The 57,671-nt window shown below is 60.2% G+C and carries 52 protein-coding genes and 1 tRNA gene (2 of these 53 cut by a window edge); 15 read left to right on the top strand and 38 right to left on the bottom strand.

What is annotated here, in order from left to right; translation table 11 throughout:
* Both hrpA and aceK read right to left on the bottom strand, forming a co-directional pair.
* Positions 1–347, bottom strand: the beginning of a protein-coding gene (hrpA, locus tag UB23_RS07530) for an ATP-dependent RNA helicase HrpA (RefSeq protein WP_045058718.1). The gene continues 3,565 nt to the left of window position 1, outside the view; 347 of the gene's 3,912 nt are visible here — the first part of the coding sequence; its start codon is at positions 345–347; its stop codon lies off the left edge, out of view.
* Between the two features lie 193 nt (positions 348–540).
* Positions 541–2,262: a bifunctional isocitrate dehydrogenase kinase/phosphatase gene (aceK, locus tag UB23_RS07535; protein WP_045058719.1), complete on the bottom strand. Its 1,722-nt coding sequence runs from the start codon at positions 2,260–2,262 to the stop codon at positions 541–543.
* Between the two features lie 129 nt (positions 2,263–2,391).
* Between aceK and UB23_RS07540 the strand changes: the two genes are divergently transcribed.
* Positions 2,392–3,285 carry a DMT family transporter gene (locus UB23_RS07540; protein WP_045058720.1) on the top strand — a complete coding sequence of 298 codons (894 nt, stop codon included), beginning with the start codon at positions 2,392–2,394 and terminating at the stop codon, positions 3,283–3,285.
* A gap of 145 nt (positions 3,286–3,430) precedes the next feature.
* On the opposite strand, the gene UB23_RS07545 is transcribed toward UB23_RS07540, so the two are convergent.
* Together UB23_RS07545 and cysK are read right to left on the bottom strand one after the other, a co-directional pair.
* Complete coding sequence (locus UB23_RS07545; protein ID WP_045058721.1) at positions 3,431–4,369, bottom strand: aspartyl/asparaginyl beta-hydroxylase domain-containing protein; 939 nt, start codon at positions 4,367–4,369, stop codon at positions 3,431–3,433.
* A gap of 297 nt (positions 4,370–4,666) precedes the next feature.
* Complete coding sequence (cysK, locus tag UB23_RS07550) at positions 4,667–5,641, bottom strand: cysteine synthase A (protein WP_045058722.1); 975 nt, start codon at positions 5,639–5,641, stop codon at positions 4,667–4,669.
* A gap of 127 nt (positions 5,642–5,768) precedes the next feature.
* On the opposite strand from cysK, the gene UB23_RS07555 reads away from it, so the two are divergent.
* The 3 genes from UB23_RS07555 to UB23_RS07565 all read left to right on the top strand — a co-directional run bounded on the left by UB23_RS07555 (position 5,769) and on the right by UB23_RS07565 (position 9,049).
* Positions 5,769–6,845: a DUF748 domain-containing protein gene (locus tag UB23_RS07555; RefSeq protein WP_045058723.1), complete on the top strand. Its 1,077-nt coding sequence runs from the start codon at positions 5,769–5,771 to the stop codon at positions 6,843–6,845.
* 147 nt (positions 6,846–6,992) lie between these two features.
* Positions 6,993–7,838 carry an AAA family ATPase gene (locus tag UB23_RS07560; protein WP_045058724.1) on the top strand — a complete coding sequence of 282 codons (846 nt, stop codon included), beginning with the start codon at positions 6,993–6,995 and terminating at the stop codon, positions 7,836–7,838.
* A gap of 32 nt (positions 7,839–7,870) precedes the next feature.
* Positions 7,871–9,049 (top strand): vWA domain-containing protein, encoded by a 1,179-nt coding sequence (locus tag UB23_RS07565; protein ID WP_045058725.1) that lies wholly within the window; start codon positions 7,871–7,873, stop codon positions 9,047–9,049.
* Between the two features lie 126 nt (positions 9,050–9,175).
* Here UB23_RS07565 and UB23_RS07570 read toward each other — a convergent pair whose 3' ends face one another.
* Genes UB23_RS07570 through UB23_RS07580 form a run of 3 tightly spaced genes read right to left on the bottom strand, consistent with a single transcriptional unit; the run spans position 9,176 to position 11,036 of the window.
* Positions 9,176–9,718, bottom strand: a complete 543-nt coding sequence (locus UB23_RS07570) for a DUF2937 family protein (RefSeq protein WP_045058726.1) — start codon at positions 9,716–9,718, stop codon at positions 9,176–9,178.
* Between the two features lie 11 nt (positions 9,719–9,729).
* Positions 9,730–10,506, bottom strand: a complete 777-nt coding sequence (locus tag UB23_RS07575; RefSeq protein WP_045058727.1) for a class II glutamine amidotransferase — start codon at positions 10,504–10,506, stop codon at positions 9,730–9,732.
* A 32-nt stretch (positions 10,507–10,538) separates the two neighbouring features.
* Complete coding sequence (locus tag UB23_RS07580) at positions 10,539–11,036, bottom strand: hypothetical protein (RefSeq protein WP_045058728.1); 498 nt, start codon at positions 11,034–11,036, stop codon at positions 10,539–10,541.
* Positions 11,037–11,250: 214 nt separating this feature from the next.
* Between UB23_RS07580 and UB23_RS07585 the strand changes: the two genes are divergently transcribed.
* Positions 11,251–13,305, top strand: a complete 2,055-nt coding sequence (locus UB23_RS07585) for a S9 family peptidase (RefSeq protein ID WP_045058729.1) — start codon at positions 11,251–11,253, stop codon at positions 13,303–13,305.
* A 150-nt stretch (positions 13,306–13,455) separates the two neighbouring features.
* On the opposite strand, the gene UB23_RS07590 is transcribed toward UB23_RS07585, so the two are convergent.
* On the bottom strand, positions 13,456–13,746 hold the full coding sequence (locus UB23_RS07590; protein WP_045058730.1) for a hypothetical protein: 291 nt from the start codon (positions 13,744–13,746) through the stop codon (positions 13,456–13,458).
* A gap of 106 nt (positions 13,747–13,852) precedes the next feature.
* Between UB23_RS07590 and UB23_RS07595 the strand changes: the two genes are divergently transcribed.
* The 4 genes from UB23_RS07595 to UB23_RS07610 all read left to right on the top strand — a co-directional run bounded on the left by UB23_RS07595 (position 13,853) and on the right by UB23_RS07610 (position 16,025).
* Positions 13,853–14,539 (top strand): spermidine synthase, encoded by a 687-nt coding sequence (locus UB23_RS07595; RefSeq protein ID WP_045058731.1) that lies wholly within the window; start codon positions 13,853–13,855, stop codon positions 14,537–14,539.
* A gap of 50 nt (positions 14,540–14,589) precedes the next feature.
* Positions 14,590–14,964, top strand: coding sequence for a YajD family HNH nuclease (locus UB23_RS07600; protein WP_045058732.1), 375 nt, complete (start codon positions 14,590–14,592; stop codon positions 14,962–14,964).
* 120 nt (positions 14,965–15,084) lie between these two features.
* Positions 15,085–15,555, top strand: coding sequence for an RNA methyltransferase (locus tag UB23_RS07605; protein ID WP_045058733.1), 471 nt, complete (start codon positions 15,085–15,087; stop codon positions 15,553–15,555).
* A 92-nt stretch (positions 15,556–15,647) separates the two neighbouring features.
* Positions 15,648–16,025, top strand: a complete 378-nt coding sequence (locus UB23_RS07610; protein ID WP_045058734.1) for a YgaP family membrane protein — start codon at positions 15,648–15,650, stop codon at positions 16,023–16,025.
* A gap of 58 nt (positions 16,026–16,083) precedes the next feature.
* On the opposite strand, the gene UB23_RS07615 is transcribed toward UB23_RS07610, so the two are convergent.
* Complete coding sequence (locus UB23_RS07615) at positions 16,084–17,313, bottom strand: hypothetical protein (RefSeq protein WP_045058735.1); 1,230 nt, start codon at positions 17,311–17,313, stop codon at positions 16,084–16,086.
* A gap of 26 nt (positions 17,314–17,339) precedes the next feature.
* Positions 17,340–17,789 carry a YcgN family cysteine cluster protein gene (locus UB23_RS07620; RefSeq protein WP_045058736.1) on the bottom strand — a complete coding sequence of 150 codons (450 nt, stop codon included), beginning with the start codon at positions 17,787–17,789 and terminating at the stop codon, positions 17,340–17,342.
* A 162-nt stretch (positions 17,790–17,951) separates the two neighbouring features.
* On the opposite strand from UB23_RS07620, the gene UB23_RS07625 reads away from it, so the two are divergent.
* The gene (locus UB23_RS07625) at positions 17,952–18,545 is read left to right on the top strand and encodes a nitroreductase family protein (RefSeq protein ID WP_045058737.1); all 594 of its coding nucleotides are present in this window, start codon (positions 17,952–17,954) and stop codon (positions 18,543–18,545) included.
* Positions 18,546–18,638: 93 nt separating this feature from the next.
* Here UB23_RS07625 and UB23_RS07630 read toward each other — a convergent pair whose 3' ends face one another.
* From UB23_RS07630 to UB23_RS07650, 5 genes are all read right to left on the bottom strand, one after another.
* The gene (locus UB23_RS07630; protein ID WP_045058738.1) at positions 18,639–19,571 is read right to left on the bottom strand and encodes a D-2-hydroxyacid dehydrogenase; all 933 of its coding nucleotides are present in this window, start codon (positions 19,569–19,571) and stop codon (positions 18,639–18,641) included.
* Between the two features lie 114 nt (positions 19,572–19,685).
* Entirely contained in the window at positions 19,686–19,979 is a 294-nt protein-coding gene (locus tag UB23_RS07635; protein ID WP_008036150.1) for a YcgL domain-containing protein, read from the bottom strand.
* Positions 19,976–21,109, bottom strand: coding sequence for a ribonuclease D (gene rnd, locus UB23_RS07640; RefSeq protein ID WP_045058739.1), 1,134 nt, complete (start codon positions 21,107–21,109; stop codon positions 19,976–19,978). The genes UB23_RS07635 and rnd overlap by 4 nt, the downstream gene beginning before the upstream one ends.
* Positions 21,110–21,261: 152 nt before the next feature.
* The gene (locus tag UB23_RS07645; protein WP_045058740.1) at positions 21,262–22,911 is read right to left on the bottom strand and encodes a phosphoethanolamine transferase; all 1,650 of its coding nucleotides are present in this window, start codon (positions 22,909–22,911) and stop codon (positions 21,262–21,264) included.
* 167 nt (positions 22,912–23,078) lie between these two features.
* Entirely contained in the window at positions 23,079–24,461 is a 1,383-nt protein-coding gene (locus UB23_RS07650; RefSeq protein WP_045058741.1) for a glutamine synthetase family protein, read from the bottom strand.
* Between the two features lie 383 nt (positions 24,462–24,844).
* Here UB23_RS07650 and UB23_RS07655 point away from each other — a divergent pair, with 383 nt between their 5' ends.
* Entirely contained in the window at positions 24,845–26,029 is a 1,185-nt protein-coding gene (locus tag UB23_RS07655) for a cyanate transporter (protein WP_045058742.1), read from the top strand.
* An 89-nt stretch (positions 26,030–26,118) separates the two neighbouring features.
* Positions 26,119–27,051 carry a LysR family transcriptional regulator gene (locus tag UB23_RS07660; RefSeq protein WP_045058743.1) on the top strand — a complete coding sequence of 311 codons (933 nt, stop codon included), beginning with the start codon at positions 26,119–26,121 and terminating at the stop codon, positions 27,049–27,051.
* An 82-nt stretch (positions 27,052–27,133) separates the two neighbouring features.
* On the opposite strand, the gene UB23_RS07665 is transcribed toward UB23_RS07660, so the two are convergent.
* The 16 genes from UB23_RS07665 to UB23_RS07740 form a co-directional block, all read right to left on the bottom strand.
* Positions 27,134–27,499, bottom strand: coding sequence for a 5-carboxymethyl-2-hydroxymuconate Delta-isomerase (locus tag UB23_RS07665; protein ID WP_045058744.1), 366 nt, complete (start codon positions 27,497–27,499; stop codon positions 27,134–27,136).
* 57 nt (positions 27,500–27,556) lie between these two features.
* Positions 27,557–28,483, bottom strand: coding sequence for a LysR substrate-binding domain-containing protein (locus UB23_RS07670; protein ID WP_045058745.1), 927 nt, complete (start codon positions 28,481–28,483; stop codon positions 27,557–27,559).
* 93 nt (positions 28,484–28,576) lie between these two features.
* A complete protein-coding gene (locus tag UB23_RS07675; RefSeq protein ID WP_045058746.1) occupies positions 28,577–29,281 on the bottom strand; it encodes an NAD(P)H-dependent oxidoreductase in 705 nt (234 codons plus the stop codon).
* Between the two features lie 34 nt (positions 29,282–29,315).
* Positions 29,316–30,728, bottom strand: coding sequence for an aldehyde dehydrogenase family protein (locus UB23_RS07680; protein ID WP_045058747.1), 1,413 nt, complete (start codon positions 30,726–30,728; stop codon positions 29,316–29,318).
* Positions 30,721–31,911, bottom strand: coding sequence for a pyridoxal phosphate-dependent aminotransferase (locus tag UB23_RS07685; protein WP_045058748.1), 1,191 nt, complete (start codon positions 31,909–31,911; stop codon positions 30,721–30,723). The genes UB23_RS07680 and UB23_RS07685 overlap by 8 nt, the downstream gene beginning before the upstream one ends.
* Positions 31,912–31,948: 37 nt before the next feature.
* Positions 31,949–33,556, bottom strand: a complete 1,608-nt coding sequence (locus UB23_RS07690; protein WP_045058802.1) for a 5-guanidino-2-oxopentanoate decarboxylase — start codon at positions 33,554–33,556, stop codon at positions 31,949–31,951.
* A gap of 10 nt (positions 33,557–33,566) precedes the next feature.
* Complete coding sequence (locus UB23_RS07695) at positions 33,567–35,666, bottom strand: acetate--CoA ligase family protein (protein ID WP_045058749.1); 2,100 nt, start codon at positions 35,664–35,666, stop codon at positions 33,567–33,569.
* A gap of 18 nt (positions 35,667–35,684) precedes the next feature.
* Positions 35,685–36,845, bottom strand: coding sequence for an acyl-CoA dehydrogenase family protein (locus tag UB23_RS07700; RefSeq protein ID WP_045058750.1), 1,161 nt, complete (start codon positions 36,843–36,845; stop codon positions 35,685–35,687).
* Positions 36,846–36,890: 45 nt separating this feature from the next.
* Positions 36,891–37,682 carry an enoyl-CoA hydratase/isomerase family protein gene (locus tag UB23_RS07705; RefSeq protein ID WP_045058751.1) on the bottom strand — a complete coding sequence of 264 codons (792 nt, stop codon included), beginning with the start codon at positions 37,680–37,682 and terminating at the stop codon, positions 36,891–36,893.
* Positions 37,683–37,971: 289 nt separating this feature from the next.
* The gene (locus UB23_RS07710; RefSeq protein WP_045058752.1) at positions 37,972–39,384 is read right to left on the bottom strand and encodes an amino acid permease; all 1,413 of its coding nucleotides are present in this window, start codon (positions 39,382–39,384) and stop codon (positions 37,972–37,974) included.
* A 208-nt stretch (positions 39,385–39,592) separates the two neighbouring features.
* Positions 39,593–41,851, bottom strand: a complete 2,259-nt coding sequence (locus UB23_RS07715; RefSeq protein ID WP_045058753.1) for a hybrid sensor histidine kinase/response regulator — start codon at positions 41,849–41,851, stop codon at positions 39,593–39,595.
* Positions 41,848–42,621 (bottom strand): substrate-binding periplasmic protein, encoded by a 774-nt coding sequence (locus UB23_RS07720; RefSeq protein WP_045058754.1) that lies wholly within the window; start codon positions 42,619–42,621, stop codon positions 41,848–41,850. The genes UB23_RS07715 and UB23_RS07720 overlap by 4 nt, the downstream gene beginning before the upstream one ends.
* Positions 42,622–42,626: 5 nt before the next feature.
* Positions 42,627–43,343, bottom strand: a complete 717-nt coding sequence (locus UB23_RS07725) for a response regulator (protein ID WP_045058755.1) — start codon at positions 43,341–43,343, stop codon at positions 42,627–42,629.
* A gap of 92 nt (positions 43,344–43,435) precedes the next feature.
* Complete coding sequence (locus UB23_RS07730) at positions 43,436–44,083, bottom strand: TetR family transcriptional regulator C-terminal domain-containing protein (protein WP_045058756.1); 648 nt, start codon at positions 44,081–44,083, stop codon at positions 43,436–43,438.
* A gap of 103 nt (positions 44,084–44,186) precedes the next feature.
* Entirely contained in the window at positions 44,187–45,485 is a 1,299-nt protein-coding gene (locus UB23_RS07735) for a Xaa-Pro dipeptidase (RefSeq protein WP_045058757.1), read from the bottom strand.
* 40 nt (positions 45,486–45,525) lie between these two features.
* On the bottom strand, positions 45,526–46,806 hold the full coding sequence (locus UB23_RS07740; protein ID WP_045058758.1) for an OprD family outer membrane porin: 1,281 nt from the start codon (positions 46,804–46,806) through the stop codon (positions 45,526–45,528).
* A 277-nt stretch (positions 46,807–47,083) separates the two neighbouring features.
* Between UB23_RS07740 and UB23_RS07745 the strand changes: the two genes are divergently transcribed.
* From UB23_RS07745 to leuS, 3 genes are all read left to right on the top strand, one after another.
* Entirely contained in the window at positions 47,084–49,045 is a 1,962-nt protein-coding gene (locus UB23_RS07745) for an oxidoreductase (RefSeq protein WP_045058759.1), read from the top strand.
* 49 nt (positions 49,046–49,094) lie between these two features.
* Positions 49,095–49,682 (top strand): cupin domain-containing protein, encoded by a 588-nt coding sequence (locus UB23_RS07750; RefSeq protein WP_045058760.1) that lies wholly within the window; start codon positions 49,095–49,097, stop codon positions 49,680–49,682.
* Between the two features lie 415 nt (positions 49,683–50,097).
* On the top strand, positions 50,098–52,539 hold the full coding sequence (leuS, locus tag UB23_RS07755) for a leucine--tRNA ligase (RefSeq protein ID WP_045058761.1): 2,442 nt from the start codon (positions 50,098–50,100) through the stop codon (positions 52,537–52,539).
* Between the two features lie 212 nt (positions 52,540–52,751).
* On the opposite strand, the gene gltS is transcribed toward leuS, so the two are convergent.
* The 7 genes from gltS to bamC form a co-directional block, all read right to left on the bottom strand.
* Complete coding sequence (gene gltS / locus UB23_RS07760; RefSeq protein WP_045058762.1) at positions 52,752–53,960, bottom strand: sodium/glutamate symporter; 1,209 nt, start codon at positions 53,958–53,960, stop codon at positions 52,752–52,754.
* Between the two features lie 56 nt (positions 53,961–54,016).
* A complete protein-coding gene (gene hutG / locus UB23_RS07765; RefSeq protein ID WP_045058763.1) occupies positions 54,017–54,955 on the bottom strand; it encodes a formimidoylglutamase in 939 nt (312 codons plus the stop codon).
* Between the two features lie 20 nt (positions 54,956–54,975).
* Positions 54,976–55,701, bottom strand: coding sequence for an IclR family transcriptional regulator (locus UB23_RS07770; RefSeq protein ID WP_045058764.1), 726 nt, complete (start codon positions 55,699–55,701; stop codon positions 54,976–54,978).
* 233 nt (positions 55,702–55,934) lie between these two features.
* Positions 55,935–56,024, bottom strand: a tRNA-Ser gene (locus UB23_RS07775).
* 83 nt (positions 56,025–56,107) lie between these two features.
* Positions 56,108–56,821 carry a phosphoribosylaminoimidazolesuccinocarboxamide synthase gene (gene purC, locus UB23_RS07780; protein ID WP_008034929.1) on the bottom strand — a complete coding sequence of 238 codons (714 nt, stop codon included), beginning with the start codon at positions 56,819–56,821 and terminating at the stop codon, positions 56,108–56,110.
* Positions 56,822–56,849: 28 nt separating this feature from the next.
* On the bottom strand, positions 56,850–57,608 hold the full coding sequence (locus UB23_RS07785; RefSeq protein WP_045058765.1) for an MBL fold metallo-hydrolase: 759 nt from the start codon (positions 57,606–57,608) through the stop codon (positions 56,850–56,852).
* A gap of 4 nt (positions 57,609–57,612) precedes the next feature.
* Positions 57,613–57,671, bottom strand: partial view of an outer membrane protein assembly factor BamC gene (bamC, locus tag UB23_RS07790; RefSeq protein ID WP_045058766.1) — the final stretch only. Its footprint extends 1,057 nt past the window's final position; only the last 59 of its 1,116 coding nucleotides appear in the window; its start codon lies off the right edge, out of view; its stop codon occupies positions 57,613–57,615.

Here is a 57,671-nt window from a genome sequence, read left to right on the forward strand (position 1 = left end):
TGGCCACGGCCAATTTCCAGGCAGATCTTCGGCAACTGGGTGGTTTTGCCCGAGCCGGTCTCGCCCGCGATGATCAGGACCTGATGCTTGAGCAGCGCAGCCTTGATTTCATCGCGCTTGGCGGCGATGGGCAGGCTGTCGTCATATCGCACCACCGGCAGGCTGGCACGCCGCGCCAGCACCTGGTCGCAGGATGCCTGCATGCGCGTCACCCACTGGGCGAGCTTGGCCTCGTCTGGCTTCTTGCGCAGTTCAAGCAGCTGCCGACGCAGCCGGTGGCGGTCGGCGAGCATGGCGTGATCGAGGTTTTTCAGCAGTTTGTCGATGGAGGGCGATTCGTCAGTCATCAGGTACGCAAAGGTCGTCTAGTGGCGCAGGGGGCCAATTGTCGCAGATTTACTATGGATTGCGGATGTTCAAAGCGGGGCATGCGTAGGAGCTGCCGAAGGCTGCGATCTTTTGATCTTGATTTTTTCGTTGCTTTTGAGAAACAAAATCAAAAGATCGCAGCCTTCGGCAGCGCCTACAAGGGTTGTGGCGTTATTCGTTATCGAGGCCCTTGCGGCGATACGGGAACACATCAATGATTTTGCCGGCGCGAATCGCTTCCTGCAGGCTTTTCCAGTAATCGGCGTTGTACAACTCGCCGTGCAACTGGTCAAACAGCTTCCTCTGCCCCGAGTCGGCAAACAGGAACGGCGGAAACTCTTCAGGGAAAACATCCAACGGCCCGATCGAATACCACGGCTCGGAGGCCATTTCATCTTCAGGCGTACGCGGTTGCGGGATGTGGCGAAAGTTGGCTTCGGTCAGGAAGCAGATCTCGTCATAGTCGTAGAACACCACGCGACCGTGGCGGGTGACGCCGAAATTCTTCAGCAGCATGTCGCCAGGGAAGATGTTCGCCGCCGCCAGTTGCTTGATCGCCAGTCCGTAGTCCTCCAGCGCTTCGCGGACCTGGTCGTCATTGGCGTTTTCCAGATACAGATTGAGCGGGGTCATCCGGCGTTCGGTCCAGCAGTGGCGGATCAATACCGTGTCGCCTTCCACCGACACCGTGGAGGCCGCCACTTCAAGCAATTCCTCCAGGCACGCCGGGTCGAACTTGCTCAACGGAAAACGAAAATCGGCGAACTCCTGGGTGTCGGCCATGCGCCCTACCCGGTCGACGCTCTTCACCAGACGATACTTCTCGATCACCGTGGCACGGTCGACGTTCTTCGACGGCGAGAAGCGGTCCTTGATGATCTTGAACACCGTGTTGAAGCCCGGCAGGGTGAACACGCTCATCACCATGCCGCGAACGCCGGGGGCCATGATGAACTGGTCGTCGGTGTTGGCCAGGTGGTTGATCAGCGCCCGGTAAAATTCGGATTTGCCATGCTTGTAGAAGCCGATCGAGGTGTACAGCTCGGCGATGTGCTTGCCTGGCAGGATACGCTTGAGGAAGCCGATAAACTCCGCCGGCACCGGCACGTCCACCATGAAATACGAGCGGGTGAACGAGAAAATGATCGACACGTCGGCTTCGTCGGTGATCAGCGCATCGATCTGGATCCCGCGACCTTCGCGGTGCAGCAGCGGTATCACCAGCGGCCATTGCTCGTCCCGGGTGTAGATGCGCCCCACCAGGTACGCGCCCTTGTTGCGGTACAGCACCGAGGAAAACAGTTCGACGGCCAGTTCAGGGTCCTTGCAGACCCAGTCCGGCAGGTTCTCGCGCAGTTGCGCCTCGAGGCGGCGCAGGTCTCCAGGAAGATCGGCGTAAGCTTCGCTGAAGCTGTAGTCGGCAAAAATGCTCGCGAGCATGCCGGACAGCTTGCCTTGGGGCTTGTAGGTGCGCGTTTGCGCAGCACGGGCCCGGCGCAGGCTCGGCCGGGTGGTGTGGATGAACATGCACCCGTCGCTGATCAGGTCATGGCTGAACAGCCCGCAGAAGATCGAGTTGTACCAGGTCTCGGACAGTTCATCGTCGAAGCGCAGGTCGATCAGGCTGATGTAGGCGCTCTTGACCAGCGGCCAGCAGCTGACGTCCATCAACGTATCGACCTGGAAAGACGCGCGCAGGCGCTCCACCGTCTCACCGACTTTGTCTTCGTAGAGATTGATCCGCGCGGCGGACGCCGATTGCGTTTCCTGCCACAGCGCCTGTTCGAATCGCGCGCGTGCGCCGTCGGTGATCTGGCGGAAATGCTCGCGGTAATCGTCAAAGCCATCGAGGATCATTCGGGCGATGTCGGCGGCTGGCCATTGCTGCGGCATAGGTAAAACCTCGGCGGCTGTTCTTGTCATTGGAGCCTGAGCTTAGTGGCCCTTAGTTAGGCAACGCAACCATTGCCTTGTGCCCCGACTGGCGCGACACTTGCGCGCCAATCAAGGAAGGAACGTGCCGTGAACCCCGTCGATATTTTTCGCATGCTGTCGTTGGCGGCCATTTGGGGTGCGAGCTTTCTGTTCATGCGCATCATCGCCCCGGTCATCGGCACCGTGCCCACCGGGTTCTTGCGGGTGTCGATCGCCGCCGCCGGGCTGTTGGTGATTCTGGGACTGATGCGCATCAGCTGGGATTTCAAGGGCAAACTCAAGACGGTGATGCTGCTCGGGGTGATCAACTCCGGCATTCCGGCGACCCTCTATTCGGTTGCAGCGCAGGTGCTGCCGGCGGGCTACTCGGCGATTTTCAATGCCACCACGCCGTTGATGGGCGTGCTGATCGGCGGGCTGTTCTTCAGTGAAAAACTCACTTCGGCAAAATTGGGCGGAGTGTTTCTCGGTCTGTTCGGCGTCGGCATCCTGACCCGTGCCGGGCCGGTGGCGTTCGACCTGCAATTGCTGATGGGCGCCCTCGCCTGCCTGCTCGCCACCACCTGCTATGGTTTCGCCGGGTTTCTCGCGCGGCGCTGGCTGGATCAGGCCGGCGGCCTCGACAGCCGTCTGTCGGCGCTGGGCAGCATGCTCGGGGCGACCTTGTTTCTGTTACCGCTGTTCGGCTACAGCGTGATCACCCAGCCACCGCTGAGCTGGGGCGGCTGGAATGTCTGGTTATCGCTGCTGGGATTGGGCCTGGGGTGCACGGCTTTCGCGTACATCATTTACTTCCGCCTGCTGACCTCAGTCGGGCCGGTGAAGTCGATGACGGTGACCTTCATGATCCCGCCATTCGGGGTGTTGTGGGGGGCGTTGTTGCTCGATGAGCCGTTGTCGATGGCACATGTCTATGGCGGGATGTTGATTGCCGTGGCGTTGTGGCTGGTGTTGAAACCGGCCAGGGGGGCTGGCCGGTAGATTTGTTCAAGGCTGATGATGCCATCGCGGGCAAGCCCGCTCCCACATTGGTTCTCCTGTGAACACATACCTGTGGATCACTGAAGCCACCTGTGGGACCGGTCATCATTGCAAAATGAAAGTGTTCGGGGCTTCACGGACGGCTTCAGCCGAACAGCCAATACCCCAGCAACCCCAACACCACCACCGCCAACACCGGCCGCAGCACCCTGTAGGCCTTGGGATTACGCCGCTTCCACTGCTTGATCACGCCACTGAATCTATCGCTGGAATTCTTGCTCCAGGCATAGGCCTGGTTGATCCCGCCCACCCGCTCGTCATCCAGGTTCTGCGGCGCGGTAGCACGGCCCAGCAACCCGCTGATCCAACGGTTGATCCGGGTCATGAGGCGGTTGCTCAGCGGTCGCTCGATGTCACAGAACAGGATTACCCGAGTCTGGTCAGTCTCGTTCTTTACCCAGTGCACGTAAGTCTCATCGAACATCACGTCTTCGCCATCGCGCCAGGCGTACTCCTGGCCGTCGACGAAGATCCGGCATGCATCCGAATTGGGCGTCGACAGTCCCAAGTGATAGCGCAACGAACCTGCAAATGGATCACGGTGAGGATTCAGGTGGCTGCCACCGGGCAGCAAGGCGAACATGGCCCCTTTGACGTTGGGAATGCTGCTGACCAGTGCCACGGTTCTAGGGCACAGCGTCTCGGCTGAAGGCAGGGGTTTGTCGTACCATTTGAGGTAGAAACGCTTCCAGCCCTTCTTGAAGAATGAGCCGAAACCCGCATCGTTGTTCTTCTCGGCGGCGCGAATGTAACCCTCGTCGAACAGGTGCATCGCCTCTTCGCGAATCACTTGCCAGTTGTCCTTGAGCACGTCCAGTTCTGGAAACTTGCTGCGGTCCAGGTAAGGTTTGGATGGCACTGCGGAGAACAGGTACATCAAGGCGTTGTACGGGGCGAACAATGCCGAATGATTGACGAACTGACGCAGGACCGGCAGTCGTGCCTTGCCGCGCAAATGCACATAGAGGGTACTGCCCAGGAACAGCAGCAACAAAGATGCCTTCGCGGCAAAGGAAAAGGTCATCAACAACTCCTTGATAATAGGCAACTCTGCACAACGCCATTTACCCGACGTGGCAGCCGGCCATGATAGTCACTACCGGCCTCGGGAAACACCCGCAAATTTCGACATTCAGTGTTAAGGATTCAGTAACAAATTACTTAGTAGCACAGGGTTGCTGAACGGGGGCTGACTTGGGTCAAGCCCCGCACCCCACTGCAACCTGCAACCTGCAACCTGCAACCTGCAACCTGCAACCTGTGGGAGCGAGCCTGCTCACTCCCACAAAGGCACATTCCAAAAAAATAGTGATGATGCTTGTTACGCCTGGTTTTCCTGTTCGGTGAACAGATCACTGAACAACATGCTCGACAGATAACGCTCACCGGAATCAGGCAGGATTACCACAATGGTCTTGCCCTGCATCTCCGGTGTCTCGGCCAGTCTCACCGCGACGGCCATCGCCGCTCCGCAGGAGATACCACACAAGATGCCTTCCTCCTGCATCAGGCGCAAAGCCATGGCCTTGGATTCTTCATCGGTCACCAGTTCGACCCGGTCGACCATCGACAGGTCTAGATTTTTGGGTACAAAACCGGCACCGATTCCCTGGATCTTGTGCGGGCTCGGTTTGATCTCCTGACCGGCCAGCGCCTGGGTAATAACTGGCGAGACCATCGGCTCCACGGCCACCGAGATAATCGGTTTGCCCTGAGTATTCTTGATATACCGCGAAACCCCGGTGATAGTTCCACCGGTTCCCACTCCCGCTACCAGCACGTCGACCGCACCGTCGGTGTCATTCCAGATTTCCGGCCCGGTTGTCTTCTCATGAATCGCCGGGTTCGCCGGATTCTCGAACTGCGCAGGCATGAAGTGAGTGGAGGGATTGCCGGCGACGATTTCGGCGGCCTTTTCGATCGCGCCTTTCATGCCCTTGGCCGGTTCGGTCAAGACCAGTTCAGCGCCCAGGGCCTTGAGCACCTTGCGTCGCTCGATGCTCATGGAGGCCGGCATGGTCAGCAGCAGTTTGTAGCCCCGGGCCGCGGCAACGAACGCCAGGCCGATCCCGGTGTTGCCCGAGGTGGGTTCGACGATGGTCATGCCAGGCTTGAGTTTTCCGGAGCTTTCGGCGTCCCAGATCATATTGGCGCCAATCCGACACTTGACCGAGTAACCGGGGTTGCGTCCTTCGATCTTGGCCAGGATGGTTACGCCGCGCGGGGCGATCCGGTTGATCTGTACCAGGGGCGTATTGCCGATGGAATGGGCGTTGTCAGCGAAGATACGGCTCATGGCTGGGTCCTTATACAGCATTGAAATAGCGCTCCAAGGTAAGCCTGTTGCTCGTGGTCGTCCAGTCGGGTCGAACGTCCTGCTGCAACAGTAGTCAATGGCTTTACACCGCTGGAGAATTGTCCTCATGAAACGTCGTTACAGTTGGCCGCTATGGATCATTGCCGGGCTCGTGGTGCTGCTGGTTGCGCTGCACATCGCCCTGCCCTACATGGTACGTGACTACCTGAACGAGAAACTGGCCGACATGGGCGACTACCGCGGCCAGATCACCGACGTCGACCTGGCGCTGTGGCGCGGCGCCTACAAGATCAACGGGCTGAAAATCGTCAAGGTCGACGGCAAGGTTCCGGTGCCGTTCGTCAACGCGCCGCTGATCGACCTGTCCGTCAGCTGGCACTCGTTGTGGTACGACCACGCAGTCGTGGCCGAGGTGCAGTTCTTTAATCCCGAAGTGAATTTCGTCGACGGCGGCGCCAACAAACAGAACTCGCAGACGGGTCAGGGCACTGACTGGCGCGCTCAACTGAGCAAATTGGCGCCCATCACCTTTAACGAAATAAAGATCAACGACGGCAAGATCAGCTTTCGCAACTTCAATTCCAAGCCACCGGTGAACATGAACGCCACCCAGGTCAATGCCAGCATCTATAACCTGACCAACGTGGTAGATACCGATGGCCGGCGTGACGCACGCTTCGAGGGCAAGGCCCTGCTGCTCGGCCATGCACCGCTGGAAACCACGGCGACCTTCGACCCGTTGAGCAACTTCGAAGACTTCGACTTCCGCTTGCGGGCGCGGGACATCGAACTCAAGCGCATGAACGATTTCGCCTCTGCCTATGGCAAGTTCGACTTCAATGCAGGCCATGGCGACGTGGTCATCGAAGCCGAAGCCAACAAGGGTCGACTCAAGGGTTACATCAAGCCACTGCTCAAGGATGTCGACGTGTTCAACTGGCAACAGGACGTTGAAAACAAGGACAAGGGCCTGTTCCGCTCTGTCTGGGAAGCCATCGTTGGCGGTTCGGAGACGGTGCTGAAAAACCAGGTCAAGAACCAGTTCGCCACCCGGGTCGAGCTGAGCGGCAACGTGCATCGGCAAGATATCAACGCCTTCCAGGCGTTTTTGCAGATTTTGCGCAACGGATTCGTCCAGGCGTTTAATGCCCGCTATGAGCGACCGAAGCCGGATGCGGGTTGAGTCATCCGGTGACTCTCCATTCAGAGACTGAATAAGCCGTCTGCGTTCACAGTCGACCGGCCTGCGCGTTATAGTCGGGCATCACATTTAATTCGCCCGTCCCGCCCTGCTTAGCTCAGGCCGGCGTCACCGTTCGAGGATTAGTAGATGAAGTTCGAAGGCACCCAGGCTTATGTCGCCACCGATGACCTGAAGCTGGCGGTCAATGCCGCCATCACCCTGGAGCGGCCACTGCTGGTCAAGGGCGAGCCGGGCACTGGCAAGACCATGCTTGCCGAGCAACTGGCCGAATCCTTCGGTGCCAAGCTGATCACCTGGCACATCAAGTCCACCACCAAGGCCCACCAGGGCCTGTACGAGTACGACGCGGTCAGTCGCCTGCGTGATTCGCAACTGGGAACCGACAAGGTTCACGACGTGCGCAACTACCTGAAAAAGGGCAAGCTGTGGGAGGCGTTCGAGTCCGATGAGCGGGTGATCCTGCTGATCGACGAGATCGACAAGGCCGATATCGAGTTCCCCAACGACCTGCTCCAGGAACTCGACAAGATGGAGTTCTACGTCTACGAAATCGACGAGACCATCAAGGCCAAGAAGCGCCCGATCATCATCATTACCTCCAACAATGAAAAAGAGTTGCCGGACGCCTTCCTGCGCCGCTGCTTCTTCCATTACATCGCGTTCCCGGATCGCACCACGCTGCAGAAGATCGTCGACGTGCATTACCCGGACATCAAGAAGGACCTGGTCAGCGAGGCGCTGGACGTGTTTTTCGATGTGCGCAAGGTGCCGGGCCTGAAGAAAAAGCCGTCGACCTCGGAACTGGTCGACTGGCTGAAGCTGCTGATGGCCGACAATATTGGCGAAGCCGTGCTGCGCGAACGCGATCCAACCAAGGCCATTCCGCCCCTGGCCGGCGCTTTGGTGAAGAACGAACAGGACGTACAGCTGCTAGAACGCCTGGCGTTCATGAGCCGTCGCGGCTCCCGCTGATCCCTCTTTTAACAAGATAGAGGGCGATAGCCATGCTGCTCAACCTGTTCAATGAAATGCGCGCAGCCAAGGTGCCGGTCTCGGTGCGTGAGCTGCTGGACCTGATCAACGCGCTGAAACAGCGGGTGACCTTCGCCGACATGGACGAGTTCTACTACCTGTCCCGCGCGATTCTGGTGAAGGACGAAAAGCATTTCGACAAGTTTGACCGCGCTTTCGGTGCGTACTTCAACGGCCTGGAAAAGCTCGATGACCACCTGCAGGCATTGATTCCTGAGGACTGGCTGCGCAAGGAGTTCGAACGCTCGCTGACGGACGAAGAGCGCGCGGCGATCCAGTCCCTCGGTGGCCTGGACAAGCTGATCGAGGAATTCAAGAAGCGCCTCGAAGAACAGAAAGAACGTCATGCCGGTGGCAACAAGTGGATCGGCACTGGCGGCACCAGCCCGTTCGGTTCCGGCGGTTTCAACCCAGAAGGAATTCGCGTCGGGGATGCGGGCAAGCGCCAGGGCAAGGCGGTCAAGGTCTGGGACCAGCGCGAATACAAGAACCTCGATGATTCGGTGGAACTGGGCACGCGCAATATCAAGGTCGCACTGCGCCGGCTGCGCAAATTCGCCCGCCAGGGTGCGGCCGAAGAGCTGGACATCGACGGCACCATCGACCACACCGCACGCGATGCCGGGTTGCTGAATATCCAGATGCGTCCGGAGCGGCGCAACACGGTCAAACTGTTGCTGCTGTTCGACATCGGCGGTTCGATGGACGCCCACGTGAAGATCTGCGAGGAACTGTTCTCGGCCTGCAAGACCGAGTTCAAACACCTGGAGTACTTCTACTTCCATAACTTCGTTTATGAGTCGGTGTGGAAAAACAACATGCGTCGCACCTCCGAGCGCACGTCAACCCAGGACCTGCTGCACAAGTACGGCGCCGACTATAAAGTGATTTTTATCGGGGATGCGGCGATGGCCCCTTACGAAATCACGCAGGCCGGGGGCAGCGTCGAACACTGGAACGAAGAAGCCGGTTACGTGTGGATGCAGCGTTTCATGGAGAAGTACAAGAAGGTCATCTGGATCAATCCGTATCCGAAGGACACTTGGGGCTATACGTCTTCGACCAATATTGTGCGGGACCTGATCGACGACCAGATGTACCCGCTGACGTTGCGCGGGCTGGAGGAAGGGATGCGGTATTTGTCCAAGTAGCTTGTGTTGCCTGGACGGGCCTTATCGCGAGCAGGCTCACTCCCACACTGGACTTCTGCTGCATCGCAGATCCAGTGTAGGAGCGAGGCTGCTCGCGATGCTTTCTGCCGGGCCTAGCTCTTGATCTCAGAGCCCGCGCACATCCCGGTCTTCAATCGGCCGGCTCTGGCGCAGACGCTTGCCGCCCAGCACCACCCAATCAATCAGCCGGAACAGGCACTCGATACCAAACGACAGCAACAACGCGCCGCTCATGCCCCAGATCATCGCTTCCGGCGTCAGCAGAATCTGGTAGCTGTAGCCGTTCCAGGTTTCCTTGCGGATGTCCGGATCAGCGGCCAGGGCGACCTGCAGTACGCGGATGTACCACGGGCCTTGCATGGCCTGGAATTGCTTATCGAGGGCCAGCTGGCGAGTGAGCATGGCGCTCAGACTGTCGGCATCGCTGCGGAAAATCGGGTCTTCGCTGGCGCGGTAGTGGTTCACCAGCGCTTGCATGTCGCCCTTGAAGAACTGATTGGCCGTGCCCTGGAAACCGCTGAGGCCGGTCTGCGCCTCAATCAGATGCGCCTCGACCCGCTTGGCGTAATCATTGATGAACCCCGGCACCTGCACCCCGATCAACAGGCCCGCCGCGAACAACACCAGCCGTAGATAACTGAGCAACATCGGGAAGATCCTTATGCGGTCTTGCCCTGGCTGACGCATTCACCGCGTCGCCATAGGCTCCATTGGCCCGGTTCGTAGCGGGTCCAGGTTTCGTTTTCGGTCAGCGGTTCGGTGGCGATCACCGTGACCACGTCATTGGGCGTGGTTTCCGCCTGGAAATCGACGATCACATCAACATCCTTCAACCGCGCCGGGCCAAAGGGGGCTCGGCGGGTGATCTGGGCCAGTTTGCTCGAGCAATAGCAGAACAACCAGTCGCCGTCGCTGAGCAGGCAATTGAATACGCCCTTGCTGCGGTATTCGGCGCAGGCTGCGACCAGGTCGGGCAGCAACGCTTCAACTTCAACCGGCTCCGGAAACGCGGCGCGCACCCGGTTGAGCAGGTCGCAGAACGCCGCTTCGCTGTCGGTATCGCCCACTGGGCGGTAGAAGCTGGTGATTGGCTGGAAATCGGCAAGCTGGCCGTTGTGCGCGAAGCACCAGTTGCGTCCCCACAGTTCGCGGACGAACGGATGAGTATTGGACAGGCAGACCTTGCCGACGTTGGCCTGGCGGATGTGCCCGATCACTACTTCGCTCTTGATCGGATAGCGCTGCACCAGGTTGGCGACCTCAGACTCGCAGCTCGCGGCCGGGTCCTGGAACAACCGTAATCCACGACCTTCGTAGAAAGCGATGCCCCAACCGTCACGGTGCGGGCCGGTACGCCCGCCGCGCTGCATCAGCCCGGTAAAGCTGAACACGATATCGGTCGGGACATTGGCGCTCATGCCCAATAACTCACACATGCTCGGACTCTCGATGAAAGGCGGGGGCACGTCTACAGACGGGGTTCGACCCGCAAACGCTGGGGGTTGCCGGGTACCGGGGGCCGACCATAGCGATCATCGCCGGCACCACCGAACAGGTGCTCGTCTTCAGGCTCGTCGGCCCGGGCGGCAGCCTTGGCAGCATCGGCCTGGGCCTTGCGGGCCCTGGCTGAGCGTTCCATGGCGAAACGGATCGCCACGTAAACCAGATAGACGCCGAAGGCGAGCATCCCGTACATAAACAGGTCGCTGATTGCTCGCCAGGCGTTGTTACCCACCTTGAACATCAGGTCCAGAGCGGTGATGGCGACGGCTGGGGCCACTTTGGCCTTCACCGGATCGACCACGGTCGGGCTGAACAGCAACACAGCCACCAGCAGCCGCAGCGGCTCGCGCAGCCAACGCCACATCCAGCGGGTCATGCGCATCCATACCAGCAGGCAGCCCAAAGCGGCAAAGGCGTAGAGGCCCCAGGCGATCAGATAGTCGTTCTCGGTCATGGTGTCCATGGCAAGGCAGGCAAAGAGGCGCTTATAGTAACGACTTTTCGCACGTCCGGCTTGTCTCCTGTAGGAGCAAAGCTTGCTCGCGATGACGTCAGCCCAATCGAAATCGATTGTGAATGCTGGTGCGCAATCGCGAGCAAGCTTTGCTCCCGCAGTGCTGCAACCCAACAGACAGTGCCTGCACAGCCCTATTCCGTACATCGTCCGAGAGCCCTTCATGCCGCCATCCGCCAACATTCAAGACGCACCCATTGCCCACAAGGCTGAAGGTCCAGACCCGTATGCCTGGCTGCAGGAACGCGACACCGGCCCGGTGCTCGACTATCTGAAGGCTGAAAACCATTATCAGGAAGCACAGACCGCCGATCAGGCCGGGCTGCGTGAAAGCCTGTTCGAAGAGATCAAGGGCCGGATCCTCGAGACCGACCTGTCCCTCCCCTCCCCCTGGGGCCCGTACCTGTATTACACCCGCACCACTGCCGGTGACGAGTACGCGCGTCATTACCGTTGCCCGCGCCCGGCCGATGACAGCCTGCAGCTCGACGAAAGCCAGGAACAACTGCTGCTCGACCCCAACGCACTGGCCAAGGGTGGCTTCTTTTCCCTGGGCGCGTTCAGCATCAGCCCGGACCACCAGCGCCTGGCCTACAGCATTGACTCCACGGGCGATGAGATCTACACGCTGTTCGTGAAGGAATTGTCCAATGGTCGCGTCAGCGAACTGGAGTTCGAGGACTGTGACGGCAGCATGACCTGGGCCAACGACAGCCTGACCCTGTTCTTCGGCGAGCTTGACGACACCCATCGCCCGCACAAGCTATACCGCTACCGGCTCGACGGCACGGCGGCCGAAGAAGTGTTCCATGAACCGGACGGGCGATTCTTCCTGCATTGCTACCGCTCCAGTTCCGAGCTGCAACTGCTCCTGGCGCTGGGCAGCAAGACCACGAGCGAAGTCTGGGTGCTGGATGCCGCGCAGCCACAACAAGGCTTCACTTGCGTGGCGCCGCGCCGGGAAGGCCATGAGTACGATGTCGACCACGGCGCGCTTGATGGCCAGTGGAGCTGGTTTATCCGCACCAACCGCGACGGCATCAACTTCGCCTTGTACCACGCTGACGACACGGGTGTGGCCCCGACCGAGGAACAATGGCAAAACCTGATTCCCCACAGCCACCTCACGATGATCGATGGCATGAGCCTTAATGCCGCAGCCATGACCTTGAGCCTGCGGGTCGGCGGGCTGCCGGTGATTGAAGTGCACCCACAGGATCTGCCCAGCTACCGCGTGCAATTGCCCGACGCGGCCTACAGCCTTCACGTGCAGAACAGCCTGGAGTTCGCCAGCGAGCGGATCCGCCTGCGCTACGAAGCATTGAACCGGCCGGCGCAGATCCGCCAGCTGGATCTCGCCACGGGTGAGCAGCAGGTGCTCAAGCAAACCCCGGTACTCGGCCCGTTCGACGCCGATGCCTACGTCAGCCAGCGCCTGTGGGCAACGGCACCCGACGGCACACAGGTGCCGATCAGCCTGGTAGTCAAGCGTGAGGCCCTGGGCCAACCGACTCCACTGTACTTGTACGGCTACGGCGCATATGGCGAAAGCCTCGACCCATGGTTCTCCCACGCGCGCCTGAGCCTGCTGGATCGCGGAGTCGCGTTCGCCATTGCCCACGTGCGCGGCGGCGGCGAACTCGGTGAAGCCTGGTACCGCGCAGGCAAGCAGGAGCACAAGCACAATACCTTCAGCGACTTCATCGCCTGCGCCGAGCACTTGATTGCCAATGGCTACACCACCGCCCCGCAGTTGGCGATCAGCGGCGGCAGCGCCGGCGGCCTGTTGATCGGCGCGGTGCTCAACCAGCGGCCCGAGCTGTTTGGCGCGGCCATCGCCGAAGTGCCGTTCGTCGACGTGCTTAACACCATGCTCGACCCGGATCTGCCGTTGACGGTCACCGAGTACGACGAGTGGGGCAACCCTGAAGAACCCGAGGTGTACGAACGCATCAAGGCTTATGCACCTTACGAAAACGTTACCGCCCAGGCTTATCCAGCCACCCTGGTGATTGCCGGCTACAACGACAGCCGCGTGCAGTATTGGGAGGCTGCGAAGTGGGTGGCCAAGTTGCGCGCCACCAAGACCGACGCCAATCCACTGCTGCTCAAGACTGAGCTGGGAGCCGGGCATGGCGGGATGAGCGGGCGTTACCAGGGCTTGCGCGATGTGGCGCTCGAATACGCATTCGTGTTCAAGGTGCTGGGCATCGCCTGACACCCCTGGGCTTTTTCCTGTAGCCACTGGCGAAGTGGGAGCACAGCGTGCTCGCGATGACGGTTTCGCATCCAGCATTGATGCTGACTGTCACCCCGCTATCGCGAGCAAGCTTGGCTCCCACAGTTGGCCAGCGGCTACAACCGTTGGTTAGCCGCCGGGGGATTTGATTTTGGTGCTGTTTTGCTCAAGGCCCGGCAACGTCTGGTCCTTGGGCGGGTTGGGCATTTCGATCGGCGGCAACAACGGCGCGCTGCCGCTGCCAGGGCCCGCCTTGGGCACGCTGGTCGGGGTGATCTGTGGGTAGGGAGTCGGTGTCGCGGTGCCCGGTGAACCGGGCATTGGCACAGGGCTGGTGGGAATGGTTTGCAGCTCCTGGGCCTGCACTGCAGTTATCGAGAGCGCGGCCAAGGCAATGACCGTTAGAATGGTGCGCTTCATCAATGGCTCCGTTAGCCTTGTTGTCTGGTCTCAGGCTACTCCCAACTGCGCGCGTTTGCCCTCCCCCATGCCAATTCTTCTCAAGCCAATTTTTCAAGAGAGCCACATGAAACGTTTCGTACTGCTCGACACCACCCCCATCCCTGAAAATGGCGGTGCCCTGTGCCTGTTCGAGTACGGCGAGGACTTCGTCATCAAGATCCAGGGGGGTGACGGCGGCCAGTTGATGAACACCCGCATGCACGGCTCCGAGGATGCGCTGGCTGAAATCCCCTGCCGCAAAGTCGCCGGACGGCCGAATTCGCGGGTCTTGATTGGCGGTCTGGGCATGGGCTTTACCCTCGCCTCGGCGCTCAAGCACCTGGGCAAGACGGCTGAAGTGGTGGTCGCCGAACTGGTGCCAGGCGTGGTCGAATGGAACCGTGGGCCGCTGGGCGAAAAATCCGGTAACCCGCTGCTCGACCCGCGCACGGTGATTCGCCTGGAAGATGTCGCCAAAGTGCTGCAGGCCGAACCTCAGGGCTTCGATGCAATCATGCTGGACGTCGACAACGGCCCCGAAGGCCTGACCCAGAAGGCCAACAGCTGGCTGTACTCCGCTGGCGGCTTGAGCGCATGCGCCAAGGCCCTGCGGCCCAAAGGCGTGCTGGCCGTATGGTCGGCGAGTGCCGACCGGCAGTTTTCCGACAAACTGAAGAAGGCCGGGTTCAAGGCCGAGGAAGTCCAGGTCTTTGCCCACGGCAACAAAGGCACCCGCCACACCATCTGGATTGCCGAGAAGCTCAAGGGCTGAGCTAAACTCTGTTCATAACCGTCATCAGTCTTTTTTACAAAGGTGAACCCATGAGTTCGTCAACAACCCCGACCAACACCTCGAAGCTGGACCGCATCCTCGCCGATAACCAGCGCGACAAGGAAATGGGGTACCGCGACAAGGCCCTGAAGATGTACCCGCACGTGTGTGGCCGCTGCACCCGAGAATTTTCCGGTAAGCGCCTTAGTGAATTGACCGTGCATCACCGTGACCATAACCACGACAACAACCCCCAGGACGGCTCGAACTGGGAGCTGCTGTGCCTGTATTGCCATGACAATGAGCACTCGCGGTACACCGACCAGCAGTACTTCAGCGAGGGTTCGTTGAGCTCGCCGAAAATCGCCAAGGCGACGCATAACCCGTTTGCGGCGCTGGCAGGGTTGATGAAGAAGGAAGACTGAAGGTAGTCATAGACTGGGCTGGCCCCTTCGCGAGCAAGCCCGTCCACCACAGTGCTCCAAACCAGCACCCCTGCCCCAATCCCCGTATAATCGCCGTTTTTTCCCGAAGGCACCCCGCTCGTGGCAGACAAACGGTACAGCTGCATTGGTTTGTATAACCCCAAGTCACCGGAAAACGTCGGTTCGGTCATGCGCGCAGCCGGCTGCTATGGCGTGGCCTCGGTTTTCTACACCGGCAAGCGCTATGAACGCGCCGCTGATTTCGTCACCGACACCAAGCGGGTCCACTACGATATTCCGCTGATTGGCATCGATGACCTGAAAAAAATCCTGCCCCTGGGTTGCGTCCCGGTTGCGGTTGAACTGGTCGAAGGTGCCCGCGCCCTGCCTGAGTACACCCATCCCGATCGCGCCCTGTACATTTTCGGCCCGGAAGACGGCTCGCTGGACAAAGAGATACGTGACTGGTGTGAAGACGTGGTCTACATCCCGACAACCGGCTGCATGAACCTCGCAGCAACCGTTAACGTGGTGCTCTACGACCGCATGGCCAAAGGCCTGAACACCCGCTCCGGGGCGAAATTCCGCTAAATTGCTGCACATCCGATGGAACAAGCCGCCCGCGATGGCAGTCAGCTTAATTATCTATTCTTGAAGCAGTCCATCCAGCCAGGAGACAGATCATGAGCGAACTCAAACGCGTACAGCGCATTGAATCCACCCCGTTCCAAACCTACCCCGAGCAGAACGTTCACGGTTGGGAACGCATCGGCTCACTCGCCGGTGGCGTGGTGATGATGGGCAAAGGCCTGCGTCGCGGCGGGATTTTTGGCTTGATCCAGGTGGCGATCGGCGGCGTGGCCCTGGCCCGCGGTATCACCGGGCACAGTTCGGCCAAGAGCCTGCTGGAAAAGAGTCGCCAGGACATGAACAACGTGCGGGCGAAGATCGAGCGCGCCGGGGCAGAATTGACCCAGTTGAAGAAGAACGCCGAGGCAGCGACCAGTACGGCTACTGTGACTGGCAATGATTCGCTGGTTTCGCCGAAGACTGGGGTTTAAGGGTTTAAGAGCAAAAGATCGTCCGAAGGCTCGGACCGCGTCCGGACGATCTTTAGATTTACTGGAGCAACTCAGTATCCAAAACCTTGGAAGGCTCGCCAATCACACTCTCGGCCAACTGCACAAATTCCCTGGTATCCACACTTTCCAATCGCATCGCCCCGCGCAGCACATCGTCCAGCGAGCGCTTGTTGCGGGTCTTGATGCGTATCTCCTGGTCCAGCTCCCCCAGCAGCAACACCGCCCTGCCAATCTGCGCCGAATCGACCTGCTCGCCGCGCAGGGTCTTCACCTTCTCACCCTCTCGCGCCAATTTTTTGTGCAAGCTGGCATACCGCTCATCGCTCATACCGCCCGCCCGGCGCACCAGTTCGATGGCGTAGTACTCGGCGAACCCCTCACTGATCCAGTCGCTGCGCTGCTTATCATTGATGCGTGCAAACAGCTGGGCCAATTCGCGCACCAGTGCACTGCTGCCGCTTTCGCTGACCAGCGGCAACCGGGAGTTGAGGTATATGGATTCACGTGCGGCCAGACTCCCGCGCCACATAGGGTCGCTGGCGCCGACGATCAGCAGTTTGGTCGGATGCCGAGGGTACATCGCCTGGACCTGGGGCCAGATGAATGTCAGCAGCGTCAGCACATCCATACGCCGCATGCCCTGCCCCTGGGGAGACGCCACCGTGACCTCGGTTTCCCCAAGTCGTGTGCGACGAGTCCCCAGGTGGCCGGCGAGCATCCATCCTGTGGGTCGGTCGAACAGCCGGGAGATGTTATCAATGCGGAATTTGTTCCGGCCGATCCGCGGCCAGGCGGTCTCCACGCTGTTCCAGCCCGTCGGCAACTCGAATTCAAGGCGAGACACCAGCTCGATGCCGTCCTGCTGATCGAGCCTGGCAGCGGGCACCAGATCGTCACCGCGCATCAGCGCCCAGGTGGGCGTCATGCGCGTCTCGAAGCTGCCGCCCTTGCGACCATTACTGATGCGCACACGATAGGTCAGGCTGGACTTGTCGGCAGCCGGTCGCCAAATGCCGCGCGTTTGCTTGCCCGGCACGAGTTGCCACTGGCCGTCGGTTTTGAAGTCGCTGTAATGGCTGCCATCGCCCAGGTCGAAATCCAGGCTACGGACGGTAGATCCCTGGGCGAGTGTCAGCCGCACCTCGGCCTCGTCACTTTGCGGCAACAGGCGCACGTGGTAATCGAGATCGACTTTCTTCGCCGCCCACACCGATGAACTCAGGGCCAGCAGCCCCACCGCCAACGCCTGGCGCAATCCCACAGCCATACACTCTCCTTGTGGCGAGCGGACAATCAACCCGCGCGGAAAATCAGATGGTCTTCCCAATCGTCTTCGGCCACGCTGCCTTCGGCCAGCATGCGCCCTGATTGTGAAATGCGTTCATGGTGCACCGCATCGCGATCACCGCAGACCAGATGGTGCCAGAGTGGCAGGTCCTTGCCCTCACTGACCAGGCGGTAACCGCAGGTCGGCGGCAGCCATTTGAACTCGTCGGCCTTGCCAGGCGTGAGCTGGATGCAGTCTGGCACCGAAGCTCGACGGTTCGGGTAATCACTGCACTGGCAGGTCTTCAAATCCAGTAACTTGCAGGCGATTCGCGTGTAATAGACGCTGTTGTCATCTTCATCTTCGAGCTTTTGCAGGCAGCACAGGCCGCAGCCGTCGCACAGCGATTCCCATTCCTCTTGATCGAGTTGATCGAGGGTTTTGCTTATCCAGAACGGTTCGACTTTGGCGGCCATGGTTCGAGCATCGACATCAGGTGGTGAAAAGGCCGCCAGTCTAGTGCCACACGCCCTGCGGGCCAAGCATTGGCGACTGCCGGTAGAACTCACTTGTCAGTTTTGACGCCGCCACGTAGGGTTTTGCGTCGCCCACTTTCATACCAAGCAAGGAATCTGTCGATGAGTGCCAACCCGCGTGTTGCCGATTACGCTATCCACCCGCAGTTCACCGACCGCTGGTCGCCCCGCGCATTCACCGGCGAAGCCATTCCCGAGGAAACCCTGCTGAGCTTCTTCGAAGCCGCACGCTGGGCGCCCTCGGCCTACAACTCGCAGCCGTGGCGGTTCCTGTACGCACGTCGCGACACGCCAAACTGGGAGCGTTACCTCGGCCTGCTGAACGAATTCAACCGCAGCTGGGCGCAACACGCCTCGGCACTGATCATTGTGATCTCCAAGACCAGCTTCACCGCCCCGGGCGCCAGTGAAGAAACCCCGGCGCTGTGGCACACGTTCGACACCGGTTCGGCCTGGGGGCATCTGGCCCTGCAAGCGAGCATCAGCGGTTGGCACACTCACGGCATGGCCGGGTTTGACCAGGCGCTGACCCGCAAGGAACTGAACATCCCCGAGGGTTATGCCCTGCACGCGGCGGTGGCTGTGGGCAAGTTGGGGGATAAGGCGACCCTGGCGGAATACCTGCAGGCACGCGAGTTGCCAAGCCCGCGTCGGCCGTTGGCCGAGTTGGCGGCTGAGGGTGATTTCACCCTCTAAAAGCAAAAGATCGCAGCCTGCGGCAGCTCCTACAGGTGGACAACACATGGCCCTGTAGGAGTTGCCGCAGGCTGCGACCTTTTTGGAGACGACTCAATACCCGCGACTGAAATCCACTTCCCCGCGCAACGCTTCGCCCGCCTGGTACGCCCGCAGATTCTCGACGAACAGTTGCACCATCATCGAAGGTGAGGTCGGTGCCGAGCTGTGGCCGGTCAGCAGCAAGCCCCACGCTGTCCAGAACGGATGCCGCTGCGGCAATGGCTCCTGGCGGCAGACGTCGATGACCGCGCCGGCCAGATGCCCTTCCTTCAAGGCTTCCACCAGATCGGCATCCACTACCGCGACTCCACGACCCACATTGAGGAACAACGCGGTGGGCTTGAATTGCTTGAACAGCGCAGCATCGTAGAGATCGTGGGTGTGAGGCGTGTTCGGCAACAGGTTGATCACGTAATCCACTTCACCCACCAGCCGAGGCAGGTCCGACAGGGTGCCGACCTCGACAAATGGTGCCTGCTCGCGAGCTTCGCTGGCGATGCCGTATAACTCGACGCCAAAGGGCTGCAGAAAACGGGCAACGGTCTGGCCGATGTCGCCAGTGCCGACGATCAACACCTTGCGACCCGCCAGGCTCTGGCCCTGGCGACTGTCCCACTTGCGCTCGACCTGGCTGACCAGGCGCGGCAGCACCTCGCGCTCGTGACCCAGCAGATAGGTCAGTACGTACTCGGCCATGACCTGGCCAAAAATCCCCACCGCCCGGGTCAGACGGTAGTGCCGTGGCAAGCCGTCGGCGAGCAGCGGTGTGATTCCCGCCCAGGTCGACTGCAGCCATTGTGGTTGGTGGCCCTGACGCAGCAGGTTGGCCAGCAGATCCGGCTGGCCCAGCCAGACCGGACAGTCGGCAGCCTGGCTGGCCAGTTCGGCGGAGTCACCACTGGTCAGCACTTCCAGCTCAGGCGCGGCCTGGCGCAACAGTTGGGCGTACACAGGATGGTCGTGTTCAGCAATCAGAACGCGCATGGTTCAAACCTTTCGAAAACAGTGCGGACAACCGCCGCTGGAGTCAGCCTCCATCGCGCGGTCATCGCCAGATATCAATTCCAGTGTTTCAGGGAAGCTCGCAGCCTTGGCCGATTACATCGGGTCGTTGCGTCGCAGCAACTCTTCCGGAAGGTGCTCGATGTACTCGTCTTCAGCGGGCGGCATTTGCAGGTGGTAACCCTGTTTGTCGAGGTTTTCCAGCACCACCGTGATGTCCTCGCGCGACAGCTTGCGCTCAGGCGTGAGCACCAGGTCGAACGCGTGGTGCGGCTTGCCGAACGCCGCCATCAGGCTTTCCGGAACGCGCTCCAGGGCATCGCTCTTGAGCACATAGAGATACATCTCGTTCTTTTTCAGGCTTCGATAAATGGAGCAAATACGTTTCAAGGCTGTTCTCCGGCGGTGGCCAGGCTGTCGAGCAGCGCCTGGCCCATCAATTCGCGGCGCCAGCCACGCAGCGAATCAGGCAATTGGTAGGGACCATTGGGAAAGCCGCTCTTGAGCAAGGCTTCCAGGGTTTTCTTGCGCAGCATCAGTTCCGGCGCAATGTTCAGGCGTTCGGCTTCGGCCTGGCCGATCGCACGCAGTTGCTTGACCAGCACGGCAGCGTCCACCGGCAAGGGCTCAGGCACGGCAGGCGGCCATTGATCAGGCGACACACTGCCTGAGCGTTTGATCAGATCAAGCAGAAACTCGCCGTCCTGACGCACGGTACGCGGGTGCATGTCCTCGATCTTGCCCAGCGCGCCCAGGCTGTCCGGTTGGGTACGCGCCAGCGGCCACAGGGAATGCTCGCGCACGATACGGTTGCGCGGCAGATCACGGGCGCGGGCTTCGCGCTCGCGCCAGGCGCACAATTCACGCAACACGGCCAGTTGGGCACGGGACAGCTTCCAGGCCAGCTTGGCTTCGCGGTAGACCTCGTACGGATCGATCTCCCGACGCAAGTTGGCGACCAGTTCGGCACCATCTTCCAGAACCCAGTTGTATTTGTCTTCAGACAGCTTCGGACGCAGCCGTACGAAAACTTCCGCCAGATGCAGGGCGTCTTCCGCGGCGTAGCTGATCTGAGTGTCGGAAAGTGGACGTTGCAGCCAGTCCGAACGAGTCTCGCCCTTGGGCAGGTCGATCCCCAGCACTTCCTGCACCAGCCGCGAATAACCCATGGAGAAGCCCAGGTTCAGGTACGCGGCCGCCAGTTGAGTGTCGAACAGCGGGGCCGGCAGACTGCCGGTCAGGCGCAGCAACACCTCGAGGTCTTCGCTGCACGCGTGCACCACCTTGGCCACCGCCGGGTTTTCCAGCAATGCGGCCAGCGGCTGCCAGTTGTCGATGGTCAACGGATCAATCAGGTAAGCGCGTACGCCATCGCCGATCTGCAGCAGGCCTGCAATCGGGTAAAAGGTGTCGACCCGCATGAATTCGGTGTCGAGGGCAACGTAGGGCAGTTGCTGCCATTCGGCGCAAAAGCGACCGAGGCTATCGTTGTCGCGAATCCAATGAATATCGATGGCCACACGGCTCTCCCTTGAAGAATGGCGCGCAGTATATATCGCCCCCGGCGATTTCCGCGCCTCCACTGAACAAGAGCTTTAGCGAAAAGATGTACATGACGGCAAGAAATGTCTGACGGGCGGAGGTTTACGGGGTGCAGGCCGCTTCGCTTGCCCTACTGTTTAGCCAGCACTCCATCGATCACCGCACCGCGACAGCCGGCAAACATATCCAGGTCCTGGTCGTAGACCTTGCTGTTGACCTCCAGCAGGCCCAGCATCGAGTGAAACAGGTTGTCCTGACTCAGGGGTTTGTCACGACTTAGCTGCAGGCAGTGAGTGTCCACCGAAAACGACTTCTGATAACTGTCGGAGAACCAGGCCAGCATCGCCACATGCTTTTGCTGGTCCGGTGCGAGCATGTAAGGCGTGCCATGCAGGAACAGGTTGTACTCACCCAGGGATTCGCCGTGATCCGACAGATAGAGCATCGCCGTGTCGACTTTGTCCTGATTGCTGCGCAATACGTCGATCAGCGAAGACAGGACATGGTCGGTATACACCAGGGTGTTGTCGTAGCCATTGATGATACTTTCGCGACTGCAATTGTTCAGCGCATTACTTTCGCAAACAGGGGTGAAGTGTTCGTATTCCTTGGGGTAACGCTTGAAGTATTCCGGGCCATGGCTGCCCATCTGGTGCAACACCAGCACGGTGTCCTTGTCCAGGGAGTCGATGAAATGCTGCAGGCCCTGCAGCAGGATTTCATCGCGGCATTCACTGCTGGCGCATAAGCCGGGCGTCTGCAGATTGCTGACGTCTTCAAAGGTGACGCGGTCGCAGGTGCCTTTGCATCCCGACTGATTGTCACGCCAGATTACGTCCAGCCCTGCCCGCTTGAGCACATCCAGCAGGCCCTCTTCGCTCTTTGCCTGGCTTGCGTTGTAACCCTTGCGGCCCATGTTGGAAAACATGCACGGCACGGAGACAGCCGTTTCAGTGCCGCAGGAATGCACATCAGTGAATGCGATCAGGCCCGCCTCCTTACCAAGTTTGGGCGTGGTATCGCGACCGTACCCAAGAATGCCGAAGTTTTCCGCCCGGGCACTTTCGCCCACCACCAGCACCGTCAGTGATTTGCGGCCGTGGGTTTGCCAGGCAGGGTTGCGCTGGGCGTCTTCGCCAATCTTCACAAAGGGGCGCTGTGCCGTCACCACCTGCTCCTTAATAAAGCCAAACGAGGCAGCAATGTAATTACTTGGCACCACCATCAGGCGCAATTCATGGTGATTGCGAAACAAGGAGGACAGGCCTTGATAGTTGATAAGCGCAATCGCTCCAATGACCGCAGCCGAGGCCACACTTACCAAACCTTTGCTTAATAGCTCGCGGTGCCAACGCCGATAATTGACAGGCAGTTTCCACAACAACCAGGAGGGTAAAACCCCAAGCAACAATATATAAGCCAGCAACTTAATTGACAGTAAATCGCGAACTTCCGTTGCGTTGGTCTGGGCAAAGTTACGCAGCATGCCAATGTCCATCAGCACGCCATATTGACTCATGAAGTACGCCACCCCGGCGCTGCACAGGAAGATCAGCGTCAGTGCAGGTTTCAGGACAGGCCGAAACGCCAGCAACGTCAGCACGATGTTGAAGGCCGCCAGGATCATCACCCCGAACGCGATCCGCATCGCCAGCCCCTGGCCGTCGTTGGCGGTAATCTCGGCCAGGTGCTGCCACAGTACGAAATTAAAACCTGTTAATAAAAAGACACTGGCAGCAAGTGTCACCCACTCGGGGCGAACGGCTTTTAACTTCAACATGATTTCGGCAGTTTCTGAAGAGAGGCGCCTGGGACAAATGTGAAAAAATCATTTATCCCGGCGACGTTAACTCTAGGCAGCCAACCATCAATTTTTTGTGAAAAATTAGCCAACGATTAGTTGGCTAATGGCACAGGGGTCAAACTTGCAGTGTATTTGAGAATGATTCAGGCCTGGTGCAAGTACCAGCGCCAGTCCTGTTCGCCGACCTCGCCCATGAATTGCCGGTACTCGGCCCGTTTAACCGCCAGGTAAACCCCGAGGAACTCAGGACCGAACGCCTCCCGCGCCCAACTCGACGCTTCCAGCGCGCGCAGGGTGGTCAGCCAGTCAGTGGGGAGTAATTCCTTGGCCTGGGCATAGCCATTGCCTTCCACCGGCGCCCCGGGGTCGAGTTGTTCAAGAATGCCGCGATGGATACCGGCCAGGATCGCCGCCGCCGCCAGGTACGGGTTGGCATCAGCGCCACAAATGCGATGCTCGATATGCCGGGAAAACGCCGGGCCGCCGGGCACGCGCAAGCTGACCGTACGATTGTCCACGCCCCAGGTAGCGGCCAGCGGCGCGTAGCTGTTGGTCTGAAAGCGGCGATAGGAATTGGCATTCGGGCAAAACAACAGCAACGAATCCAGCAAGGTGCTGAGCATGCCGCCGACCGCATGCCTGAGCAGCGGCGTGCCGTCCGCCGCTTCGCTGGCAAACAGGTTGTTACCCTCGCAGTCCGCCAGGCTGACGTGCATGTGCATCCCGGTGCCCGCCAGGTCATCGAACGGTTTGGCCATGAAACACGCCGTCATCCCGTGCTTGTGCGCCACACCCTTGACCAGCCGCTTGTAGCGCACCGCTTCGTCCATGGCCTGCAGCGCATCGGTGCGGTGTTCGAGGGTGATTTCCACCTGCCCGGGCGCGTATTCGGAAATCGCCGTACGCGCCGGAATGCCCTGGAGTTTACAGGCGCTGTAGAGATCGGCCAGGAACGGCTCAATCTGCTCCAGCTCGCGCAGGCCATAGACCTGAGTACCCCGTGGGCGACCGCCGTCGACGTCCCGCGCCGGCTGTGGGCGTCCGTTACCGTCGCGCTGCTGATCCAGCAGATAAAACTCCAGTTCCGCCGCCATCACCGGGTAATAACCGTCGGCCTGCAAGCCCTCAATCACTTTGGCCAGCAGATGCCGCGGGTCGGCAATGGTCGCCGGCATTCCTTCGGTGGGGTGCATGCTGACCTGCACCGCCGCCGTCGGAATCAAGCGCCACGGCATGCGCGTCAGGCTGCCGCTGACCGGGTAGGCGCGACAATCGATGTCACCCACGTCCCACACCAGCCCGGAGTTTTCCACGTCATCGCCATTGATGGTCAGACCAAGGATAGTGCTCGGCAGCGGACGGCCAGTGGCGTACACCGCCAGCAGCTCATCGCGGTGCAACAACTTGCCCCGTGGTACTCCATTGTTGTCGAGGATAAACAACTCGAACATCTCGATGTCCGGATTCTGTTCCAGAAAGGTCAGGGCTTCCTGCTGTGTGGCGAAGGCGGTCGTGGCACTGCTCATGGGATTTCTCTTGTTTGCGTGTCAGGCAAGCGCGCACGCGCTGCCCGATTGATCCCGAAACGAGCCGGGACCGGTTATTGATGAATCAACGCAGAACGCAGAAATCCGGCGGGCGCGCGTGACGGCAGTGCCACAGCGCCCAGAAGGCCAGTTCGGAAGGAAGTGTGACGGGACAACCGTCCATAGGACAAACCGTGCAAAACAGATAACAGCAGCGTCACACGGGTGGTTGGGGTATTAAATCGGCATTTGAAGAACCTTGGGTGTGGGTTGGCTAAACAATCAGCACTATTTAATTTCCAAATACCAAAGCCGACTTTCTGATTTGCCGCCCGCCAACTCGCGCCTGCTTAATCGGCACCTGCTCATTCAAGGTCCGATCCATGGAAACCGTCCGCACCACCGCCCGCCCCGCCCTTCTACTAATGTTTGCCATCGTCCTGATTGCGCTCAACCTGCGCCCCTCCATGGCCGCCATCGGCCCGTTGCTGTCGGCGATTCGTGGGGACATTGAACTGAGTTTCAGTCTGGCGTCGCTGCTGACCATGCTCCCGGTGATGGCGATGGGTGTGGCGATGTTCTTCGGCATCCGCGTCAGCCAGCGCCTGGGCGAACAACGGACCGTGGTCCTTTCCCTGCTGATCATCGGTGTGGCTACCGCATCACGACTGTTCCTCGACTCCGCAGCCGAACTGATTCTCAGCGCCGTGCTGGCAGGCGTGGGCATTGCCCTGATTCAGGCGTTGATGCCAGCCCTGATCAAGTCGCGTTTCAGGGACAACGTCGCCCTGTGCATGGGCCTCTATGTCACCTCGATCATGGGCGGCGCGGCCATCGCCGCCGCCTTTGCCCCGCTGGTTATGATTCGCACTGGTAGCTGGCGAGTCGGCCTGGCAGTCTGGGCCGCGCTCGCGGTGGTCGCCCTGATTTTCTGGATGGCACAGCCCGCGCAGCAATCGCTGATCGAATCAAAGTCGGCCACCAGGCAGTCTTTTTTCAACAATTCCCGCGCCTGGCTGCTCGCCATCTTCTTTGGCCTGGGCACCGCGTCCTACACTTGCGTGCTGGCCTGGTTGGCGCCGTATTATGTGGAAAAAGGCTGGAGCGAACAGGACGCCGGCTTGCTTCTGGGTTTCCTGACAGCCATGGAAGTGCTGTCCGGCCTGGCCACCCCGGCCATCGCCAACCGCAGCCGTGACCGCCGCCTGGTGCTGGTGGTGTTGCTGGGACTGATCATGGCGGGTTTCTGCGGGCTGATCCTCAGCCCGCAGCACCTGAGCCTGATGTGGCCATGCCTGCTGGGGCTGGGCATTGGCGGGCTGTTTCCAATGAGCCTGATCGTGTCCATGGATCACTTGGACAACCCGCAACGTGCGGGAAGCCTGACCGCGTTCGTGCAGGGCATCGGCTACCTGATCGCCGGTGTCTCGCCGCTGCTCGCGGGTATGATTCGCGATCATCTGGGCAGCTTCGAGTGGGCCTGGTGGGCCCTGACTGCCGTCGTGGCACTGATGATCCTGATGGTCCTGCGCTTCGATCCCCGGCACTACGCTCGACACATTCACTGAAGGACGATTCTCCTGAATCCGTCGATCCGTTAGGATCCTTCGCAGACCGTTGCGCCCACCTGCGCAACAAGGACTGCGAGACGCAATGGATGCTCAACAGCAACGTACTTAGAAAGCTCGACATGCAGGACCTCATGGTGTTCGTTGCCGTGTACCAGCAACACAACGTCACCGCCGTGTCCGAAGCCCTGTGCGTCAGCCAGTCGACTGTGAGCTACTGCCTGAAAAAACTTCGCGCGGCTTTTGCCGATGAGTTGTTCCTCTACAGTCGTTCCGGCATGCAGCCCACTTACAAAGCCGACAGCATGTACCCGCACGTGTTGAAAGTCCTCGAACACATCAACCTGTGCCAAGCCGGCTCAACGACCTTCGACCCCGCCCTGCGGCCAACCACCTTCAACCTGTGCGCCCCGGAATATTTCGAACAACTAATCCTGCCACGCCTGCTCAAGCACTTCGCGTTTGCCGACTGGCCGGTGACCGTCAACGTGCACAAACTCGAATCCGACATCCCGGCCCAAGCCCTGCGCGACGGCAGCCTCGACCTGGTGATCTGCTTCGGCCCGAACTTCCATCGCAGCCACGGCGACATCAAGTCGGCGACGCTGCTGGAAGATCAACTGGTCTGCGTCTTCGACAAACCCGCCGCCCCCGGCGAGCCCCGGTTGAGCCTGGACGAACTCGTCGAACGCCGCCACGTGTTCCCCACCCCGTGGACTTCCAGCAGCAACATGGTCGACGGCTGGCTGGCGCAACAGGGGCGCAGTCGCCAGATCGTAGCGCGGGCCAACAGTTATGGCGCGGCGTTGAAGATGATCAAGGGGACGGAGTTCATTGTGATGTTGCCGAAGCGGATTCAGCAGTTGCTTGCTGGCGATGGCGGGTTTGGGTGTTGCGCAGCGCCGGTTGGGTTGCCAGGTTTTTGCCTGGATATGCAGTGGCATCAGGGAATGGAGAAAGATGGCGCTAATGCCTGGTTACGCGAGCAGATCGATCTGGCATGTGACCGGCAGAGCAAGTAGCGCAAGGACCAGGGCTCACACTGTGATGGGTGAGCCTGTTCCAATCCCAAGTGAAGATAACTGGCTGACAGCTCCAACCCAATCAGTGCCCAACCGCCGTCTTCGCATAAGACTCCCGATCAATATCCAGAATCTCCACGCACAACTGCACGTCCACCCCCACCGGCCATTCACACAAATCCTGCACCACCGCCAACAGGCTCTCCGACAGTTGCTTCTTGATCTGCGGCGATCTCCCGCTGAGCAGCGCCAGCTTCACATGCACAAACCCACGCTCGGCCATGGCGGTACCGACCTTGAAGGTCTCGACTTTGATCGCGCGGCTTTTGATGTCGAATTCGGCAGCGAACTGGCCGGAGCCCACCAAGGTGTTGTTCAGCCGGATCAAGGCGACGTCGGCGTTCAGGCCTGGCAGGTTGGCGGTGTATTCCATGTGCAGGTGGGGCATGTCGAATGCTCTTTGGAGTGGCGGGAGGGTCGTACGTATAGCACAGAGTTTACGGGCTCACGGCGCTGGGGGCATAAGATCGGTCGCGCTCATGAAGGTTTCCAGGCGTTTGCGCAGCCAGCGTTCGGCCGGGTCGGTGTCGACGTGGCTGAGCCAGACCATCGACAGGTCGAGGGTCGGAGTCTTGAACGGGAATGGCTCTTTGAACAGTGCACCGGACGCGGCCATGGCTTCGGCCGCGTAGTCCGGCAGGCTGGCGATCAGGTCGGTGCCGGCCAACAGCGCGGGCAAGGAGCTGTATTGCGGCACGGACAGCACGACCTGGCGGGTGCGGCCGATCTCTGCCAGCCATTCATCGGCGTAGCCGCTGACGTTGGCGGTGTGGGACACCAGCACGTGGGGACGCGCGCAGTATTCGTCCAGGGTCAGCGGGGTGTCGGACGCATCGGCGCGCAGGATGCTGGGCTGGATGTGCCGCAGCAATTTGCGCTTGGCGTTGGCCGGCAGGCCGCGGGTCTGGCTGATGCCGACAGTGATGTCGCCAGACGCCAGCAAGTCGGGAATGCGCCAGTAGTCGACATGCTGCACCACGAACACCACTTTCGGCGCTTCCTGGCGCAGGGCCCGCAACAGCGGCGGCAGCAGGCCGAATTCGACGTCATCCGACAGGCCGATGCGGAAGGTCATGGTGCTCACTGCGGGATCGAAATCGTGGGTCAGGCTCAGGGCGATCGACAGCGAATCCAGGGCCGGCGAAAGATACTTGATCAACTCTTCGGCGCGTGCGGTGGGTTCCATGCGATGGCCGACCCGAATGAACAATGGGTCGTTGAACATCGTGCGCAGGCGGTTGAGCGCCGAACTGATGGTCGGTTGACCGAGAAACAGCTTCTCGGCAACCCGCGTGACGTTGCGTTCGAGCATCAATGTCTCGAACACCACCATCAGGTTGATGTCGGCCTTGCGTAGCTCATTGCGATTCATCCATTGCCCCCTTGTCCCCCTGAACTGCGGGCAGTGTAGAAAGACCTGGGGCCTGGCGTCCATCGGCATGAACGCCAGCGGCGTGACTTGCACTCACACGGGTAGCGGATAAAGGGCCTCATCGAACTGCGCCAGGCGCGGGAACGTCAGTGGTTGCTCGTCGCTCAGGTGCTCCAGGCGCTGCTGGTAATCGTGCAGGAGACCCTTGCGGGCCTCGTCGCTGATGTAAGGCACGTGCCAGGCGACAAAGGGTTGCAGCACGTCGAAGCCGACGTAGGCCAGGGTGCCGCGCAGGATAGGACGCAGCATGTCTTGCAGCGGACCGTGAATCGCGCCCTCGCCGAACATGTGCTCGCGCCCGCCGAGGGTGACTGTCACCAGCGCCTTCTTGCCGCTCAAACCGCCCTGGTCGTAAAAACGCTTGCCGCCATAACACACGCCGGACACCAGCACCCGATCGATCCAGCCCTTGAGCATGGCCGGTGCGGAGAACCAGAAAATCGGGAAGTTGAGGATCAGCAGGTCAGCCCACAGCAGTTTGTCGAGTTCCTGCTGGATATCCGGCGCCAGGGACTGGCTCTTGACGCCCAGGCGTTGCTCCAGGGCGTACACCAGGTAGTCGGGATTGTCCCGCGAGGAAAAATCATCGGCGCTGGCCACCGGGTTCCAGTTCATCGCGTACAGATCGCTGACCTTGACCTCGTGCCCCTGGGCCTGGAGTGTCGCGACAGCCTGGTCACGCAGGGCTGCGGTGAACGAGTTGGGTTCGGGATGGGCGTGAACGATCAATACTTTCATGGGTATTCCTTGAATGCTGGCACGTTGGGGGGAGTCATACCTGGATCGCCTTCACTTCGACGAATTCGTTAAGTCCTTCCTCCCCCCATTCACGACCATTGCCTGACTGTTTGTAGCCACCGAATGGCGCCTGATAGTTGAACGCCGCGCCGTTCAGAAAACACTGCCCGGCACGCAGCTGCCGCGCCAACCCCAGGGCCCGCTCCCGGTTGCCGGTCCAGACGCCGCTGGACAGGCCGAAAGGCGAGTCGTTGGCCATTTGGATCGCCTGCGCTTCATCGGCGTACGGAATCAGGCACAGCACCGGCCCGAAGATTTCTTCCTGGGCGATGCGCATGCGGTTGTCGACGTCAGCGAACAGCGTCGGACTGACGTAGAACCCGCGCTCGAATTCGTCAGTCTCGCCACCGAGCACCAGCCGTGCGCCTTCCTGCTGGCCGATCTGGATGTAGTCGCGCACGGTGCGCCGCTGGGCCGCAGAACACATCGGCCCAAGGAAGCTCTGCGGGTCCAGCGGATCCCCCATGCGCAAGCTTTGGGCCTCGGCGATGGCGATTTCCACAGCCTCGGCGTAACGGCTCGCCGGCAGCAGCATGCGGGTCAGTGCAGTGCAAGTCTGGCCAGAGTTGATCATCACGTCCTGAACGCCATAGCGCACCGCTGCGGCCAGGTCGGCATCCTCGGCGATCAGCAGCGGCGACTTGCCGCCCAGTTCCAGGCACACGCGCTTGACCGACGGCGCCGCCGCCTGGGCCACACGAACGCCAGCGCCGGTGGAGCCAGTGAACGACACCATGTCCACGTCCGGATGCCTGGCCAGCGCTTCTCCGACTTTCGCACCCGGCCCGCTGACCAGGTTGAACACCCCCGCAGGCAAGCCGATTTCCTCGATCATCTGCGCCAGGAAGAACGCATGCAGCGGTGTTTCCTGGCTCGGCTTGACCACCACGGTGCACCCGGCTGCCAGCGCCGGTGCCAGTTTGCCGATCAACTGATGCAGCGGGTAGTTCCAAGGGTTGATGAACGCGCAAACGCCCACCGCCTCGCGCACCACCCATGAGTTGCCGACCTCGCGGACTTCATCCATCAGGCCGGCCAGTTCGATGTATTGCTCAAGCCCCTCGATGGGCCCGTCCACCTGGACCGCACGGCACCACTGCACCGGCATGCCCAGTTCCGCGGTGATCACTGCGGCCATTTCGTCGGCACGCTCGCGCAGTTGCCCGGCCAGCGCGCGGATGTAGCCGGCGCGCACGCTTGAAGGTGTGCAAGACCATGAACCGAAGGCACGCCGAGCTGCGGCTATCGCGTTGTCGACATCCCGTTCATCGCCCAGCGGCACTGAACCCGCGGCGGTCTCGGTCGCCGGGTTGATCACCTGGGCGACGCCCTGCCCTGACGGCGCCTGCCAGCGGCCATCGATAAACAGCGCTGTGTAATCATGCATAGTGTCGGGTCTCCATCAGTTCACTGGCGCAGCGGGCGATGCGCTGGCAGGCGTCACTCAGGTGTTCTGCCCCCACCACCAGGCCCAGGCGTATATGCCCGGCGGCACTGGGGCCGAAGGCTTCACCGGCCAGGACCGAGACGCCATGGCGGTCGAGCAGACGGTCGGCGAATGCCTGGGCGCTGAGCCCGGTTTCACGTATGTCGACCATCACGAACATCCCGCCATCGGGCATCAGGGGGCGCACGCCGGGGCAGTCGGCAAGGCTGGCGCAGACTAAATCGCGTCGCTGGCGATAGGCATCGCGCATGGCCTGCAACTCCGGCAGGTTGCTTTGCAGCGCCACCACGGCAGCGTCCTGAATGAATTCGGGGGAGCCATACAACATGCACAGCGCAAGGTTTTCCAGGTGCTGCGCCAACGCCGGCGGCGCCACCGTCCAGCCGACTCGCCAGCCGGTCATGGCGTGGGATTTCGACAGGCTGTTGAGCGTCGCGGTGCGCTCGGCCATGCCCGGCAAACTGGCCGGGCTGACGTGCTCGCCCTCGAACAGCAATTCGCTGTAGACCTCATCGGAAATCAACCACAGGTCATGGTCGATGCACAGCCCGGCCAGTGCCTGCCAGGTGGTGCGCGGCAGGCTGGCGCCAGATGGATTGTGCGGACTGTTCAGCGCCAGCGCGCGAGTCCGCGGGCTGATGCGCGCCGCAACGTCTTCGGGTAATACCCGGAAGCCATTCTCGGGCCGCACCGGCACCGGGATCACCACCGCACCGCAGGCCCCGAACACCGCTTCGTAGGTCACGTACATCGGCTCGGCGACTATCACTTCATCGCCTGGATTGAGCACGCACTGGGCCACGCAAAACAGCGCGCACTGGGCACCGGCAAGCACCGTGACCTGGTCGGCCGACACCGCCTGGCCGCTGCGTTGCTGGTGCCGCCTGGCAATGGCTTCGCGCAGGGTGCGTTTGCCGCGCACGTCGGCGTAGTGAGTGTTGCCATTAAGCAGGCTGTCGATGGCCGCCTGGACAATCGGCACCGGGGTGTCGAAATCCGGATCGCCCACGGACAACAGCAGAATGTCTTCGCCCTGTTCCTGCAGCGCCAGCGCGCGGTAATGGATGTCCCAGGCAGCGGCGCCGTCACCGGCGATTCGTTGGGTCAGATCGGAAAAACGCATGGCCTGCTCCTTTTAAAAAAGCCCAAAAAAATGAAAATCAATGCGCGCAGGCATGCTTGAGCTCGATCAGGGTGACGCCGTTACGCTTGAAGCCATGGCGCAGATCGGTCTGCAACTCGGCCAGGCTTTGCGGCTGGGTGACGGTGCAGCCGAACGCGCGCCCGAGGGCGGCGAAATCCGGATTGCGCGGCAACACGCCGATGGGTTCGATGTCCAGGCCCAGCATGTCGTCGCGGATCTGCCCCAGGGCATCGTTGTTCCACAGCAACACGACCAGCGGGCTGTCCAGTTCCTCGACCGCCGTCGCCAGTTCCTGCGCGGTGTAGAGGAAACCACCGTCGCCGACCAGCACCAGCCCCGGCCGATTGGGCGCGCCAAACTTGGCGCCGATGCCGGCCGGCAGGCCGTAACCCAAGGTGCCGTAGCCGGTTGGGTGCAACCAGCTGCGCGGGGCGCGGCTGTTGAAGGCGTAGTTGCCGGTGTAGGCCAACTGGGTCATGTCGGTGCTGATGAAGGCGTTGTCCGGCAGCTCGGCGGCAATGCGCTCAAGAATGCCCTGGTGAATCGACTGCAACGGGCCGTGGCTGTTCTTCACCGCATCACGCAGTTTCGCGACGCTGGCGATTGCTGCGTTGGCATCACGGACGGTGGCGGGCAGACGCTCCAGCAGGCCGGCGAGCGTCTGTTGCGCGTCGCCTTGCAGGGCCACCGCACAGGGATAGAAGTCGTTGAATTTTCGCGGATCGATGTCCACCCGCAGCAGTTCGGCGGTCAACGGCAAGCGCTCGCGCCAGAAATCGGTGTCGGCCATTTCGGTACCGACCGCCAACACCACGTCGGCTTCGGCGATCAGGTTCCAGCCGGGCTCGACGCACAGGCTCGAACCGGCGTTGAGCGGATCATCCGGTGGCAACAGCCCTTTGCCGGCGACGCTGGTGAACAGCGGCGCGGCCAGTCGGGTGCTGATGGTTTGCAGCTCCTGCGTCGCGTGCAGGGCGCCGCCACCGGCAATGATCATCGGTCGCTTGGCGTTTTGCAGCTTGGTCGCGGCGTGTTCCATGGCCGTGTTCGAGGCCGGTCCGCGTCCCGGACGCCGTACCACGTCGTTGCTCCAGTCGCGATTCACTGGCGCCGCCAGCACGTCCAGCGGTACCGAAATGTGTACCGGGCGCGGGCGTTCGCTGTCGAACACGGCATAGGCGCGGGCGATCAATTCGGGCAGGTCCTCGGCACTCAACGCCACCGCCGAGAACGCGGTAATCGGCGCAGTCATGGCGCGCTGATCCTGGGTTTCGTGCAGACAGCCCCAGCCCTTGCCGAGGCTGGCCGTGTGGTTGACGCTGGAGATCACCAACATCGGAATCGAGTCGGCGTACGCCTGGCCGATGCCGGTCGCCGCGTTGGTCACGCCCGGCCCGGTGATGATGAAGCACACGCCCGGTTTGCCGCTGACCCGGGCATAACCGTCAGCCATGAAGCTGGCACCCTGTTCGTGCCGGGTCAGCACATGGCGAATGCCGCTGCCCGGCAGGCCCCGATACAGCTCCAGCGTATGCACGCCGGGAATGCCGAACACGGTGTCGACGCCGTAGTTGGCCAGCAGTCGCACCAGGGCCTGGCCACCGGTCAATGTCTTGGTTTGCATGTTCATATCCTCACTCGTGGCCGAGGCGAATCAACGCATCGACCGCAGTCGTGCCGTGGGCGCCGACCAACAATGGGTTCACATCGAGTTCCAGCAGGGCGTCGGCGTTTTCGCAGGCGTAGTCCGCCACGGCGCGGATCGCCGCCACCAGCGCGTCCAGGTCGGCCGCTTCACGGCCGCGAAAACCTTGCAGCAAACCGGCGCTGCGCAGGCTCAGCACCGCGCGGCGAATGGCGCCATCGGTGGTCGGCAGCAGCAGGCTGCGACTGTCCTTGAGCAGCTCCACCAAAATGCCCCCGGCGCCGATAACCAACGCGAGGCCAAAGTCATTTTCGCGCTTGATGCCGACGATCAGTTCAGCCAGGGGCGGCGTGGCCATGGGTTCCAGCAGCACCTGATCGAAGGGCACGTGCGGAGCGTAATCGGCGATGCTCGCGTGCATTTTTTGCAACGCGGCGCTCAGGGCGGCGGCGTCCTTCAGATTGAGCGCGACCGCACCGGCCTCGGTTTTGTGGGGCAGTTGTGCACTGACGGCTTTGAGCACCAGCGGGTAACCCAACCCATTGGCATCGACCAGTGCATTCGCCGGCGTGCTCAGCACACCGTTGGGCGTCGGCAGGCCAAATGCGCGCAACGCCTGTTTCGAATCCCACTCGTTGAGCAGGCGACCTTCACCCGTCAAAGCTCGAGGGCACAGCGGTACCAGTGCCGACTCGCCGAGCGCCAGCAGTGCCTGGCGATTACGCTGATAACCGGCAATGCGGCCCCAGGCGGCCAGGCCATCTTCGACCCCTTGCAGCGCCGCCACGTCCTGGGCATGCAGGCGCTCGCGGGCGCTGGCCGGCAGCAGCTCGGGGAACGCCGAGGTAACAAAACCGGTCTTGCCGTGACGCACCAGCGCGGCGCAATAAAGCTCAAGCAGCAGGTCGCATTCCTTGCGTTCACCGGTCGATTCCGCCGGATAATCGAGCACCAGCATGGCCGCGTCGGCCTCGGTCCGCAGGGCGCTGTCGAGCATACGGTTCAAGGCTTCGCCGTCACCCCAGATCGCAGTGGTGAAATCCAGTGGGTTGACCAGGTTGGCGTAGCTGGGCAGCACCTGCGCGAGTTCTTCACGCTGGGTGTCGTCGAGCTTGGGCAACGTCAGGTCATTGCGTTCGGCGTAGTCGGCAATCAGGCCAGCGTCACCACCGGAACAGGCCAGGGCGATCAGGCTGTCGCCCGCGGGGAGTTTTCCGCAAGCGGCGGCCTTGAGGGTTTCGACGAAGCTCACCGGCCCGCTGACCCGGATGACGCCCAAGCGTGCAAACAGGCTGTCGTAGAGCGCATCGGAACCCGACAGCGAACTGGTGTGACTGAGGGCCAGTTCGGCACCGATCTGCGACACGCCGGTTTTCAGCGCGATGATCGGAATGCCCTTTTCGAGCGCCTTGTGCGCGGCGCGGGCGAAACCCGGCACGTTCTTCAGCCCTTCAAGGTGCAGGCCGATGGCCGTGACCCGCGGCTCATCGAGTAATACGTCCATCAATTCGGCGACGCCCAGTTGCGCCTGGTTACCCACCGATGCCATGTAGGCCACCGGCAGTGAACGGTCGCTCATGGACAGGTTGTAGGCGAAGTTGCCGCTCTGGGTCAGCACGGCGACGCCCTTCTCCACTGGCTTGCCGCCATGAGCCACCGGCCACAGGGCCGAGCTGTGCAAGTAGTCGAGCAGGCCGTAGCAATTGGGACCGAGCAAGGCCATCTGGCCGGCTGCCTGCAGCAGCTGTTGCTGCAAGGCCTGGCCTTGCGCCCCGGTCTCGGCGAACCCGGAGGCGTAGCATATCGCGCCACCCGCGTCCTTCGCGGCCAACTGCGCCACGGCGGTGAGGGTCAGCTCACGATTGGTCGCGATGAACACCGCGTCCGGGCCACAGGGCAGCTCGGCAATGCTGCGCACACAGGGCACACCTTCGAGGCTTTCATGTTGCGGGTTCACCAGCCACATCTGCCCCTGGTAGCCGCCTTCGGCACAGCGCTGGAGCGCACGGGCCATGCTGCGACCGCCGACGAATGCCAAATGGCGTGGGGCAAGCAGGCGCTTGAGGTTGTCACGAATAGTCTGCGACATGGCAATTCTCCAGGACGATCAGCGCAACAGCGGCCGCAGCAGTTCACGGGAAATGATGTGCCGCTGGATTTCCGAGGTGCCTTCCCAGATGCGCTCGATCCGCGCGTTACGCCAGATGCGCTCCACCGGTCCTTCATCCATCAGGCCCATGCCGCCGAATATCTGCACCGCCTCATCGGCGGTGCGTCCGAGCACTTCGCTGGCGAACAGTTTTGCCATGCCGGCTTCGCCATCGGTCATGGTGCCCTGGTCCATTTTCCACGCGGTATGCAAGGTCAGCAGTTCCGCCGCGCGGATCTGCGTGGCCATATCGGCAAGCTTGAACGAGATGCCCTGATACGTGCCGATCGGCTGGCCGAACTGCTTGCGATCCGCCGCCCATTGCAGCGATACGTCGAGTGCGCGCTGGGCCTGGCCGACGCAGTTGGCGGCGACCATCACCCGGCCGGCCGTAAGCCAGGCGTTGGCCACTTCCCAACCCTTGCCGACTTCGCCGAGCACTTTGTTCGCCGGCACCCGGCAGTCGTCAAAGAACATTTCGAAGGTGTGGTAACCACGGTTGCTCACGCACTTGGGGCCACGGCGAATGGTCATGCCCGGGGTGTCGCGATCCACCAGGAACGAGGTCACGGCGTTGCGCTTGCGGCCGTTGTGTTCATAGGTGTCGGTAACCGCAAAGACTATGGCGAAATCGGCGTGCCCGGCGTGGCTGATGAAGTGCTTGCTGCCGTTCAGGATGAAGTCTTCACCGTCGCGCACGGCGCGGGTCTTGATCGCATTGGCGTCGGACCCGGCACCGGGTTCGGTCAGGGCGAAGCAGTCGATTTTCTCGCCCTGGATGCAAGGCAGCAGGTAGTCGCCGATCTGGCTGCCCGTACAGGCCATGAGGATCTTCGAAGGCCGTGCGACGAACACGTGCAGCGCCCACGAAACCTTCGACAGCTCACGCTCTATCAGCGCCTGGGACAGGTAGTCGAGCCCGCCACCACCGACCTCCTCCGGCATATTGAAAGCATAGAAACCGGCGGCGATGGCTTTGCCGCGAATCTCTGCCGCCAACTCAGGGGAGACTTCGTCTGCACGGTCGACAGCTTCCTCGTGGGGCAGCAGTTCCTTGGCGACAAAGCTGCGTACCGCTTCCACCAACATTTCTTGTTCTTGGGTCAGTTGGAAATTCATGGTGCTACCTGTTGTTCGTTCACGGGGTATGAGGGTGGTGCAGGCTTATTTGCCGACGAAACGTGCCGGGCGTTTTTCCACGGAAGCCCGCAAGGCTTCTGCGCCGTCTTCACTGCGACCACACAGCAGGCCGGCCGCCAGTTCGGCTTGCAGTTGCTGCGGCAGGTCGCGCTGGGCGCCTTCGCGCATCAGTTTCTTGGTCTGGGCGAAAGCGAAGGTCGGGCCGTTGGCCAGGCGCGTTGCCAGTTCGCCGGCGACGTCGAGCAGTTGTTCATCGGCGCACACTTCGCCTACCAGCCCGGTGGCCAGGGCCCGGTCTGCGCCCCACAGTTCATCGAGGAACAGCAGGCGCTTGGCTTGTTCGGTGCCGATCAACCTGGGCAAGTGCCAGCTGGCACCGGCGTCCGGGGAGTACGCCATGCTGGTGTAGCCAGCCTTGAACCGCGCCGACTGCGCGGCCAGGCGCAGGTCACAGCACAAGGTCAGGTCCATGCCGGCGCCGACAGCAGTGCCGTTGATGGCGGCGATGGTGGGTTTTTCCAGGCTGTACAGACGGCTCATCAGGGCGTGGGCGGTTTGGGTCCAGCCATAGGTTTCCAGATCGCCACGGGCTTCGGCTTCGGCCCACTCCGCGAGGTCCGCCCCGGCGCAGAAGCTGCGGCCGCTGCCGGTGAGCACGACAACGCGAACGGCCGGGTCGGCGTTGAATTCGTCCAGCAGGGCGTGCAGGTTTTTCAGGGTCGGGATGTCAAGGGCGTTGCGCTGAGCCGTGCGGTTGAGGGTGATCCAGGCAACGCCTGCTTCGACCTGGCTGAGCAGTGAAGGTTGAGTAGTCATTGCGGGGCCTCGGATTATTCTTGATTGGAATGAGGTGATGCGACTGAGGCCATACTAAACGAGTGTTCAGTAAGGCGGCAATTGGTGGCTAGATCGAGCTAAATTCTTATTATCTAATTGATATATATAGATTTATTGATTATTTAACGGGCTAGAAGGCTGCGCTTGTTACAACTTTGAACAACTGGGCACATGCCCCTACCCATTACAGCGAGAATGACCGTGTTCGCAGCCTTGAAACAAAAAAACGCGACGGTCACCCGTCGCGTTCTTTGTCCGCCTCAAGCCATCAAACAGACGGCAAGCTCGGCGCCAACACCCCCTGACGCTTGCGATAAATCAGGAAGTAAGCGCTGTAACACAGCGCGATAAAGCCACCGCCCCAATACAGTGAAGGCCGTTGCGTCTCGTCCAGTGCCAGGAATACAAACAACGAACAGCACAACACAATGCACGTCAGCGGAATCAGCGGAAACCAGGGCGCACGGTATTTAAGATCGCTCAGTTTGCCGCCCTCACGCAGGTAGGCCTTGCGGAACTTGTACTGCGCCAGGGCAATGACAATCCAGGTCACCGTGCCCGACATGCCGCTCACCGCCATCAACACCATGAACAAAGTATCGGCGGCGACAAAACTGGTCATCAGCGACACCAGCGCAAAGCACAGGGTGATGCTCAACGCCCGCAACGGCACGCCGCGCTTGCTCAATGGCGAGAGGCTTTTCGGGGCCATGCCGGTCTTGGACATTGCCCACAAGATGCGCGTCGAGGCATACAGCCCGGAGTTGCCCACCGACAAAATCGCCGTCAGGATCACGAAGTTCATCAGGTCGGCAGCGTAGGGAATAGCGACCATATCGAACACCTGCACGAACGGACTCTCCATCAGTCCGGCCTGCTGCCAGGGCACGATGGCCGAGAGCACCACGATCGCCAGCACGTAGAAGATCAATACGCGAAACACCACGTTGCGAACCGCACGGGGAATGCTTTTCTCCGGTTGATCGGTTTCGCCAGCCGCCACGCCCATGATTTCGCAACCCTGGAACGCGTACACCACGGTCATCATCACTGCGAACACAGCTGACAGGCCGTTGGGGAACAGTGAGTCGCCAATCAGGTTGGTCATCATCGGCGCCGGCTCGCCACTGGTCAGCGGGATGGCGCCGAAGATCACCAGCACGCCGACCACGATGAACCCCAGAATCGCAGCAACCTTGATCCCGGAAAACCAGTATTCCGCTTCGCCGAACGCACGGGTCGCCAGGGCGTTAAGGCCGAACAGTACCGCGACGAACAAGGCTGACCAGTACCAGATCGGCACGGTCGGGAACCAGCGTTCCATCAACATGCCCGCTGCGGTGAATTCCAGCCCCACGGTGGTGGCCCAGCTCATCCAGTAGACCCAGCCGATCATGAAGCCGGTGCCGGGCCCGATGAATTTGGTGGCGTGAGTCTGGAACGAGCCGGACACCGGCATTTGCACAGACAGTTCACCGAGGCAGACCATCACCAGGTACATCAGGAAGCCGGCGACCAGGTAGCACAGGATCGCCCCGACCGGGCCGCCCTGGTTGATAGTCACGCCGGAGCCCATGAACAGCCCGGTGCCGATCACACCTCCCAGGGACAACATGAAAATGTGCCGGCTTTTCAGGGCGCGGGTCAGGTGGATACCTTGGCGGTCGATTGATTCGCTCATGTCGGCACCTCAGCAGTCGGCGCGGTGCGCGGCGGCTGACAGGACGTCATGGCGCGGGAAAGGATGAGCTTTACGGCAGTTCATTATTATTATCTCCAATAAGCTTCGAAGACCGCGCTGTGGCGGTTGCGTCGATTATTGGAAAGGCATGTAAGTTCGAGTTGAACCTGAGGATCAAAGATGTAAAAAGTCGTAACAAACTTGTACGTCAGGCCTGCAACAGGTCTGCCAGGGTCTGTCGCGAGCACCGCAGCTGCTCGTGCACCTGTGGCGCCAACCCGCGTAACGCCGCCTCATCGTTGATCATTGCCGCTTGCTCCAATGCGCGCAGGACGTTGGCCAACGCGCGAAATCCCAGGGAGTCGCTGCTGCCAGCCAGGCGGTGGGCCAGGTGCGCGACCTCGGTGCAGTCGTCTGCCGTGATCGCTTCGGCGAGTGCATGGCTATGCTGTTGAATCGAGTCGCGCAACACCTTCAACAATCCCAGGAGTTTCTGTTCACCGAGCAAAGTACGGTGTGTCTCCAGCAGCGGCCAATCCATGGCCGCGTCATCGAGTGGCGAAGTGGCTACGGGGGCCTGGTCAGCCAGCGCCTGGCGCAGAGTGTCGAGTTTCAGGGGCTTGGCGAGGATGCCGTCCATGCCGGCATCCAGGTAACCGCGAACCAGGGCCGGCTGCACACTGGCGGTCAGGGCAAACAGGCGGCTGTGGCGATTCGGTCCCGGAGTGTCGCGCAGCCGTTTACACAGCTCGACGCCGCTGATGCCGGGCAGGTGCACGTCGAGCAAGATCAGATCAAACGACTGCGCGGCACATTGAACCAATGCCTGCTCGGCGTCCTCGGCTAGCCAGACCTGATGCCCGTCGCGCAGCAAAAGGCCCTCGACCACCTCGCGGTTGAGCGCCACGTCCTCGACCACCAGAATGCGCAAAGCCTGCCCTGCAACACTGTCTGCCGCAACGGGTGCCACGCCGTTGGCCGGTTGCAGCGCCAGTTCGAACCAGAAACAACTGCCGCGCCCGACCTCGCTGTCCACGCCGATACGCCCGCCCAATTGCTCCACCAGATGCCTGCTGATCGCCAGCCCCAAGCCGGTGCCGCCGAAGCGCTGCGCCACCTCTTCACTGGCCTGGGTGAAGCGCTCAAAAATCTTCTGCTGCATCGCCGGCGCGATGCCGATGCCGTCGTCGGTAACGCTGACGCGCAGCCGTTGTCCAGGGGCGCCAGGCAACAGCGCTACCTCCACCTTGACCTGCCCGCCCTCGGTAAATTTGATGGCGTTGGCCAGCAGGTTGCTCAGCACCTGGCGCAGGAATTGTTCGGCGCCGTGATGCCGCTGCGCTACCCGTGGGTCGATGTAGCATTGCAGGATCGTGTCGTTGCCCAGCGCGCGGGGTTCGAGCAGTGTCATTACCTCATCAAGCAATTGCCGCAGCGAGAATTCCACTGCCTCCGGATGGCTGGCGCCCTCCTCCAGCCGGGCGAAATACAGCACTTCATTGAGGATCGACAGCAACCCTTCGCCGGCTTTGTACAGCGCATCCAGCCGCTTGCCGCCGAGTGCGTCCAGCGGCGCATCGCGCAGCAGTTCGGCCATGCCGAGGATGCCGTTGAGCGGGGTGCGCAACTCATGGCTCATGGTGGCAAGGAAACGCGACTTGGCGAGGTTGGCCGCTTCCGCTTCATCCTTGGCGCGCATCAGGCTGGCGGTGCGCCGCTCGACCATTCGCAGCAGTTCGTCACGGTTATCCTGCAACGCCAGCCGATCGCTTTCGCGGCGGTCGATGTCACTGAGAATGGCCCGGCGCATGTCGTCCAGAGCATGGGCCACGGTGTCGATTTCGTCTTCGTCTTCGTCCGCACGGCGACGCTTGTCCAGGCGTAACGGCTCGTGGGAATCGCCCGCAGCGATGCGCCGGGCAAACTCGGCCATGACTTGCAGGTGGCGAGTAACCAGGCGATAAAACAACCCCGACAGCACCACCGCCAGGCCGCACAGAAACACACTCATCCACAGCAGGCTGGTCAGCCCGGTGGTGTACAGGCGCTCATGCACCGCCCCCAGGTCGGTGGTGACCTCCAGTTGCCCCAAATGACGCACCGCCCCCGATGGCGGCTGGTAGTCGAGGGCAAAACGTTCTATTCGCAGCGGCCCGACCGGCTCGGCAGTGCCTTGCAGCAGATCGAAATCAGGGCTGATCAGGCGCACGCGCGCCACGTCGGAAAAGTCCACCAGGCCGCGCAACTGCACGTTGAGCTGATCCTGGTTCAGGTCCCACAGACTGCGCTCCAGGCTGGCCAGATAGCCGGCGCGAATCAGCTCCATGCGCGAGTCGATTTCGCGCATCTCGCGTCGATACTCAAAGTACAGCTGCACGCTGCTCGCCAGCACCGTAAAACACAGGCTGAAGAACAGGATAAACAGCAGCAGGCGCCGCAACAGGCCGCCGGGCCGGGCCCGGATCATGGTCGATCCGCCGGTTGCTGGAGCGTGTCGCGATAGATGACCTCACTCTCGTGAAGCAAGCGGTCGATCTCGCCCGAATCGACCATGTGCTGCAACTGCGCATTGATATCGACCATGCGACTGGCCAGGGGCGAACGCCGCGACACGGCCACTCGCAGGTAATCCACACCAAAGGAATCGGCCAGGGCCACGATGTCCTGGGTGCCCGGCAGGGTATCGACGCGCATTTGCCCGGTGCGCCGCTCGGAGACGACGAAGTCGATGCGGCCGCGGATCAACTTGCCAAAGTTCTGCTGGCTATCAGACACCCGTTCGATGTTCTGGTGCTGGTCGACAAAGCGGTCGAACGTCTCGCCATAACTTTCTCCGAACAGGAAACCACCACGGTAGTGCGCCAGGTCCTCCAGCCGATCTATTGTTACCGGGTGCCGGCGATTGATGAACACCGCGACTTCCTCGCGCAGTACCGGCACCGTCGAAAAAGCCAGGGCCTGCTCACGCTCTGCAGTGCGATAGGCCAGCACCACATCCACCCGACCTTCAACGGCATCCAGCACGCAGCGATTCCAGTTATCCAGCTCGACGAGCTCGACCTCGTAGCCCAATTGCCCGAACAGTTTTTTAACCACGCCGGGAGCGAGCCCGCGTATCTGTTTGCCGTCGCTCCAGGAGATCGGCGGGTAGACCGGGTAATCGCAATAGCGAATTTTTTGCGCAGCCGTCACCCCGGTGGATGCCAGCATCAACAACAACCAGATCCGGCGCCACATGCCGCTCAGGCCGCGACACTGGCGGTAAACAGATAGCCGGCACCGTGGATGGTGATGATCAGTTCAGGCTCGGCCGGGTCGTCATGCAACTTGCGCCGCAAGCGTCCCACCAGCACATCGATGGAGCGATCGTTGGGCACCCATTCGCGGTTGCGGATCTGGTCCATCAATTGATCCCGGCTCAAGGTGTGCCCGCTGTTGCGCAGGAACACGCTGAGCAACTGGTACTCGCCATGGGTCAGCAGGGTTTCACTGCCGCTGTGGTCGATCAACCGCCGGCGATCAGTGTCCAGCGCCCAGGCGGCGAATTGCTTGACCGGGCGGGCAACCGCAGCAACAGGATGCGGCGTGTGGGCGTGGCGCACCCGGCGAATCAGGTTCTTCGCCCTGGACACCAGTTCCCGCGGATTAAGCGGCTTGATCACATAGTCATCGGCGCCGCACTCAAGGCCGACGATGCGATCGATTTCATCGTTGCGCCCGGTGATCAGGATGATCCCGACCTCCGAACGCACCCGCAGCTCCCGGGTCAGGGTCAGGCCATCCTTGCCCGGCAGGCGGATATCGAGCATCACCAGGTCGACGCTCTGGCTCGCCAGGAAGGTCTCGGCCAACTCAGCAGTGGCGGCGCAATGCACTTCATAACCTTCCTGGGACAGGTAGGCCTGCAGCAGTTCGCGAATCAACGGATCGTCGTCGACGATCAATACCCGAGGAGTCATCGCTAGGTGTCCCGCGTATGCCCGAAGGCGTGTTTCTTATTAGAGTTGTGGTTACCACTGGAGGCAGAGAGTAGCCACTACTGAACGATCGATCAACAGCCCGTCGTCTGCAAAGTGAATCGCTGCCGACCACCGGCCTGCAAACCGTCGACCCAGGCTTCGCAGATCTGCATGCCCTGCTCCGGCGTGAAGGTGCCGGGGTTGAGACCCGATTCCAGCCACAAGCCGTCGAGCAAGGCGCTGAGGCTGATGGCAGCCAGGTCGCAATCGAATTGTTGCCAGCCCTCCTCCTCCGCCAGTTCGTTGAGCACCTTGCGCAGGATGGCCCGGTACTCGCCATAGGACTGTTCGTGGGCGAGGTTGATCGCCTCTGCCGTCTTGACCGCGCCCCAGAACGCCAGCCAGGCATCAAGCAGTTGCGGGTCGAGCAGTTCGGCGGAAAACGAGCCGCGAAAAAACGCCGACAAACGTTCACGGGCATTGGGCGCGGCCTGTTCCATGGCCGCGCGAAGCAGTGCCATGACGCGGCCGGTCACCGCCAGATAGGCTTCGGCGACCAGCTCGTCCTTGCCGGAATAGTGATGACTGATCAGCCCGACCGATACACCGGCCTCGGCGGAAATCTTGCGGATCGACGCGCCCTGGAAGCCATGGCGCTGCAGGCACACGAGCGTGGCCTCGATGAGATTGGTTTTGCGCAGTTCCGGCGCCATTCTGGAGAATCGGACTTCCTGAGTCATTGCACGACCTTCCTGGAGGCGAGGGTTGAGCCCTGTACGAGCCATTCAAGAGCTGAACGACTGTACAGCAACTGCCCTCGCCGACTCCAGACGTCGCGCTGCTTTACATACCCGGCAGCACGTCAGGCGGAACAATCGCGCCGCCCTTCATGACCACCGGGGTTTTCTCCAGGATCGCAATGTCAGCCAGCGGATCACCCTCGACCGCGATCATGTCGGCAAAGCGACCGACACTGACAGCGCCTACGTCCTGCTGCCAATTGAGCAGGTCTGCGGCGACCACGGTGGCGGACTGAATCGCCTGCATTGGGGTCATTCCGTACTTGACCATGTAGGCGAACTGCCGGGCGTTTTTGCCGTGCGGGTAAATCCCGGCATCGGTGCCATAGGCGATTTTTACACCGGCCTTGACCGCCTTGCGGAAACCTTCACGCTGTACTTCGGTGGTTTCGGTATTTTTGCGCAGGTAACTTTCCGGCCACTTTTCCTCGCGCCCGATCTTGTCGATGAAGTCTCCGTTGTAGATATCCATGACCAGATAAGTGCCGTTGTCCTTGGCCAGCTTGATGCCTTCATCGTCCAGCAGCGAGGCATGCTCCACGGATTTTGCGCCGGCGCGGATAGCCGCCTTGATGCCGTCGGCGCCATGGGCGTGCACGGTCGCATAGCTCTTGTGCACCTTGGCCTCCTGCACTACCGCGCGCATTTCGTCCTCGGTCATTTCCATCTGGCCAGGCTCGGTGCCTTCGGCCAATACGGCGCCCGTACCGACCATCTTGATGGTGTCGACGCCGTGCTGGAACAGGTACCGGGTCTTGAGTTTTGCGTCATTGGTATCGCGATAGACGCCCACCCGCATATCGTCCGGCACCGTGATGCCCGGTGCCAGGCCCGTCACCTCACCGCCGCCACCCGCTACTGAGAGATAAGCGCCGACTACATTCATCCGCGGCCCCAGCACCTGATTGGCGTTGATCGCATCACGTAGCGAGACGTCGGTAAACGCGCGGTAGGTCCCCACGTCGTGGACCGTGGTGAACCCTGCGCGCAAGGTCTGATAGGCATGTTTGGCGCCCAGCAGCGCGTAGTCCTGGGCAGAATGCAGCAGGGGTTCGGCAACGTTGTTGGTCATGTCCCAGTCGGCGATATGCGTGTGCATGTCGATCAGGCCCGGCAGCACAGTCTTGCCCGACCAGTCGATAACGGTGCTGTCAGCCGGCGGTGCACTCCAGGGCTCAACGGCCACGATGCGCTCGCCATCGACCTTGATGCGCTGGTCCGTCAGCACCTTGCCGCGCTCCACGTCCACCAGGCGACCGGCATGGATGTAGACCGTGTCGGCCATTGCGGACAACGACAGCGACGAGAGGGTTACGGCCAACGCGATACTCGAGAGCTTCATGGGATACCTCTTTTATTGTTATTGGAAGGATGAACGCATATCAAAAAATATTGATCGGGTATTGAGTGATGATCCGTAGTTGTTTAACACTGTCACCGGTAAAGGCATGTTCGGCGTAACGCACCCGAACCGACAAATCTTTCAGCGGGCCCGCTTCAACAACGGTTTTAATATCGACGTCTCGCTCTATCTGCTTATCCGCATGAGCGAAGTAAGCGTACAACCCGTCCGGATCAACTTGCTCATTATCGATATCAAATCCATAGATATACTTGAAGCCCAGCGTGGTATGTAAAACACCCGTAGAACCAAAATCATATTCATAGGCCAGGCCGACTGACTGTTCGCCAGGGCCATTGAAGTCCCCGTATTGCGAAGAGTTGGCCAGATAGATCGAGTCCATGTAAGTCCCATCGGAAGCCATCAGATAATCAAATGGCTGACCTCCATGGATCTTTTGATAAGACAGCGTCAGCGTATGCGGGCCATTGGCATAGGCCGTCGCCAACGACCAGGCGCTGACATTGATATCGCCGGCATTGGCCTGGCCCTGATCCAGTGATCGATAGAGGTTGAAGTCAACGCCGAGAGTCTGTTCCGCAGTCAGGACAAAGCTATAGTTGCCATTGACATAGTACTGGCGCCACAAGTCCTGCGCCCGGGACACGTAGAAGCCGACGCCGCCCTGCTCTACTGGCGTGTAGGTGAAGCCTGCATAATCGACATCGCCGCTGTCCACCCCGGCGTAACCCGCCATGAAGCCACCGTCGTGACCTGTACTGGTATAACCTCTGGTGGAATGGAAATGCCCGATATCGATACTGACTTTGTCGATATCATCACTCAACAGTTGTATGCCACGGGTGGTCATCGGCATCAGGCGTAAATCGGGAGTCGCAAATACCGGATTGTATGGGCGCAGATCGCCATACTTTATGACAGTGCTAGACCACTTCATCTTTACCGAAGCGTTGAGTGTCGCAGACTCGGTTCTTTCGCGATCCCCCTCAGCGGGAAACATTCCCGTGCCAACCGTACCGCGACCGCCATCCAGCTTGTAGGCAGTATAGGCACTTGCATCCAGCCCAAGGCCGACGTCACCTTGAGTAAATCCGGACTGGTAATCCATCTGGAAACCCTGCCCCCAACCACGGGCATCGGGATAATGCGAGAGTGAGTTACGATTAAAATACATATTGCGAGCGGTAATAGTTGCCGAGCCACCCTCGACCAATCCTTCGCCCACATCTTCTGCCTGCACTTTTACATAACTTCCAGATGCCGACAGAACAACCACACCCAATAGTGAACGCAGCTTCATTGTAGGCCTCAGAGTTTGATTATTATTGTTTTCTGCAAATGCCTGTACCGGCCAATGGTAGGCACCCTGTCATTGCCATTAATAGAATTTATATGTTGAGAATTGCTCGCCTTGCGCAATCGAAGTAACGGATTTGTAACATCGGCATTACATCTGCTTCCAGTCGACATCCAGTAAACAAAACTATTGATTTTTTACTGAAGGTAAATTCTTATAGAAAAATAATAATGCCGAAAACCGGCCCTTTCGGCTTCAGGCCGCCTGGAGTAGCCCCACCATGAGCACCTCGTCCCCCGCTTTCGCGCACCTGTTCGAACCCCTGCTGCTACGCGGCAAACGCCTGAAAAACCGCATCATGTCCAGCGGACATGACACTTCGATGCCCACCGACAACCTGGTCAATGATCAACTGATCGCTTACCACCAGGCGCGCGCGGCAGGGGGGGCCGGGCTGATCGTGCTGCAGGTGGCGGGTGTGCACGACAGCGCGCGTTACACCTCGCACGTGTTGATGGCCACCGATGACGCCTGCATTGAGGGCTACCGCAAGCTCGCGCAAACCTGCCATGCGCACGGGACGGTGGTGCTGTCGCAGATCTTCCACCCTGGGCGGGAAATCATGGAGTCCAGCGACGGCCTGCTGGCGGTGGCCTATTCAGCTTCGGCGGTGCCCAACGAGCGGTTTCGGGTGATGCCACGGGCAATGGATCAAGCCATGATCGACGAGATTGTCGCCGGGTACGCGGCAGCGGCGCGGCGCCTGTTTCAAGCCGGGATCGACGGCGTGGAGGTGGTCGCCAGTCACGGTTATCTGCCGGCGCAGTTCATCAACCCGCGAGTCAATCGCCGCACCGATGGCTACAACGGCGAGCTGGAACAGCGCCTGCGCTTGCTGCGGGAAATCATCGCTGCTGTGCGGGCCAGTACCGATGAAAACTTCATCATCGGCCTGCGCATTTCCGCAGACGAGCGCGACCCGGAAGGACTCACCGAGGACGAATCGCTGCTCGCCGTGCAGGCATTGCAAACCAGCCTGGATTACGTGCACATCGTCGCCGGTACTTCTGCATCCCTGGGCGGTGCCGTGCACATCGTGCCGCCCATGGCGATCGAAGCGGCCTATCTGGCCAGGGAAGCCGGAACCTTCAAGGCCGGTCTGTCCATCCCGCTGTTCGTCACCGGGCGCATCAACCAGCCCCAGGAAGCGGAGCTGATCCTGGCCCGGGGTCAGGCCGACGTCTGCGGCATGACCCGCGCGCTGATATGCGACCCGCAAATGCCCAACAAAACCGACAGCGGCCGTGTAGAAGACGTGCGCGCCTGCATCGCCTGCAACCAGGCGTGCATCGGCCACTTCCACAAAGGCTTGCCGATCTCCTGCATCCAGCACCCGGAGACCGGGCGCGAGTTGATCTTCGGCAACCGGCAACCTACCGGCCAACGCAAGCGCATCATGATTGCCGGCGGCGGGCCGGCCGGCATGAAAGCCGCTGCGGTAGCGGCCCAGCGCGGGCACGAGGTCACCCTCTATGAAGCGGCCGCGCAACTCGGCGGCCAGGTGCTGCTGGCGCAGCTGTTACCGCGACGCAGCGAGTTCGGTGGGGCCAGCACCAACCTGCAGCGGGAGATGGAACTGGCGGGTGTACGGGTGGTGCGCAACACTCGGGTCGACCGCGCCCTGGTGGAGCGCGAGCGCCCCGACCTGGTGATCATCGCCACTGGCGCCGAGCCCTATTGGCCAACCTTCGAGCGTGGCGGCGAACTGCAGGTGGTGGACGCCTGGCAAGTGCTGCGTAATGAAGTACAGATAGGTCGTTCGGTGGTCGTGGTGGACTGGCGCTGCGACTGGATCGGCCCCGGCATCGCCGAGCGCCTGGTGCGCGCCGGGCATCAGGTGCACCTGGCAGTCAACGGCACCCATTGCGGGGAAAACCTGCCGCTGTACGTGCGCGACCAACTGGCCGGCGAACTGCACAAACTGGGTATCCCCATCACCCCCTACGCCCGCCTCTACGGCTGCGATGACAGCACCGTCTACCTGCAACACACCGCGAGCAGCGAGCCGATGTTGCTGGAAAATATCGACACCCTGGTGCTCTGCCAGGGTCATCAACCGGTCGACACCCTGGGCGCAGAACTGCAAGGCCTGGTGGAGTTTCGCCGGATCGGTGACTGCCTGGCGCCGCGCACTGCCGAAGAGGCCATCTACGAAGGTTTGAAAGTCGCCTGGGCGCTTTGAGCCTGTTTATACTCCGGGGTTTTCCCCCAAACCCCGGCCTGGAGTACGCATGAGCAACGGCAGTAAAGACAGCGCCGCACCAGAGCCCAGTTTTCTCGGCACCCGAATCCGCGGCCTGCGCAAACGCCGGGGCATGACCCTGGCCGAGCTGGCGAACATGAGCGAGCTGACCGCTGGCTACATCAGCCAACTCGAACGCAACCTCGCCTACCCTTCCATCCCCGCCCTCTTCAACATCGCCCGCAGCCTGGGCGTGACCATCCAGTGGTTCTTCGCCAGCGAAGCCGCCACCGCCCCCGAAGACCACGGAGTGGTGGTGCGCAAGAACACGCGGATGAGCGTGCATTACGAGGATGGAATCGTCGACCAACTGCTGACCCCGCAGCCGAATAGGCAACTGGAGATGCTGCACTCACGGTTTCCGCCTGGCACTTATAGCCAGCAGAGTTACAGCCATGAGGGGGAAGAAGCCGGGTATCTGCTGTCGGGGCGTTTTGAGTTGTGGGTTGGGCAACGGCATTTTCTGCTGAGCGAGGGAGACAGTTTCAGCTTCTCGAGTCAGGAGCCGCATCGGTATGGCAATCCCGGAGAGGTGGATGCGGTGGTGATTTGGGTGATTACGCCGCCAACGTTTTGATGGGATGTTTGAGATGAAGAGGCCTCGAAGTTTGATTAGCTTTGGGGCTTTTTTTTGAATGGAGGCCGGGGAGTTTTTCCTACAGTCAATTCCTGATTTTTTCGAGCTACTGGCGGACGGTAATTTAACGCCTAAGATCTGCGAGAGCCCTACGAGATCTTAATGATGGCGTCAGAAAGGCGAGCCTGCCGAAAGATTACACTGCGTTACATATTTAGGCATGCGCCGATCCAGCGAGCAGGTTATTAATGTAGCTGTCGTTGTAGCAGCTAAAAGCCGCATCTATCAGATAGAGGCGAGATGAGCTAAATGCTTAGTGGGTATGTGGAGTTCATAGAAGCTCCTCAACTTAACGCAGAGACGTTCATCTGTACGGGATGAATCCATAGAGCTTTTGGAAGAGCGTGAGTCGATCATGGATAACGATCAGTTTAGAAACAAGTGGCAGCAGCGATGGGCAGAGAAGAATTTATTTGCCGCTGACAATATGAGCAACAAACCTCCTTATTATGTGCTGGACATGTTCCCGTACCCCTCGGGTAACGGTTTACATGTTGGCCACGCCGTTGGCTATATAGGAACTGACATAATTGCCCGCAAAAAAAGAATGGATGGATTCAACGTATTGCATCCCATGGGCTGGGATGCGTTCGGTCTACCGGCAGAACAATTCGCCATAAAAACAGGCGTTCACCCCGCCGACGTTACCAAGATCAACTGCCAGAACTTCAAGCGACAACTGATGCTGATGGGCTTAAGTTACGACTGGGGCCGGGAAATCGACACCTCTGACACTAAATACTATAAATGGACACAATTTCTTTTCCTGAAATTGTACGAACGCGGATTGGTGTATGAGAAAGAGGAAAATGTCTGGTGGTGCGAGTCACTTCAAACCGTTCTCGCGAATGAAGAAGTCATCGACGGCCGCTCTGAACGCGGTGATTACCCCTGCGCTAAAAAGCCGCTAACGCAGTGGGTTGTAAAGATCACCGACTATGCTGAACGCTTGTTGGCCGACTTGGATCGACTCGATTGGCCCGAATCGGTCAAAAAAATGCAGCGTGAATGGATCGGACGCGCAGAGGGTATCGATATTGATCTCCTGATACGAGAAGACGCGGCCATCCCCTTAACTGTGTTTACCTCTGAAGCCGAGACTCTGTATGGCAGTAACGCCGTCTTGCTGTGTACTGAACACCCTTATGTAAAAGAACTCTGCCATGACAGCGACCTCTGCGCCAGAATTGCCACCTTGCAGGACCCGAAGATTGCAGTGGACGACTTGTATCTACGTCGCCACGTATGTCATCCACTGACGGGTGCATCGCTTCCTCTTTATGTCGTCAACTACCTCGCGTTCGATGGAAGAGAGCAAGCGGTATTCTCTGTTCCCGAAACTGATCCCAAAGCAGCAGCTTTGTGCCAGCGTTTCGGCTTACCTCACTTGTCCGTGCTCGATGAGACCGATACACCGCCCTCCCTCAAAAACTCCGAGAGCTTTAGCGGCCTGTCCAGAAGCGAGGCGCGTGGGCGGATTGAAGCTGAGCTCATAAATAATCATTGGGCTGTGCGCAGGGTTCGTTACCGGATGCGTGATTGGCTGTTCTCTCGGCAAAGGTACTGGGGCGAACCCTTTCCGCTATTTCGGGACGACAGCGGTAACGTAATCGCAGCCAGCGCTAGCGAACTGCCAGTCGAGTTGCCGGTAGTTGAGAACTTCTGTCCAGGTGCTGACGGAGCGAGCCCACTGCAACGGGCTCAAGATTGGGTGAACTGCAATGATTCGACAGGAAATCCGCTCTATCGGGTCACGGACACCATGCCTGGTTGGGCCGGGTCGTGTTGGTACTTCCTGCGGTTCATGGACCCGCATAACGAAGCTGAACCGTTCTCAGCGCAAAGTATGGAGTATTGGCAACAGGTCGATCTTTATGTGGGCGGTGCGGCCCATGCGACCATGCATCTGCTCTACGCCAGATTCTGGCACAAGGTGCTGTTCGATGTGGGGCTAGTGAATTTTGATGAGCCCTTCAAGACGCTCTATAACCAGGGATTGGTGACGGCTGATGCCTTCAAGGATGGAACCGGTCGAATCGTGGCCGTGGATGAAGCAGAGTATCGGGCAGGCAAGTATTGGTTAAAGAATAGCGACCACGAGTTGCAAGTCTTCAATACCAAAATGTCGAAATCCCTTTTGAACGTGGTCGTTCCAGACGACATCATTCGTGAGTACGGCGTCGACACCTTCCGGATTTACATGATGTTTATCGGGCCGCTCGGACAGAACAAGAAGTGGGACATCAAAGGGATCAAGGGCTGTGAGCGTTTCATCAACAGGGTGCTGAGTATTTTTGCCGATGGCCTTCAGTGCGGCGCTCCGCGTAACGAATCGACGGCTTCGGATCAGCATCCGCTGGAGACGCTGTGGGGAAAAACCCTGGCCAAAGTCAATGCATCCTTTGTGACCTTGAATTTCAATACGGCGATTGCCGCGTTTATGGAATTCATGAATCAGGCTGAGAAGCATAAGGACTATTTTTTCGAACGAATTGGCGCTGACTTTGTGAAGGCCCTGTTCCCCTTTGCTCCGCACGTCTGTTCTGAGATCTGGGAGCAGTTGGGCTACGACACTATTGACTCTGCACCATGGCCCCAAGCTCGAGTGCGCCCGGTGAAGGCGACACGAATCTACATTAACGGCAAGTATGTGGATGATCTTTCGGAGGGGACCGGTGAGGAGTTGGTCGACGTCGATATGGCTCGGAGCAAAGTCATCGAGGCCCTTGAAAGGCGTGTAGTAACCAAGGTGATCTATGTGCCGAATCAGGTCGTGAATTTTCTCTGCGCTCATTAGGTTTGAGCCGAGCTGGAGTTGATATTCAGGCTGAGGTGACGTACGCGGTATCGGATTTACCGCGTCGACAAACTGACGGTTATCACCGGCAGTAACACCTCGATCATCCGCTCCCATTAATCATCATTAAATAGCCGATGGCGGCTCATCCGCTGCTCCAAATCGACTGGAGGTTACGCACTTCACCCGCTCAGTCCAAATGAGACAGCCCTCTAGCTGAAGGCGTTGATAAACCAGGTGATCATCGGGATGGCCACAATGTCGATCAGCACGGCGCCGCACAACGGCACGATGATGAAGGCTTTATACGAGAACACTTTGTAGTGGTCACAGATAGCCCCCATGTTGGCCACGGCGTTGGGTGTAGCGCCCAGCCCGTGCCCCATGAAGCCTGCGCAAAGGACGGCAGCGTCGTAGTTACGGCCAAACAGGCGGAACAAAACGAATACGCACAGCAAAATCATGATCACCACTTGTACCACCAGGATCACCAGCAGCGGCAATCCCAGCTTTTCCAGCTCCCAGAACTTAAGGCTCATCATGGCCATGGTCAGAAACATGCCCAAACACACGTCGCCAATGGTGCTGACAGCATGGTCCGGCATGTCGATCGCCTGGCTGCGGTCATTGAGGTTGCGCAAAATAATCGCCACAAACATCGCGCCCACATAGCTGGGCAACACAATGCCCAAGTGCTGCTGCAAGCTGGTGCCCAGCCAGAAACCCAGGACCATGATCACCACGATGCAGGTCAACAAGCGCAACAGGGTCGGTGCATCCAGCGCGGCAGGCGGGTTATGGACCACGTCTTCGAACGCCTTGAGGCTGCCCACCGCTTCCGCTTTAACCGTGAGTTTGTTGCGCTCAATCAACCAGCGCGCCAGCGGGCTACCCAACAAACCGCCCGCCACCATACCAAAGGTCGCGGCCGCCAGCGCCGCAGTAGTCGCGCCGACGGCACCGAGGTTTTCAGCAATCGGGCCGAAAGCCGCCGCCGCACCAAAACCGCCTTCCAGGGACACCGCACCGGCCATGATCCCCAGTAACGGATCAATACCCAACAGTTTGGCAACGCTTACGCCGACTACGTTCTGCACCAGCGCCAAGCCCCAGCACGCCCCCAGGTAGATAAACAGTAACTTGCCGCCTTTACGCAGCAAGCCCAGGCTGCCGCCCAGGCCGACAGTGGTAAAGAAAGCCACCATCAACGGGGTTTGCAAGCTGGTGTCGAGGGTCAGGTTCAGCCACTGTTGGCTGCGTAGCAGCCAAATCAGCAGGGCAAAACCAAAGCCGCCAATCACCGGTGCGGGAACACACAGTTGGCGCAGCCAGTAACTGCGTTTTTTCAGTTGTGCACCCAAGCCCAGGAGAAGCAACGCGAGAGCAAGGGTACTCAGCGCATCCAGTTCGAATGTCAGCATGGCGAATTTCTCTTTTTCTTATGATTTAACAAGTGGTTTCAAGGATTTTCGAAAACTTAATCAATCAGGCTTGCGAGCAGACGCGCGCCAATGCGGGCGGTTCGGTTTTCGATATCAAGGCTGGGGTTGAGTTCGGCGATGTCGGCCATGCGCAATTTACCGCTGGCTTTGGCATAGCGCGCCAGATGCTCGACGATTTGCATGTCCACGCCATGGGCAGACGGCGCACTGACGCCGGGCGCCTGGCTAGCGGGCAGAACATCGAGGCAGATGGTCATGTAGAGGTAATCGACGTCTTGCAAAAAATCATCGATGAATCTTTCGCAGGCGGTAACGTCCCAGCTGTTCATCTCACGGTCGAGGCGAAAACGCACATTCAGCCGCTGCGCCTGCTCGAACAGTGCCTGAGTATTGTTGAGCTGACTAACACCCAGGCAGCCGTAAGTGAAGGGCATTTCAGCGCGCTGGCAATACTCGGCGATCTGGCGAAAAGGAGTGCCTGAACTGCTTTGTTCGGCAAGGCGCAAGTCAAAATGCGCGTCGAAATTAAGTACACCGATACGGGCCTTCGCCGTGCGTTTGCGCAAGTGATCGGCCAGACCGCTAAAACTTGCAAAAGCGATTTCATGGCCACCACCCAGCCCCAGCGGTAAATGTCCCTGGTCGAGCAACTCGCTGACGTGGTGGGCGTAGCTCTGCTGTGCGCCTTCGAGGTTGCTGTCGGTACAACTCACATCGCCGGCGTCATACAGCGGCGCGTGGCCGTGCCACGCCAGGTTGGCTAAAGCCTTGCGCAGTTCTGTCGGGCCTTGGCGTGCACCGGTGCGGCCCTGGTTGCGTTTGACCCCTTCATCACAGGCCAAACCAACCAGTGCGACACCCGCAGGCTGGTTTTGCGCAAAGGGTTTGACCCATTGGTGCCAGCGCAGCGCGCCTTGCCCTTCGGCGTCGTCAATGCGACCCGTCCACAATGGCATGTCAGGAACAACGGTCATGTTTGAAACTCCAGTCAAATTCAGTCGAGCCGGGCGCTCAGACGCAGCGCCACATCACGGGTCCAGCGGATCAGGCGTTCAGTGCGCTGTTGAGCCCGGAAGGCAGGGGCCATGAGGCTGATAGCGCCTTGCAGGCGGTCGCGGCTGTCGATCAAAGGCGCGCTAACCCCCCAGATGCCGTCGTCGATTTCACTTTGACTCACGGCGTAACCGGCAGCCCGGATCTCGGCAAAACTGCGCTGATAGGTCGCAACTTCGCCGCTGTCGACGCCTTGGGCCAGCAGCGCCGACAGGCTTTGCGCCTCATCCATGTGCGCCAGCAACACCCGCGCCGAAGCGCCCACCAGCAATGGTTGCGCCAACCCCTTTTGGTAGCAGCAGCGCAGCGGTTGCGGGCTGTCGATCAGCTCAATGCAAATGGCCTGACCGTTACTGGGCACCATTAACGCAACGCTTTCCTGGGTTTGCTCGGCCAGGCGCTTGAGCTCGGGCTTGGCCAACGTCACCAACACCGCTTCGCGGTCGAACTTTTTGGCCAGTTGCAAACAGGCAGGCCCCGGCAAGTAGCGGCCGTGGCCGTTTTCTTCGGCCAGGCCCCAGCGCAGGAGGGTTTTAAGATGGCGATAGATGCTGCTGAGCGGCTGGGCCAGCTGCTCGGACAGCTCTTTGGCGGAGATCGCCTCACCGGACTGCCCCAAGGTTACGAGGATTTGCAGCAAGCGATCGGTTGGCGTGTTGTAGTTCATTGTTGGCCCCATGCTATTGCCTGCATGGTGGCACGATGTTTCTCATTAACTGAAACAGGTTTCCCACTGAGTGGGAACAATCGGCCATATAACGATCAGCGGTCGCTCATTCGCATTCTTGCAGCCATAAAAACGTGGGAGCGAAGAACATAGCGGGAGGGGACAGGAGAACAAAAACCATCAGAAACAAAAAAGCCCCGTAACTTCTCAGCTACGGGGCTTTTTCTATGTAATGGCGGAGAGATAGGGATTCGAACCCTAGGTACCGGTGAAGGTACAACGGATTTCGAATCCGTCCCATTCGGCCACTCTGGCATCTCTCCAACGGCGCGCATCATAACAACACTTTCGCCGGATGCGAAGCCCCTAAGCGAAATATTTCTGTGGTATCAGATGCTTGCGTCGATTAAAGCGGTACGCCCAGACGGTTGGCGACTTCTTCGTAGGCTTCGATGACGTCACCGAGGCCCTGGCGGAAGCGGTCCTTGTCCATTTTCTTGCCGGTGGCCTTGTCCCACAGGCGGCAGCCGTCCGGGCTGAACTCGTCGCCCAGGACGATGGAGCCGTCGCTGAATACGCCGAATTCCAGTTTGAAGTCGACCAGCAGCAGGCCGGCGTCGTCGAACAGTTTGCTCAGGACTTCGTTGACCTTGAGCGACAGTTCTTTCATGCGAACCAGTTGCTCGGCGGTGCCCCAACCGAAAGCCACCACGTGGGATTCGTTGATGAACGGGTCGCCCTTGGCGTCGTCCTTCAGGAACAGTTCGAAGGTGTAAGGGTTGAGCTTCATGCCCTCTTCGACGCCCAGGCGCTTGACCAGGCTGCCGGCGGCGTAGTTACGCACGACGCACTCGACCGGGATCATGTCGAGTTTTTTCACCAGGCACTCGTTGTCGCCCAGCAGCTTGTCGAACTGGGTCGGCACGCCGGCGGCTTCGAGTTTTTGCATGATGAAGGCGTTGAACTTGTTGTTCACCATGCCTTTGCGGTCGAGCTGTTCGATGCGCTTGCCGTCGAACGCCGAAGTGTCGTTACGAAACAGCAGGATCAAGCGGTCAGCGTCGTCGGTCTTGAAAACCGATTTGGCTTTGCCGCGGTAGAGTTCTTCACGTTTTTCCATGATGGGCTCCGCTTGCTAAGTAGGTGGGCTAGGCGATGTGTCGCCAGTCGAGCCCTGAATCTTGATCGGCCAGTTGCAGCCAGTCCGGGTCGCACCCGAGGGTGTCGACAAAACATTGCCGGGCCAGCTGCGGCAGGTTGTTCTTGCTGCTCAGATGGGCCAGGACCAGGTGTTGCAGGCCTTGCCAGCCCAACTCGGACACCAGGAATGCCGCCTGGTGGTTATTCAAATGTCCCAGTTCGCCGCCCACCCGCTGCTTGAGAAAGTACGGGTAGTGACCGCGAGCCAGCATGTCACGGCAATGGTTGGACTCGATCATCAATGCATCGAGGTCCTTGTAGCCATCCAGCACCCTGTTGCAGTACGACCCCAGGTCGGTCAGCAGGCCGAAGCGCCGCTCACCATCGCTGAACACGTACTGCGTCGGTTCCTGTGCATCATGGGCCACGGCAATGACGCCGATGCTCAGTGCGCCGATCTGCAGTTGCTCGCCGCCGGCCAGCAGGCCAGCAGGTTCAATGGGTTTGCGCATCCCGCGCAGGGTACCGCGACTGAGGTAGACCGGCAGATTGTAGCGCCGAGACAGCAAACCCACGCCATGCACGTGGTCGGCATGTTCGTGGGTCACGAGTATCGCGCTCAGCTGCGCCGGGTTCACACCCAGGCGCAACAGGCGTTTTTCGGTTTCCCGCAGGGAGAAACCACAATCCACCAGCACATACGTATCAGCGCTGGCTATCAGCGTGCCGTTCCCTTGGCTACCGCTGCCGAGAACGGCAAAACGCATGAGATCAGCCCAGGTTGTCCTGAATCACGCTCAACACTTTGCGCGCCACATCAGCTGGCGCCA

This window comes from Pseudomonas sp. ES3-33 (genome assembly GCF_000952175.1).
Lineage (GTDB): Bacteria > Pseudomonadota > Gammaproteobacteria > Pseudomonadales > Pseudomonadaceae > Aquipseudomonas > Aquipseudomonas gregormendelii.

Bases quoted from the DNA above. Each gene is read 5' to 3' on its own strand.
- UB23_RS07580 (WP_045058728.1), bottom strand. From the start codon at position 11,036: ATGGACACCATGACCGAGAACGACTATCTGATCGCCTGGGGCCTCTAC.
- UB23_RS07770 (WP_045058764.1), bottom strand. From the start codon at position 55,701: ATGAACTACAACACGCCAACCGATCGCTTGCTGCAAATCCTCGTAACC.
- UB23_RS07785 (WP_045058765.1), bottom strand. From the start codon at position 57,608: ATGCGTTTTGCCGTTCTCGGCAGCGGTAGCCAAGGGAACGGCACGCTG.
- UB23_RS07650 (WP_045058741.1), bottom strand. From the start codon at position 24,461: ATGAGCAGTGCCACGACCGCCTTCGCCACACAGCAGGAAGCCCTGACC.
- UB23_RS07545 (WP_045058721.1), bottom strand. From the start codon at position 4,369: ATGACCTTTTCCTTTGCCGCGAAGGCATCTTTGTTGCTGCTGTTCCTG.
- UB23_RS07610 (WP_045058734.1), top strand. From the start codon at position 15,648: ATGAGCGAACTCAAACGCGTACAGCGCATTGAATCCACCCCGTTCCAA.
- leuS (WP_045058761.1), top strand. From the start codon at position 50,098: ATGGATAACGATCAGTTTAGAAACAAGTGGCAGCAGCGATGGGCAGAG.
- UB23_RS07645 (WP_045058740.1), bottom strand. From the start codon at position 22,911: ATGTTGAAGTTAAAAGCCGTTCGCCCCGAGTGGGTGACACTTGCTGCC.
- UB23_RS07710 (WP_045058752.1), bottom strand. From the start codon at position 39,384: ATGAGCGAATCAATCGACCGCCAAGGTATCCACCTGACCCGCGCCCTG.
- UB23_RS07565 (WP_045058725.1), top strand. From the start codon at position 7,871: ATGCTGCTCAACCTGTTCAATGAAATGCGCGCAGCCAAGGTGCCGGTC.
- UB23_RS07735 (WP_045058757.1), bottom strand. From the start codon at position 45,485: ATGAAGCTCTCGAGTATCGCGTTGGCCGTAACCCTCTCGTCGCTGTCG.
- UB23_RS07630 (WP_045058738.1), bottom strand. From the start codon at position 19,571: ATGCGCGTTCTGATTGCTGAACACGACCATCCTGTGTACGCCCAACTG.
- UB23_RS07600 (WP_045058732.1), top strand. From the start codon at position 14,590: ATGAGTTCGTCAACAACCCCGACCAACACCTCGAAGCTGGACCGCATC.
- UB23_RS07560 (WP_045058724.1), top strand. From the start codon at position 6,993: ATGAAGTTCGAAGGCACCCAGGCTTATGTCGCCACCGATGACCTGAAG.
- UB23_RS07740 (WP_045058758.1), bottom strand. From the start codon at position 46,806: ATGAAGCTGCGTTCACTATTGGGTGTGGTTGTTCTGTCGGCATCTGGA.
- UB23_RS07595 (WP_045058731.1), top strand. From the start codon at position 13,853: ATGAAACGTTTCGTACTGCTCGACACCACCCCCATCCCTGAAAATGGC.
- cysK (WP_045058722.1), bottom strand. From the start codon at position 5,641: ATGAGCCGTATCTTCGCTGACAACGCCCATTCCATCGGCAATACGCCC.
- UB23_RS07585 (WP_045058729.1), top strand. From the start codon at position 11,251: ATGCCGCCATCCGCCAACATTCAAGACGCACCCATTGCCCACAAGGCT.
- UB23_RS07575 (WP_045058727.1), bottom strand. From the start codon at position 10,506: ATGTGTGAGTTATTGGGCATGAGCGCCAATGTCCCGACCGATATCGTG.
- UB23_RS07620 (WP_045058736.1), bottom strand. From the start codon at position 17,789: ATGGCCGCCAAAGTCGAACCGTTCTGGATAAGCAAAACCCTCGATCAA.
- UB23_RS07720 (WP_045058754.1), bottom strand. From the start codon at position 42,621: ATGTGGCGCCGGATCTGGTTGTTGTTGATGCTGGCATCCACCGGGGTG.
- UB23_RS07665 (WP_045058744.1), bottom strand. From the start codon at position 27,499: ATGCCCCACCTGCACATGGAATACACCGCCAACCTGCCAGGCCTGAAC.
- UB23_RS07590 (WP_045058730.1), bottom strand. From the start codon at position 13,746: ATGAAGCGCACCATTCTAACGGTCATTGCCTTGGCCGCGCTCTCGATA.
- UB23_RS07660 (WP_045058743.1), top strand. From the start codon at position 26,119: ATGCTCAACAGCAACGTACTTAGAAAGCTCGACATGCAGGACCTCATG.
- UB23_RS07625 (WP_045058737.1), top strand. From the start codon at position 17,952: ATGAGTGCCAACCCGCGTGTTGCCGATTACGCTATCCACCCGCAGTTC.
- aceK (WP_045058719.1), bottom strand. From the start codon at position 2,262: ATGCCGCAGCAATGGCCAGCCGCCGACATCGCCCGAATGATCCTCGAT.
- UB23_RS07745 (WP_045058759.1), top strand. From the start codon at position 47,084: ATGAGCACCTCGTCCCCCGCTTTCGCGCACCTGTTCGAACCCCTGCTG.
- UB23_RS07725 (WP_045058755.1), bottom strand. From the start codon at position 43,343: ATGACTCCTCGGGTATTGATCGTCGACGACGATCCGTTGATTCGCGAA.
- UB23_RS07555 (WP_045058723.1), top strand. From the start codon at position 5,769: ATGAAACGTCGTTACAGTTGGCCGCTATGGATCATTGCCGGGCTCGTG.
- UB23_RS07750 (WP_045058760.1), top strand. From the start codon at position 49,095: ATGAGCAACGGCAGTAAAGACAGCGCCGCACCAGAGCCCAGTTTTCTC.
- UB23_RS07615 (WP_045058735.1), bottom strand. From the start codon at position 17,313: ATGGCTGTGGGATTGCGCCAGGCGTTGGCGGTGGGGCTGCTGGCCCTG.
- gltS (WP_045058762.1), bottom strand. From the start codon at position 53,960: ATGCTGACATTCGAACTGGATGCGCTGAGTACCCTTGCTCTCGCGTTG.
- UB23_RS07715 (WP_045058753.1), bottom strand. From the start codon at position 41,851: ATGATCCGGGCCCGGCCCGGCGGCCTGTTGCGGCGCCTGCTGCTGTTT.
- UB23_RS07655 (WP_045058742.1), top strand. From the start codon at position 24,845: ATGGAAACCGTCCGCACCACCGCCCGCCCCGCCCTTCTACTAATGTTT.
- UB23_RS07695 (WP_045058749.1), bottom strand. From the start codon at position 35,666: ATGTCGCAGACTATTCGTGACAACCTCAAGCGCCTGCTTGCCCCACGC.
- UB23_RS07705 (WP_045058751.1), bottom strand. From the start codon at position 37,682: ATGACTACTCAACCTTCACTGCTCAGCCAGGTCGAAGCAGGCGTTGCC.
- UB23_RS07670 (WP_045058745.1), bottom strand. From the start codon at position 28,483: ATGAATCGCAATGAGCTACGCAAGGCCGACATCAACCTGATGGTGGTG.
- UB23_RS07690 (WP_045058802.1), bottom strand. From the start codon at position 33,556: ATGCAAACCAAGACATTGACCGGTGGCCAGGCCCTGGTGCGACTGCTG.
- hutG (WP_045058763.1), bottom strand. From the start codon at position 54,955: ATGACCGTTGTTCCTGACATGCCATTGTGGACGGGTCGCATTGACGAC.
- UB23_RS07680 (WP_045058747.1), bottom strand. From the start codon at position 30,728: ATGCATGATTACACAGCGCTGTTTATCGATGGCCGCTGGCAGGCGCCG.
- UB23_RS07700 (WP_045058750.1), bottom strand. From the start codon at position 36,845: ATGAATTTCCAACTGACCCAAGAACAAGAAATGTTGGTGGAAGCGGTA.
- UB23_RS07685 (WP_045058748.1), bottom strand. From the start codon at position 31,911: ATGCGTTTTTCCGATCTGACCCAACGAATCGCCGGTGACGGCGCCGCT.
- UB23_RS07675 (WP_045058746.1), bottom strand. From the start codon at position 29,281: ATGAAAGTATTGATCGTTCACGCCCATCCCGAACCCAACTCGTTCACC.
- purC (WP_008034929.1), bottom strand. From the start codon at position 56,821: ATGGAAAAACGTGAAGAACTCTACCGCGGCAAAGCCAAATCGGTTTTC.
- UB23_RS07730 (WP_045058756.1), bottom strand. From the start codon at position 44,083: ATGACTCAGGAAGTCCGATTCTCCAGAATGGCGCCGGAACTGCGCAAA.
- UB23_RS07570 (WP_045058726.1), bottom strand. From the start codon at position 9,718: ATGTTGCTCAGTTATCTACGGCTGGTGTTGTTCGCGGCGGGCCTGTTG.